Below are 57,671 nucleotides of genomic sequence, written 5' to 3'. Positions count from 1 at the left end.
ATTTTCCGCCAGCCAATGAACCGGTGATCAAAAAGCTGATTGCTGGCTAATGACGTTCGTAGGCCTGATAAGCGTAGCGGTATCAGGCGAAACAGCATGAAAATGCCGGATGCGGCGTAGCCCTATCCGGCCTACCATTTTTGTCGAATTACTTTTGCTCTTCGCTCCAGTCATCACTTTCTGACAGATCGCCGGAGCTGGGGATACGCTTCTCTTCTGCGGCCCACTCGCCCAAATCGATTAACTGGCAGCGTTTACAGCAAAATGGGCGAAACGGACTTACTTCTCCCCAGACGACGGGCTTACCACAGGTTGGGCAGTTGACGATGGTTTGTTCAGACATATTCACTCCTTAGCAGCATGCCAGCTCAAAATCGAGACGCTCTGGCACCTGGCCATTTTCGCTATCCAGCGGCATAAAACGAATGGCAAAACGGCTCTTATGACCGGAAATCTGCGGGTAGAGCTGTGAATTAAGCGGCAGGTGTAAACGCAGCAAATCCGCATCTTCACCGTTGTCCTGGTAAAAACCGTTCAGGCTGGTTTGCTTACGCAACGGCGCAGAGTTACGGATTAAATCAAGAACCAGCGTCAGTGCCTGAGTCAGTGGGTTCAGGCTGGCAAGCCAGGTTTCGATCTGGACATCGCGCTGTGCCTGAGGCAGATGCAGCCAGATATGCAGGGTGGGTAAATCAAAGCTGCAGCATCCGCCAGGAATACTTAAACGCTGGCGTACCAGGCCAATCAGGCGATCTTCACGCAGTGTTTGTCCAATGCGCGGCGCCGAAATTAAAATGCTGCCCGCGTTTTTTAACTGCTGGCGCAGGGCATCTATTCTGCTTTGGTCTACGCCGGGAACTTCAACCCAGGCCTGAAGTTTACGCTGTTGTCGTTCCAGCTCTTTGAGCAGTTCAGTACGGACTTCGCCACGTTCGAATACGTCCAGTAAATCCCCAATATTTCTGAAAAAATGCAATGCGCCTGCATAATCGGCAACAGGCAAGTTAACGGAGAGTTGCTGGGTCAGAAACTCAATGCGCAGCCATGTACGCATCTTCTCATTGAGAGGGTGTTCAAAAAGGACCTGGGTGTGCATTACGGTTTTTCCTGTGAGACAAACTGCGACGCGCAGTGCAAATAGCGCGCGTGCAGGCGGGCGACATCCGAGGTGATGGCATCCGGTGCGCCATTATTATCAATAACATCATCTGCCACGGCAAGACGCGCTTCACGTGTTGCCTGGGCAGCCAAAATTTGTTCAACATGTTCGCGTGTAACATCATCACGCTGCATGGTTCGTCTGAGCTGGGTCTCGGGAGTAACATCGACCACGAGTACGCGATTGGCCTTTTTGTACAGCGAGTTTTCAACGAGCAGTGGGACAACCCATAACAGATAAGGGGACGTCGCTTGCTGAAACTGGCGCTGAGTTTCCTGTTGAATAAGCGGATGAAGCAGAGCGTTTAGCCAGGATTTTTCATCAGGATGAGAAAAAATACGCTCGCGTAAAATTCGCCGTTGTAACGTTCCATCTGCGGCGATGAGTTCACTACCAAAATGTTTGGCAATCGCGTTAAGGGCAGGTGTACCGGGCTCAACGACCTGACGCGCAATAATATCGGCGTCAATCACGTTTATTCCGAGGTCAGCGAACGCATTTGCAACGGTGCTTTTACCACTGCCAATGCCGCCAGTTAAGGCTACCGTATACCTCATAGACTCGGATCCTGGAGTTTAAGTTTGATTATCAAACAGTTAAAAGTTAAGCATGCGAAGGTGAGGCGGCTGCAGGATTAACCTACAATGCGCCAGGTAAATTTATGGGATTGTAGCGTAAAAAAAGAGAATTTCGCAGTCTTGCGCGGTATTGATTAGTGCGTATGATAGCGTCACTGGAGTTGTGAGTTTCGATTTTTCGCCATTAACCCCAGGAATCCGCACATGCGTATCGAAGAAGATCTGAAGTTAGGTTTCAAAGACGTTCTTATCCGCCCTAAGCGTTCTACTCTCAAAAGCCGTTCCGATGTTGAGCTGGAACGTCAATTTACCTTTAAACATTCAGGTCAGACATGGTCCGGCGTGCCAATCATCGCCGCAAATATGGACACCGTTGGGACGTTTGCCATGGCAACTGCGCTTGCCTCATTCGACATCCTGACCGCTGTGCATAAGCACTATTCTGTAGAAGACTGGTCTGCTTTCATTGCGAATGCATCTGCCGATGTACTCAAACATGTAATGGTTTCTACCGGGACATCTGACACCGATTTCGAAAAAACTAAACAGATTCTGGCGCTGAATCCTGCGCTGAACTTCATTTGCATTGATGTGGCGAATGGTTACTCGGAGCATTTCGTTCAGTTTGTGTCGAAAGCGCGCGAAGCATGGCCGACGAAAACAATTTGTGCGGGTAACGTGGTTACCGGCGAAATGTGTGAAGAGCTGGTGCTTTCCGGTGCAGATATCGTCAAAGTAGGTATTGGTCCGGGTTCTGTTTGTACCACGCGTGTAAAAACCGGCGTTGGCTATCCGCAGCTTTCTGCGGTTATCGAATGTGCTGATGCCGCACACGGCCTTGGCGGTATGATTGTCAGCGATGGCGGCTGTACGATGCCAGGTGACGTGGCAAAAGCGTTTGGCGGCGGTGCTGACTTTGTCATGCTGGGCGGTATGCTGGCCGGTCACGAAGAAAGCGGCGGTAAAGTCGTTGAGGAGAACGGCGAGAAATTCATGCTGTTCTACGGAATGAGTTCTGAATCTGCCATGACGCGTCACGTGGGAGGTGTTGCCCAATACCGCGCTGCTGAAGGTAAAACCGTTAAGCTGCCGTTGCGTGGCCCGGTTGACTATACCGCACGCGATATCCTCGGTGGTCTGCGTTCCGCCTGCACTTACGTGGGTGCATCTCGTCTGAAAGAGTTGACCAAACGTACAACCTTTATTCGAGTACAGGAACAAGAAAACCGCGTTTTCAATAGCCTGTAACACGATAGCTGGCGCAGCATACCGCGCCAGCTTTACCCCATTCCGCTCATTGCATCCCCCAGATGAAAAATCGGTAAGTACATCGCAACCACCAGCGTTCCGATAATTAACCCCGTAATCACCAGCAATGCAGGCTCAAGTAGCGCAGCCAGATTCTCGGCCTGAGACATCGTGTTTTCGCTATGATGCCGGGCAAGATTATGTAGCATCGCATCCAGTGAGCCGGACGCTTCACCGGTTCTCACCAACTGTAAACACAATGGACTGAATTCTTCGGCATTTTTCAGCGCCTGCCAGACCGGTTTTCCGGCACTGATGTCGTGGTGTACCTGGGTTAATCGTTGTGACCAGAAAGGGCAGGAGAGCGTTTCAGATACGCTGACCAGACCTTGTAGAAAGGGGATACCTGCACTTTGCGTCAACGACAGGACGGTGAAGATCTGCGTGAGTTTTTGGCCCCTGACCAGCGGCCCTATAACAGGGCAACGTAATAAAAGCCGCTGTCGCAGAACAAGCCAGGATGGTTTTTGTTTTGTCAGACCATATGCCCCTCCCAGTACCAGACCGAGTAATCCCATCAGCCATCCCCATCGACTGCTGTAATCGGCAACGGTCATAATCCCCTGCGTTAACGCCGGTAGCGGGGTATTGAACGTGCGATAAATGGCGGCAAATTCAGGCAGTACAAAGTGCAGCATCGCGAAGACGACCATCACCGCCATGGTGAGAATAATTACCGGGTAACGCAGCGCTTTTTTAACTTTATCCGTAAGGAGCTGTTGTTCTTTCTGCTGGCGGGCCAGTTCAAAACAGCAGACATCCAGTTTACCGGTTAGTTCTCCGGTGCGGATCATTGCCAGGTATAGTGGCGGAAAAATGTGTTGCCAACGCGACAGTGAGGTGGAAAGTGAAATGCCCTGTTCCATATCGTAAGCCAGCGTGCGCAGCAGCGCCTGCCACTGGCAACTGGGGTGCTGTTCGGCAAGCAGGGCTAATCCGTCGGAAAGCGTCAACCCTGCTTTAAGTAATGTGGCCAACTGGTGTATGACTTCGGTACATTGCGCTCTACTCCAGTGCGAGGTTTTAACACGCATACGTTTAATGCGAATTGGCGTAATGTACAGTTGTTGCAGAGCAAAGACCAGTGAAGGGCGATCGTCTGTCCATAGCGCCCCTTCCGCTGGCTGACCCTGATGGTTTATACCCTGCCATTGCCAGAGTTGCTTAGTGGACATGCGGCATGCCCAGCACGCGGATAATCTCTTCAAACGTCGTTAGCCCGTTTTCGACCGCCTGACATCCGTTCTCGAAAAGTGAGTGCATCCCTGCCTGCTGAGCATCGGACTCCACCACGTCAGCAGTGGTACCGCTGGCAATAAGCTGGCGTAATGCGGGTGTGACGGGCAGAACTTCAAACAACGCTGTGCGGCCATAAAATCCCTGATAGCAGTGTTCGCAGCCTGACGCCTGCCAGCGCGGTAGCGGCGTGGGCCACAGCGATGCCGGCAGAGTAACCGGGACATCAAGACGTCGCCGACAATGGGGGCACAGCTTTCTGACTAATCGTTGGGCAATCACCAGCGTCAGCGCGGAGGCGATCATCCAACGAGCGACCCCCATTTGTTGCAGGCGTATTAGTGTTTCGCTGGTGGAGTTGGTATGTAGCGTTGAAAGAACCAGATGACCAGTTTGCGCGGCTTTAAGGGCTATTTCTGCCGTTTCGCCGTCGCGGATTTCACCCACCATTATAATGTCGGGATCCTGTCGCAGCAGTGCGCGTAACACACCCTGAAAGGTCAGGCCAGCGCGAGGGTGAATTTGCGTTTGATTTAACCCTTCAATTGGGATCTCTACCGGATCTTCTACGCTACACAGATTCACATCCGGGGTGTTTCGGGTTTGTAGCGCACTGTAAAGTGTGACCGTTTTGCCGCTCCCGGTAGGACCGGTTACCAGGATTAGCCCCTGAGGCTGCTGCAAGGCTTGTGAAAATGCGGCCAGCTGTGCGTCTTGCATGCCCAGCGCGTTAATTTCCAGCGCCTGCTCAACCTGATGCAGCAGGCGTAACACCACTTTTTCTCCGTATCGACAGGGGAGTGTCGCAATGCGAAACGAGATGGGGGAACCTGAAATTTCAACGGTAAACTGCCCATCCTGTGGCAGTCGGTGTTCAGCAATGTCCAGACTGGCCAGCACTTTTAACCTTGCGGTGAGAGCAATACCCATCTCCGTCAGCACCTCCGGTAAAGTATGCAGTACGCCGTCTATGCGCAGCCGTATCCGATAGCGATTTTGCGCGGGCTCAATGTGAATATCAGACGCCCGTTTCGCCAGGGCGGATTGCAACGTCTGCGTCAGTAATTCTGCAGCGGTCGCGCTGCCTTCAGGGATGACAGCTGGCAGCATTTGCCGTGGTTTGTGTGCATGTCCTTCCATTTGTTGACGAGTCCAGCACACAATATCGATGCGTCTGGTGGTGGCAAAATGCAGTGCATCCAGCAGTTCGTTGGAAGGGGAATCCACAACGGCGATGTGCACCACTTCATTGTCGGCATCGAGTAATATTCCCTGATAACGTTGGCACAGCGCAGTAAGTTGTGTGGTATTCATCTCTGTTCCTTAGTTGGTATCAAAGCGGAAAACGTCTTCACAGGCCTGCTGCAAAGCACTGTCATTTTGGATGTTACAGCTACGGTTCCAGCCGGTAATCCCGTTGGCATTGTCCCAGTTTGGCGTCATGGTCACGCTCAGCCCGTTGAGGCTTTCCTGCCCGGTGAGGTTGACGATGCCTTTTTCGACGCTCATGCCGGAGACATAGCGAGTGGTGGCAGGAGAGGGGATTCCGTTGGTCCCGGCATCACAGGTGGTTGTCCCGCCATGCTCCAGCGCGCAGAGCTCGACTGCTGTGCGATAGGGGACAAAGGTTTGCAGCATGTCTGTTAGTGCCGCCTTGCGCAGATAGTTCTGATAAGCCGGAATACCGATGGCGCTGAGAATGGCAATGATGCCAATGACCACCATTAATTCGATAAGCGTGAAGCCTCGTTGATTGTCCATGGTTCGCTCCTTGAGTTAGCTGGCGCTACTGTGGCAAACCGGAGGACACTTAGGCGAGGGACAAAAAACAGAACGGGAAGGCAGGTTCAGAGGATTTTTACGAAATTACAGAAGGAGGCAACGTATTTGCGAGGGTACTCGAAGAAATTGCCGGATGGCAGCGTAAACGCCTTGTCCGGCCTACATAATAAGACTGCGCGGTAGGCCCGATAAGCGAAGCGTCATCGGGCAATACACTCAGCGATTAACGAAAACGCATGGAGAGATCGAGCGCACGCACGTGCTTAGTCAGTGCGCCTACAGAAATGAAATCCACGCCGGTTTCGGCAAATTCGCGCAGCGTTTCATGGGTGACGTTCCCTGAAACCTCCAGACGCGCCTGGCCGTTGGTGCGTTTTACCGCTTCGCGCATTTGGGCGGTTTCGAAATTATCGAGCATAATGATGTCGGCCCCGGCTTTCAGCGCGTCGCCCAGTTCATCCAGGCTTTCCACTTCAACCTCAACCGGGACGTCCGGATGCAGCCAGAAGGCTTTTTCAACGGCCTGACGCACGGAGCCGGAAGCAATAATGTGGTTTTCTTTAATCAGGAAGGCGTCAGAAAGCCCCAGACGGTGATTTGCGCCGCCGCCGCACAGCACGGCATATTTCAGCGCGGTACGCAGTCCTGGCAGAGTTTTACGCGTATCCAGCAGTTGGGTTTTTGTCCCCGCCAGCAGGTCGACATATTTACGTACTTCACTGGCAACGCCGGACAGCGTCTGCACAAAGTTTAGCGCGGTGCGTTCACCGGTCAGTAATACGCGGGAAGGGCCATCCAGTGCAAACAATGGCTGATTCGCTTTAATGCTGTCGCCATCTTCAACGTGCCAGGTGATTTTCACATCATCGCCAGCAAGTTGAATGAAGACCTCTTCCACCCAACGCTTCCCACAAAAAACGCCATCTTCGCGGGTGATCACGGTGGCGTGAGAGCGCATATCCTCTGGCAAAAGCTGTGCGGTGATATCGTTTCGGGCATCAACTTCTCCGCCTAAATCTTCACGCAGTGCCTGAGCGACAGAGGCAGGGATATCGAGGTTGATGCGTTCCAACAGCGCGTCACGTCGGGAGTCAGGGTTATAGCGGCGAGGCGGCATGATAAAACTCCAAATAGCTAACGAATCATAAGATAGAAACATGCTACCCTGAACCTGATATGAGCACCACCAATAAGGAGATTCTGCATGTTGTTAGACAAGGGCTGGCTGACAGAGGCGCGACGCGTTCCCTCTCCCCATTACGATTGCCGCCCGGATGACGAAAACCCTTCTTTGCTGGTGGTGCATAATATCAGCCTGCCACCTGGTGAGTTTGGCGGTCCGTGGATTGACGCGTTATTCACGGGCACAATTGATCCCGACGCCCACCCTTTTTTTGCGCAAATCGCCCATTTGCGCGTTTCTGCCCATTGTCTGATTCGCCGTGATGGCGAGATAGTTCAGTATGTCCCTTTTGATAAACGCGCCTGGCATGCTGGCGTGTCGAACTATCAGGGGCGCGAACGTTGTAATGATTTTTCGATTGGTATTGAGCTGGAAGGAACGGATACGTTGGCCTATACCGATGCGCAGTACCAGCAGTTGGCGGCGGTGACGCAGCTACTGATTCAGCGTTATCCGGCGATTGCCAATAACATGACCGGGCATTGCAATATTGCGCCCGAGCGCAAGACCGATCCAGGTCCGTCTTTTGACTGGTGCAGGTTTCGCGCCCTGATCACCCCCTCGTCACACAAGGAGATGACATGACGCTGTTTACAACATTACTGGTGCTGATTGTCGAGCGCCTGTTTAAGCTGGGTGAGCACTGGCAGCTTGATCACCGGGTTGAAGCCTTTTTCCGCCGAATTAAGCATTTTTCTATGATCCGCACCCTCGGCATGACGATGATTGCGATGGGCGTGACGTTCCTGCTGCTGCGTGCGTTGCACGGACTGCTATTTAACGTCCCGCTGCTGGTGGTGTGGATCTTAATTGGCGTGCTGTGCATCGGGGCTGGCAAGATACGCCTGCATTATCATGCGTACCTGAATGCGGCGTCCCGCAACGATGCCCATGCCCGTGAGACGATGGCCAGCGAATTAACGCTTATCCATGGCGTACCACCGGAATGCAATGAGCGGGAGTACTTACGTGAGCTGCAAAATGCGTTGTTGTGGAATAATTTTCGCTTTTACCTGGCTCCGCTGTTTTGGTTGATCGTAGGGGGGGCGTGGGGGCCGGTGACGCTGGTTGGTTATGCCTTCTTACGCGCGTGGCAGTCCTGGCTGGCGCGTTATCAGACACCGCATCAGCGTTTGCAATCGGGTATTGATGCGATTCTGCATGTGCTGGACTGGATCCCGGTGCGTCTGGCTGGCGTAGTTTACGCGCTGCTGGGGCATGGTGAGAAGGCGCTGCCCGCGTGGTTTGCCTCGCTTGCCGATCTGCATACTTCACAGTATCAGGTATTAACGCGACTGGCGCAGTTCTCGCTGGCTCGCGAATCGCATGCCGATAAAGTCGAAACCCCGAAAGCGGCCGTGGCGTTGGCGAAGAAAACGTCGTTTGCGGTGGTGGTGGTGATTGCCGTGTTGACCATTTATGGTGCGTTAATTTAGGTCGTTTATCTGGCCTACGACAGAGAGTAGCCCGGTTGCTGTGCGCTTCCGGGCAATCATTCAAATCGTATCCGCTGGCGGGGTGCCAAAATCCGGCATTCCATTTTCGTCCCAGCGTACGAGTTTCAAACGTGTATGGCGGTTGGGGTCGTACAGCGGATCGCCCTCAATTTCGGTGTAATTTCTCGCGTGATATACCAGTACATCTTCCCCTTCCGGCGTTTGCGTAAAGCTATTGTGCCCCGGCCCGTACTGGCGGTTTTCGTAGCTGGTGGTAAAGACCGGGCGCGGTGATTTATGCCAGTTTTCCGGGTTTAGCGGGTCGGCGTTGAGAGCAATCCATAATAACCCCATACAGTAGTTTTCGTCGGTGGCGCTGGCGGAATAGCTGACAAACAGTTTGTCGCCGTGCATCATCACGGCGGGACCCTCATTGACCCAAAAGCCACGACACTCCCAGTCATACTCTGGATGGCTGAGCATCACCGGCTCGCCTTTAATCGTCCACGGATTTTCCAATTCCGCGAGATAAATATTGGAGTTCCCGGCGATATCGGGGGATTTTTGCGCCCACAGATACCACTGTTTTCCCTGGTGATTAAAGGTAGTGGCATCCAGCGCGAAGGTATCAAACTGCGTGTTAATCTGACCTTTCTCTGTCCACCTGCCGGTCAGCGGGTCGGCATCTGCGCACTCAAGGGCAAACATGCGGTGCTGGAACATCCCCAGCTTATCGAGCGCCTGCGTGTGGGTGGCGGCAAAATAGATATACCACTTGCCGGCAATATGATGGATTTCTGGTGCCCAGATCAGTTCGCTCATCGGGCCACTTTCTGGTTTGCGCCAGACGACCACCGGAGCGGCGGAGCGTAGTCCTTCCAGTGAGTCAGCCCGACGGATCTCCAGTCGGTCGTATTCAGGCACCGAAGCAATGAAATAATAGTGGCTGCCGTCACGGAGGATAAACGGATCGGCGCGCTGCTCGATAAAGGGATTAGGCCACTGATTCATCAGGCTTTCCTTACGTGTTCAGTCGATTTAACGTCATGGTACTCATTCAATTCGCGGTAGTTGACACGGCGCTTTTCCAGATCTGACTGGATTTGCTGCATGAACTCGCGGTCAACTTTCAGCAGACGAACCACGCCTGCGGTAATCAGATAGCCCACGCCCGGAATAATGGAGAACAGCAGCATAATACCGTTAATAGCGGATTCGCTTTGTGCTTTAGCGCCTGCGTCGTAGCCGTACCAGGAGAGCAGGAAGCCAACCATCGCTCCGGCAATCGCCAGGCCCAGTTTAAGGAAGAACAGGTTGCCGGAGAAGCTGATCCCGGTGATGCGTTTCCCGGTTTTCCACTCGCCGTAGTCATCGACATCGGCCATCAGCGACCAGTGCAGTGGGGATGGGATCTGATGCAGAATGTTGAGCAGGAAGTAGAGCACCATAATCATCATGGTGGCTTTCGGGTCGAAGAAGTAAAACGCGGCGGAGAAAATCGCCAGGATGATATTGGTCCAGAAGAACACTTTCAGTTTGCACCAGCGATCGGTTAACACCTTCGCCAGCATACTGCCGATCATCATGCCGACTACGCCAAGGCTAATAAACAGCGTCGCGAACTGTGTGCTTTGCTGCATCACCCAGGTGACGTAGTACATGGTGGCGGCCATGCGAATAAAACCCGGACAGACGTTGCACAAGGTTAAAAGCAGGATTTTTACCCATTGATCGTTCTTCCAGACATCTTTCAGGTCGGCTTTTAAATCGTCATTTGTCTGGACGGCAGGTTGTACACGTTCGCGTACCGTCGCGAAGCAAAACAGGAACATGCACATACCAATAAAGGCCAGCACGGCCATCGCCATCTGATAGCCTTTCGCTTTGTCTTCGCCACCAAACCAGTCAGCCATCGGCAGTAGGGTGAGGGAAAGCAGCAGGGTGGCAATACCTACCAGCACAAAGCGATAAGATTGACAGGCGACGCGCTCTTTCGGGTCGTTGGTGATGACGCTGCCGAGTGAGCAATAGGGTATGTTGATCGCCGTGTAGGTAATAGACAGCAGGAAGTAGGTGACAAACGCATAGATAACTTTGCTGTTATAGCTCCACTCTGGGGTGGTAAACATCAGGACGCTGAATAATGCGTACGGGAAGGCAATCCACAATAGCCATGGACGAAATCGACCATATTTACTGCGCGTGCGATCGGCCATTGCGCCCATAATCGGGTCCGTTACGGCGTCAATAACGCGTACTGAGAGCAGTAAAACGCCGACCAAAGCAGGTGCGAGACCAAATATGTCTGTATAAAAATAATTAACAAACAACATGATAGCGCCGAATATGATGTTACATCCGGCATCGCCCATGCCATAGCCGATCTTTTCTTTCACCGACAGTTTACTGGTTTCCATCAACTGCGCTCCATAAATAAGATATGGAGAGAATTATTGTCTGGTGAGGATGTTTTTGCGTTGCAGGATAACGCCACTGATATGGATGAAACAGTCATTTGCGGGAAAGTGTGAGGCAGGTAACACCCCCTACCTTTGCAGATAGGGGGTGAGAATTAATGTGCTTTAACCGCTTTGGCCGTTTTCTGCTTACACAGGTAACCGATGCCAAGAATGGCAATCCACACCGGGATCAGGTAAACGGAGATAGCCATGCCAGGCGTCATCAGCATAATTACCAGCACTGCCGCCATAAAAATCAGGCAGACCCAGTTACCCAGCGGGTAGAACAGCGCCGGGAAACGACTGGCGACACCCTGCTGCTGTTTCGCTTTGCGGAACTTGATGTGCGCGAGGCTAATCATCGCCCAGTTGATCACCAGTGCGGAAACCACCAGCGCCATCAGTAAGCCAAATGCAGATTCCGGTGCCAGATAGTTGATAAGGACGCACAGCGCGGTGACCAGCGCGGAGACCAGGATGGTATTGACCGGTACGCCGCGTTTATCCACGCTCATCAGCGCTTTCGGCGCGTTACCCTGCTGAGCCAGCCCGAACAGCATACGGCTGTTGCAGTACACACAGCTGTTATAGACAGAAAGGGCGGCGGTCAGTACCACGACGTTCAGCGCGTTAGCCACAAACGTGTCGCCCAGCTCGTGGAAGATCAGTACGAACGGGCTGGTATCTGCCGTCACGCGCGTCCACGGCATCAGGGAAAGCAGAACAGCCAGCGAACCGACATAGAAAATCAGGATACGGTAGATAACCTGGTTGGTGGCCTTCGGAATGCTCTGCTCCGGGTTATCCGCTTCTGCTGCGGTGATGCCGACCAGCTCCAAACCGCCGAAGGAGAACATGATAATCGCCATCATCATCACCAGACCGGTGAAGCCGTGTGGCAGGAAACCACCTTGATCCCACAGGTTGCTGACGCTGGCCTGCGGGCCACCGTTGCCGCTAAACAGCAGCCAGCCGCCGAACAGAATCATCGCCACGACCGCAATGACCTTAATAATGGCAAACCAGAACTCCATCTCACCGAACACTTTCACGTTGGTCAGGTTGATGGCGTTGATGGCCACGAAAAAGACGGCCGCAGAGACCCAGGTAGGGATCTCCGGATACCAGAACTGGATGTATTTCCCGACGGCAGTCAGCTCAGCCATGGCAACCAAAACGTACAGAACCCAGTAGTTCCAGCCGGAGGAGAAACCGGCGAAACCGCCCCAGTACTTATAGGCAAAGTGGCTGAAGGAACCTGCAACCGGCTCTTCAACGACCATTTCGCCTAACTGACGCATAATTAAAAAGGCGATAAAACCGGCGATAGCGTAACCCAGAATAATACCCGGCCCTGCAGACTGGATAACGGACGCGCTGCCGAGGAATAACCCGGTGCCTATCGCGCCACCCAGCGCGATAAGCTGTATATGGCGGTTTTTAAGACCGCGCTTTAGCTGATCGCCATGCTGTTGACTTTCCATCATTAAACCTCGTGTGTGGTTTTACTCTTCATCATTCGAGTACTTATATTTTGAACCACGCAGTGACGCGTGTGTAAGTTTGCAATTCCGTTTGTTGTATTAATTTGTTTACGGCGGCCATCGGTAAAATGTTGCCTAAATGCTTTTGTCTTGATCAGAATAATGTTATGCGAGCGCGAATGCACCTGCTTTATGAAGAGAGGATGACGAGTTGAATAAAAAGAAACCATTTGTAAGCGCGCGTTTTTCTACCGGGCAATTCAAGATTTGAATTTTTATTCGTTAATTTTGCTTTAAAAGTCGATAAATAGGCAGGTGAATCGGTTCAGATGGGATAGTTTTTCGTTTCAATTACGTTAAAACTACCCAGTCAGTGGTAAATTTAACATTTGTGCATAGTTACATGTTTGAAACGTTATTTCTGTAATGTTGTTAAAATATGCCTCCTTTACTGATTTCAATCAAAACCTGTATGGACAGAAGGTGAATACTTTGTTACTTTAGCGTCAAGAACATGAAATTGGTAAGACCAATTGACTCCGGGCAAATGGCTTAAGACAGGAAATCATGGCCTACAGCAAAATCCGCCAACCAAAACTCTCCGATGTGATTGAGCAGCAGCTGGAGTTTTTAATTCTTGAGGGGACACTTCGCCCCGGAGAAAAACTCCCACCGGAACGCGAGCTGGCAAAACAGTTCGACGTCTCCCGCCCCTCCTTGCGCGAGGCGATCCAACGTCTCGAAGCGAAGGGTTTGCTGCTTCGTCGTCAGGGCGGTGGCACTTTTGTTCAGAGCAGCCTGTGGCAGAGCTTTAGCGACCCACTGGTAGAGCTGCTCTCCGACCATCCTGAATCCCAGTTTGACCTGCTTGAGACGCGCCATGCTCTGGAAGGTATTGCCGCGTATTACGCCGCACTACGCAGCACGGATGAAGATAAAACGCGTATCCGTGAACTCCACCATGCGATCGAGCTTGCTCAACAGTCCGGCGATCTTGACGGCGAGTCTGATGCAGTACTCCAGTATCAAATTGCTGTCACCGAAGCGGCGCATAATGTGGTGCTGCTCCATTTGCTCCGCTGTATGGAGCCGATGTTGGCGCAGAACGTCCGTCAAAACTTTGAATTACTGTATTCGCGTCGGGATATGCTGCCGCTGGTAAGCAGTCACCGTACGCGTATTTTTGAAGCGATTATCGCCGGGAAGCCGGAAGAGGCACGCGAAGCGTCCCACCGCCACCTGGCGTTTATCGAAGAAATTCTCCTGGACAGAAGCCGTGAGGAAAGCCGTCGTGAACGCGCCTTACGCCGTCTGGAGCAACGAAAGAATTAGTGATTTTTCTGGTAGAAGGTTAACCAGAAGATGTTGTAAATCAAGCGCTAATGAAAGGCGCGGCAACTAAACGCAGAACCTGTCTTATTGCGTTCTCTGACGAGAACTCAATGGGACAGGTTCCAGATAACTCAACGTATTAGATAGATAAGGAATACCCCCATGTCAGAACGTTTCCCAAATGACGTGGATCCGATCGAAACTCGCGACTGGCTACAGGCGATCGAATCGGTCATCCGTGAAGAAGGTGTTGAGCGTGCTCAGTATCTGATCGACCAACTGCTTTCAGAAGCCCGCAAAGGCGGCGTGAAAGTAGCGGCAGGTACAGGGGCCAGCAATTATGTAAACACTATTGCCGTTGAAGATGAACCGGAATACCCGGGCAATCTGGAGCTGGAACGTCGTATTCGTTCTGCTATCCGCTGGAACGCCATCATGACCGTACTGCGTGCGTCTAAAAAGGACCTCGAGCTGGGTGGCCACATGGCATCCTTCCAGTCCTCCGCAACGGTATATGATGTGTGCTTCAACCATTTCTTCCGTGCACGCAACGAGCAGGATGGCGGCGACCTGATTTATTTCCAGGGCCACATCTCTCCGGGCATCTACGCACGCGCATTCCTGGAAGGTCGTCTGACTGAAGAGCAGATGAACAACTTCCGTCAGGAAGTTCATGGCAAAGGCCTGTCTTCCTACCCGCACCCGAAACTGATGCCTGAATTCTGGCAGTTCCCGACCGTTTCTATGGGTCTGGGTCCAATCGGTGCTATCTACCAGGCTAAATTCCTGAAGTATCTGGAACACCGTGGCCTGAAAGATACCTCTAAACAAACCGTTTATGCCTTCCTGGGCGACGGTGAGATGGATGAGCCAGAATCTAAAGGTGCGATCACCATCGCTACCCGTGAAAAACTGGACAACCTGGTCTTTGTTATCAACTGTAACCTGCAGCGTCTTGACGGCCCGGTCACCGGTAACGGCAAGATTGTTAACGAACTGGAAGGCATCTTTGCGGGCGCTGGCTGGAACGTTATCAAAGTCATGTGGGGCGGTCGTTGGGATGAACTGCTGCGTAAAGACACCAGCGGTAAACTGATCCAACTGATGAACGAAACCGTTGACGGCGACTACCAGACCTTCAAATCCAAAGACGGCGCATACGTACGTGAGCACTTCTTCGGTAAATACCCGGAAACCGCAGCACTGGTTGCTGACTGGACTGACGAGCAGATTTGGGCTCTGAACCGCGGTGGTCACGATCCGAAGAAAGTCTACGCTGCACTGAAAAAAGCGCAGGAAACCAAAGGCAAAGCAACTGTAATCCTCGCCCATACCATCAAAGGTTACGGCATGGGTGACACCGCCGAAGGTAAAAACATCGCTCACCAGGTTAAGAAAATGAACATGGACGGCGTGCGTTATATCCGCGACCGTTTCAACGTTCCAGTCACCGATGAGCAGGTTGAAAACCTGTCTTACATTACCTTCCCGGAAGGTTCTGAAGAGCACACTTATCTGCACGCTCAGCGTCAGAAACTGCACGGCTACCTGCCTGCTCGTCAGCCGAACTTCACTGAGAAGCTGGAGCTGCCGGCTCTGGAAGACTTCGGTGCGCTGCTGGAAGAGCAGAACAAAGAAATCTCCACCACTATCGCGTTTGTGCGTGCACTGAACGTGATGCTGAAGAACAAGTCGATCAAAGACCGCCTCGTGCCGATCATCGCCGATGAAGCGCGTACCTTTGGTATGGAAGGCCTGTTCCGTCAGATCGGTATTTACAGCCCGAACGGTCAGCAGTACACCCCGCAGGACCGTGAGCAGGTTGCTTACTACAAAGAAGACGAAAAAGGTCAGATCCTGCAGGAAGGCATCAACGAACTGGGTGCTGGCGCATCCTGGCTGGCTGCTGCAACTTCTTACAGCACCAACGATCTGCCGATGATCCCGTTCTACATCTACTACTCCATGTTCGGGTTCCAGCGTATCGGTGACCTGTGCTGGCAGGCAGGTGACCAGCAGGCTCGCGGCTTCCTGATCGGTGGTACTTCCGGTCGTACGACGCTGAACGGTGAAGGTCTGCAGCACGAAGATGGCCACAGCCATATTCAGTCTCTGACTATCCCGAACTGTATCTCTTACGATCCGTCTTACGCGTACGAAGTTGCGGTCATCATGCACGATGGTCTGGAGCGTATGTACGGTGAGAAACAAGAGAACGTTTACTACTACATCACCACGCTGAACGAAAACTACCACATGCCGGCAATGCCAGCAGGTGCCGAGGAAGGTATCCGTAAAGGTATCTACAAACTCGAAACCCTCGAAGGTAAGAAAGGTAAAGTTCAGCTGCTGGGCTCCGGTTCTATCCTGCGTCACGTCCGTGAAGCAGCCCAGATCCTGGCGAACGACTACGGCGTAGGCTCTGACGTGTATAGCGTCACTTCCTTCACTGAACTGGCGCGTGATGGCCAGGATTGTGAGCGCTGGAATATGCTGCACCCGCTGGAAACTCCGCGCGTTCCGTACATCGCTCAGGTGATGAACGACGCACCGGCTGTTGCATCTACTGACTATATGAAACTGTTTGCCGAACAGGTTCGTACTTATGTACCGGCTGATGATTACCGTGTACTGGGTACTGACGGCTTCGGTCGCTCTGACAGCCGTGAAAACCTGCGTCACCACTTCGAAGTTGATGCTTCTTATGTGGTTGTAGCGGCACTGGGCGAACTGGCTAAACGTGGCGAAATCGATAAGAAAGTGGTTGCTGACGCAATCATCAAATTCAACATCGATGCAGATAAAGTTAACCCGCGTCTGGCGTAAGAGGTAAAAGAAACATGGCTATCGAAATCAATGTACCGGACATCGGGGCTGATGAAGTTGAAATCACCGAGATCCTGGTCAAAGTAGGCGACAAAGTTGAAGCTGAGCAGTCGCTGATCACCGTAGAAGGCGACAAAGCCTCTATGGAAGTTCCGTCCCCTCAGGCGGGTATCGTTAAAGAGATCAAAGTCTCTGTTGGCGACAAAACTGAGACCGGCAAACTGATCATGATTTTCGATTCCGCCGACGGTGCAGCAGCAGCTGCACCTGCCAAGGCAGAAGAGAAGAAAGAAGCGGCTCCGGCAGCAGCACCTGCTGCGGCTGCGGCAAAAGACGTACACGTACCGGACATCGGCGGCGACGAAGTTGAAGTCACTGAGATCATGGTTAAAGTGGGCGACACCGTAGCAGCTGAGCAGTCTCTGATTACCGTAGAAGGCGACAAAGCCTCTATGGAAGTACCGGCACCGTTCGCAGGTGTGGTTAAAGAGATCAAAATCAACACCGGCGACAAAGTGTCTACCGGCTCTCTGATTATGGTCTTTGAAGTGGCGGGCGCAGCGCCTGCAGCTGCTCCGGCTCAGGCCGCAGCTCCTGCAGCAGCGGCGGCTCCGGCGGCTTCTGGTTCTAAAGAAGTTAACGTACCGGACATCGGCGGCGACGAGGTTGAAGTCACTGAAGTGATGGTCAAAGTGGGCGATAAAATTGCCGCTGAGCAGTCACTGATCACCGTAGAAGGCGACAAAGCCTCGATGGAAGTTCCGGCGCCGTTCGCAGGTACCGTGAAAGAAATCAAAATCAGCACCGGCGACAAAGTCAAAACCGGTTCTCTGATTATGGTCTTCGAAGTTGAAGGCGCTGCACCGGCTGCTGCTCCTGCTCCTGCACAAGCTGCTGCTCCGGCTCAGACCGCAGCACCTGCACCTGCCGCAGCACCGGCTGCTAAAGCGGAAGGTAAATCTGACTTCGCAGAAAACGACGCTTACGTCCATGCGACTCCGCTGATCCGTCGCCTGGCGCGCGAGTTCGGTGTGAACCTGGCGAAAGTGAAAGGGTCTGGTCGTAAAGGTCGTATCCTGCGCGAAGACGTTCAGGCTTACGTGAAAGACGCGGTTAAACGTGCTGAATCTGCACCGGCAGCTGCGGCTGGCGGCGGTATCCCGGGCATGCTGCCGTGGCCGAAAGTGGACTTCAGCAAGTTTGGTGAAATCGAAGAAGTGGAACTGGGTCGTATCCAGAAAATCTCTGGTGCTAACCTGAGCCGTAACTGGGTGATGATCCCGCACGTTACCCACTTCGATAAGACCGATATCACCGATCTGGAAGCGTTCCGTAAACAGCAGAACGCCGAAGCTGAGAAACGTAAACTGGACGTGAAATTCACCCCAGTGGTCTTCATCATGAAAGCCGTTGCCGCCGCTCTGGAACAGATGCCGCGCTTCAACAGCTCCCTGTCTGAAGACGGTCAGAAGCTGACGCTGAAGAAATACATCAACATCGGTGTGGCGGTAGATACGCCAAATGGTCTGGTTGTTCCGGTCTTTAAAGACGTGAACAAGAAGAGCATTACCGAGCTGTCTCGTGAACTGACGGTGATCTCCAAGAAAGCGCGTGATGGTAAGCTGACGGCTGGCGAAATGCAGGGCGGTTGCTTCACTATCTCCAGCATCGGCGGCCTGGGAACTACCCACTTTGCACCGATTGTGAACGCGCCTGAAGTGGCTATCCTTGGCGTGTCCAAGTCTGCTATTGAACCGGTGTGGAATGGTAAAGAGTTTACTCCGCGTCTGATGATGCCGATTTCTCTCTCCTTTGACCACCGCGTGATTGACGGTGCTGATGGTGCTCGTTTCATTACCATCATCAACAACACGCTGTCTGACATTCGCCGTTTGGTGATGTAAGCGAAAAAGCCGGCCCGACGGCCGGCTTTTTTCTGGTAATCTCATGATGTCAGTGAGGTTATTGTGCGAAAGACAAATCGGTTGCCGTTTGTTGTTTCAAAATTGTTAACAATTTTGTAAAATACCGGCGGATAGAACGACCCGGTGGACGACGGGTATAAATTAAGAGGTCATGATGAGCACTGAAATCAAAACTCAAGTCGTGGTACTTGGGGCAGGCCCGGCAGGTTACTCTGCTGCCTTCCGTTGCGCAGATTTAGGTCTGGAGACCGTCATCGTAGAACGTTACAGCACCCTCGGCGGTGTTTGTCTGAACGTCGGCTGTATCCCTTCTAAAGCCCTGCTGCACGTAGCAAAAGTTATCGAAGAAGCCAAAGCACTGGCCGATCACGGTATCGTCTTCGGTGAGCCGAAAACCGATATCGACAAGATTCGTACCTGGAAAGAAAAAGTTATCACTCAACTGACCGGCGGTCTGGCTGGTATGGCCAAAGGCCGTAAAGTGAAAGTGGTAAACGGTCTGGGTAAATTTACCGGGGCGAACACCCTGGAAGTTGAAGGCGAAAACGGCAAAACCGTGATCAACTTCGACAACGCAATCATCGCGGCGGGTTCCCGTCCGATCGAACTGCCGTTCATTCCGCACGAAGATCCGCGCGTGTGGGATTCCACCGATGCGCTGGAACTGAAAACCGTACCGAAGCGCCTGCTGGTTATGGGTGGCGGTATCATCGGTCTGGAAATGGGTACCGTGTACCATGCGCTGGGTTCAGAGATCGACGTGGTTGAAATGTTCGACCAGGTTATCCCGGCAGCCGATAAAGACGTGGTTAAAGTCTTCACCAAACGCATCAGCAAGAAATTCAACCTGATGCTGGAAACCAAAGTGACCGCCGTTGAAGCGAAAGAAGACGGTATTTACGTTTCCATGGAAGGCAAAAAAGCGCCTGCAGAAGCACAGCGTTACGACGCCGTACTGGTGGCTATCGGTCGTGTGCCGAACGGTAAAAACCTCGACGCAGGCAAAGCGGGCGTTGAAGTTGATGACCGTGGCTTCATCCGCGTGGACAAACAGCTGCGTACCAACGTTCCGCACATCTTTGCTATCGGCGATATCGTCGGTCAGCCGATGCTGGCGCACAAAGGTGTTCACGAAGGCCACGTTGCCGCTGAAGTTATCGCCGGTAAGAAACACTACTTTGATCCGAAAGTTATTCCGTCGATTGCCTACACTGAACCAGAAGTTGCCTGGGTCGGTCTGACCGAGAAAGAAGCGAAAGAGAAAGGCATCAGCTACGAAACCGCCACCTTCCCGTGGGCTGCTTCTGGCCGTGCTATTGCTTCCGACTGTGCAGACGGTATGACCAAACTGATTTTCGACAAAGAATCTCACCGTGTTATCGGTGGTGCGATTGTCGGTACCAACGGCGGCGAGCTGCTGGGCGAAATCGGTCTGGCGATCGAAATGGGTTGTGACGCTGAAGACATCGCGCTGACCATCCATGCGCACCCGACTCTGCACGAGTCTGTGGGCCTGGCAGCAGAAGTGTTCGAAGGTAGCATCACCGACCTGCCGAACCCGAAAGCGAAGAAGAAATAATCTTCTCTCTTTTGTGAAAACGCCTCTTCGGAGGCGTTTTTTTTTCCTGAACTACCTGTTCTGGTAGTCATCTTATTGATATTTCCGCTAAAAATTTCCGTTCAACTGCCGATACTTTTTTCACCATTGTGTGGCTACTGGCCGCGCGGTTAGAGGTTCTGGACTCTTTATTACACGAAAAAAGGAAAAAACATGTCTTTAAAAAAAATCGCGGTTGTTGGCATGGTTGTCGCGGCAATGACGCTGACAGGGTGTGGCGCTATGACCACCGCCGTGAAAAAACGTAACCTTGAAGTGAAAACGCAGATGAGTGAAACCATCTGGCTGGAGCCTTCCAGTGAAAAAACCGTCTACATTCAGGTAAAGAACACCTCTGATAAAGATATGAGTAACCTGCAGACGCTGTTAGCCAATGATCTGTCAGCGAAAGGGTACAAGGTAACCAGTTCTCCGGACAACGCCTGGTACTGGGTGCAGGCAAACGTGCTGAAAGCGGATAAAATGGACTTGCGTGAAGCTCAGGGCTTCCTGAAAACCGGTTATGAAGGGGCCGCTGTGGGGGCTGCTTTAGGGGCGGGTATCACGGCGTATAACAGCAACTCCTCCGGTGCAGCGCTGGGTGTCGGGCTGGCGGCGGGGCTGATCGGTATGGCGGCAGATGCAATGGTTGAAGACGTGAACTACACCATGGTTACCGACCTGCAAATCTCCGAACGCAGCAAAGCGAAAGTGACAACGGATAACGTTGCGGCCCTGCGTCAGGGCACGTCCGGCATTAAGCTGCAAACCAGCAGCGCGCAGGGCGATCGCGCAAAATATCAAACCCGCGTCGTGTCGAATGCTAACAAGGTGAACCTGAAATTCGAAGAAGCGAAACCGGTTCTGGAAGCACAACTGGCGAAGTCAGTGGCTAACATCCTGTAATCTGTTGTGAGTTGCCGGGGGGCGGCTTCGCCTTACCCGGCCTACTAACCTTTCGTCTCTGGGGATCAGGGCGCTACGGGCTGCCAGGTTTTATCCGGATGGTATGCGGTTAACGTCTGCGCTTTCTGCTGTGACTCAACACCGAGATCGGCCTGGTAGACTTTGTCATCACCGTTAATCATAAAACTCATCACACCAGTGTGATCGTAGCTGACGGGCCACGCAACCATCGCAAAGCCGCTGGTTTTGTCGGGAAGAATGCGGAAACGATAACCGTGATAGCCCGTGCCGGGCTCTTGTGGACTAAAGGCCGGGCCAAGCGGGCTTGGCGCTTCGCCGGGCGAAACTGGCCAGTACAGACCATCTTTTTTCCCTTCAGAGCTGACAATTTTCTGCGCATACTTTTGGTTCATCGCAAAATAGCTCTGCTGAGCATCCACATAGGCGTGTAATGCCTCAATGGCGGCGAGTTCGTTGCGGCCAATTTCGCGGGTCTGGATCTCTTCGGCAGCTTCATGCATATCAAATCGCCAGCCGGAAGTGGTTTTGACAACCGGGATAGGTAGCTGCCAGTTGCTGTCTCCGACAACAAGATGCGCCGTATCACCGTCAATGACGGTGCTATGATGAACCTTCCAGTCGCGCAGGAAGCGATCAACCGCATCAGGATCGACGCCTTCCGGCGGCAGAAACTCGCGCCAGTTTTCCCCGAGCAGGTTATTCATCGCACTTTCATTTTGCTCACCGATCGCACTTGTCAGCGCATCGGTTGCCTGGTCTGGTGTACTGAACGATTGTTGTGCCATCGCGGTGGCCGAAACCATGAACAACACCATTCCACTGAGTAGTTTATTTTTCATGTCGGTTCCCTTAACGATGACGGAATTCACGGTGCTCAGCACGACCGCCAGAGGGTTGACGTGATGGCTGATTGCGGGCGAACTGCCGGCTCTGGGCGCCTCGCTGCTGCTGTGCTTGCCAGCTGCCAGAGCGACTGTCGTTGCCGCTCAGCGCGTTGGCGCGCGAGCGCTGTTGAGTATTCCGCTGTTGCACATTACGTTGCTGTGCGGGTTGCGAAACCCGTTTCTCCTGTCTCTGCGTCGTCGCCTGGCGATTCTCACGTTGCTGGGTGCTTGCCCGCTTCGCGGTTTGCGGTTTAGTGTCGTAGCCGCGGTAGTTGTTGCGTTGAGAGATCTGCTTCAGTTGTTGATTTGACGCCTGGCGCTGGGCATCTTTTGTTCCCGGGCGTGCTGTCTGAGGGAACGTTTTTCCCGTTGATTTCTCCATCTGGTTCATGGCCGCCTGACGCTGGCTATCGCGGTTGGCCGATCTTTGCGGGTTTTGCTGGGTTGCGCTGAGTCCCGTTGCGGTGTTAGTGGAGTGAAAACGGTTATTGAGCTGGTTATTCGGATAGGGCACACCCTCACGATAGGCCGGGTTATGCTGCCAGGTACGGTTGGCATCCGTCAGACGCTGGCCGCTGATTTTATTGAAGTTATCAACGTTGATGTTGATGTTGTTATCACCGTTGCGGTTATAGCCGCCGTGATTATCCCAGTCATCATTATGATGGTGGTCCCAGTCGTCATCGTCGTCCCAGTCGATGTTGCTGAAAATAGCATAGGTTGTCGCCACACCAAGGCTGAAGCCTAAACCGTTAACAAAGCTGTTGCCAAACTGCTCGCCGGGCGTCGGGGGGAGATAGGTGGGCGGATAGGCGGTGTTTGGCCAGGTACCGTAAACCGTATTCGGGTTATAAGTGGGGACGTACACCACCTGCGGATCGGCGGATTCAATTTTGATAACCGTTGGGCTTGCCGTGGCGGTAGTGGTGGTTGAACTGGTTGTCGACTCGCTGGTGACGGTTTTAGCTGGTGCTGCTTTGGTCACGGTGGTGACCGTCTGCTGTGGCGTTGATTGCAAGGTGCCGGTTTGCTGCGCCAGCGCGCGCAGACGTTGAACGGAATCCATGACATCTTGCGGCTGCGCGAGGAAAGCATCACCCAGATTTTGTACCCACGGTGGGTTTTCACCTAACAGCGACATCAGTTGAGGAAACGCGACCAGCGATTTCACGCTTGGGTCCCAGGGTTGCCCGGAAGCGGCCTGAATAGCGGCGTCACCCTGCATTTTAGGATTGTCTTTTGACCACTGGGCGGCCTGGATAACGTTGGCCGGATAGGTCGACGCCATCAATATTTGTGACAGCAAGGCATCCGGGTAGAGCGCGATGGGCGCAATCCACTGATCGATTTGTGCGGCAGTGTATGTCGGCGTAACGGCAGGTGCGGGTGGTGTGACCGGCGCGGGTGCGGCTACGGGAGCCGGAGCCGGTGCAGAAGGTTGTTGTGCGACGGGGGCCTGAGCAGCGGGCTCCGTGGTGCGACTTTTGACGAACATCACGCCAGAGGCGGCAAACAGCCCGACACTGCACAGAAGGACGAGCAGATGTGGCTTAAGGGGCAACTTCATAAAATGACTCCAACGAGACAAGCGCTGTGCCGTGAGGCGTTCCTGTTGCCGCGAGTATTATTCACCCGTGTTTTACAGTTTTGACTTTTATTGGGGAACCGCCCGGTATGTCCGGAAAAAGAGTGTGAACATTTATTACACAATTATATCTGATGGCTGAAAAGTCGTAGAAATATTCAGAAGGCTGCTGTTGTAAATCAACCGAATTAAGGCGGTTGATGGGTACCTGAAATCCGCCTTGTCTCCTCGCTATACCATTCTTAACGATTCAGCCAATTTTTTATGTTGCTTTTTTGTAAACAGATTAACACTTAAAGAAAATCCTGTTATTGTGCCTTATGCGGTACCGGGCATTTACCCTACAAACTGCTGTCTCACAGGAGCGTGAAGAGAATCGCCTACCGCATATGACAATGAGAGCGAGGAGATACCGTCGTGCTAGAAGAATACCGTAAGCACGTAGCTGAGCGTGCCGCCTTAGGGATTGTGCCAAAACCGTTAGACGCAACCCAAATGGCCGCACTTGTCGAGCTGCTGAAGACCCCGCCTGTGGGCGAAGAAGAATTCCTGTTAGACCTGTTGATCAACCGCGTTCCCCCTGGCGTAGATGAAGCCGCTTATGTCAAAGCAGGTTTTCTTGCTGCCGTCGCAAAAGGCGACACAACGTCCCCGCTAGTGACACCAGAGAAAGCTATTGAGCTGCTGGGCACCATGCAGGGCGGTTACAACATTCATCCGCTGATTGACGCGCTGGACGATGCGAAACTGGCGCCGATTGCCGCCAAAGCGCTCTCTTCAACGCTGCTGATGTTCGATAACTTCTACGATGTGGAAGAAAAGGCCAAAGCGGGCAACGAATATGCGGAGCAGGTCATGCAGTCCTGGGCCGATGCCGAATGGTTCCTGAACCGTCCGGCTCTGGCTGAAAAGATCACCGTTACCGTCTTTAAAGTGACCGGCGAAACCAACACCGATGACCTCTCTCCGGCGCCGGACGCGTGGTCCCGCCCGGATATCCCGCTGCACGCGCTGGCGATGCTGAAAAACGCCCGCGAAGGTATCGAACCGGATCAGCCGGGCGTGGTAGGCCCGATCAAACAGATCGAAGAATTGCAGAAAAAAGGCTACCCGCTGGCTTATGTGGGTGACGTGGTCGGTACCGGCTCTTCGCGTAAATCCGCCACCAACTCCGTGCTGTGGTTCATGGGCGATGATATCCCTCATGTACCGAACAAGCGCGGCGGCGGTCTGTGCCTCGGCGGCAAAATTGCACCGATCTTCTTCAACACCATGGAAGATGCGGGCGCGCTGCCAATCGAAGTTGACGTGTCGAACATGAACATGGGTGACGTGATTGACGTTTACCCGTTCAAAGGCGAAGTGCGCAACCACGAAACCGGCGAGCTGCTGGCCAGCTTTGAACTGAAAACCGACGTGCTGATCGACGAAGTGCGCGCCGGTGGCCGTATCCCGCTGATCATCGGTCGCGGCCTGACCACCAAAGCGCGTGAAGCGCTGGGTCTGCCGCACTCAGACGTCTTCCGTCAGGCGAAAGACGTGGCGGAAAGCAGCCGTGGTTTCTCGCTGGCGCAGAAAATGGTGGGCCGCGCCTGTGGCGTGAAAGGAATTCGTCCGGGCGCGTACTGCGAACCGAAGATGACCTCCGTAGGCTCTCAGGATACTACCGGTCCGATGACCCGTGACGAACTGAAAGACCTGGCGTGCCTGGGCTTCTCTGCTGACCTGGTAATGCAGTCCTTCTGTCACACCGCCGCCTATCCTAAGCCGGTTGACGTGACCACGCACCACACGCTGCCGGACTTCATCATGAACCGTGGCGGCGTGTCCCTGCGTCCGGGCGATGGCGTTATCCACTCCTGGCTGAACCGCATGCTGCTGCCGGATACCGTCGGTACCGGTGGTGACTCCCATACCCGTTTCCCGATTGGTATTTCCTTCCCGGCGGGCTCTGGTCTGGTGGCGTTCGCCGCGGCGACCGGCGTGATGCCGCTGGATATGCCGGAATCCGTTCTGGTACGTTTCAAAGGCAAAATGCAGCCGGGTATCACCCTGCGCGATCTGGTCCACGCCATTCCGCTGTATGCGATCAAACAGGGCCTGCTGACCGTTGAGAAGAAAGGCAAGAAAAACATCTTCTCCGGCCGCATCCTGGAAATCGAAGGCCTGCCGGATCTGAAAGTGGAGCAGGCGTTCGAACTGACCGATGCCTCCGCTGAACGTTCCGCTGCCGGTTGTACCATCAAGCTGAACAAAGAGCCGATCGTTGAATATCTGAACTCTAACATCGTGCTGCTTAAGTGGATGATCGCCGAAGGTTACGGCGATCGCCGTACGCTGGAGCGTCGTGTACAGGGGATGGAAAAATGGCTGGCGGATCCGCAACTGCTGGAAGCTGATGCTGACGCAGAATACGCGGCGGTGATCGACATCGATCTGGCGGATATCAAAGAGCCGATCCTGTGCGCGCCGAACGATCCGGACGATGCGCGTCTGCTGTCTGACGTGCAGGGCGAGAAGATCGACGAAGTGTTTATCGGTTCCTGCATGACCAATATTGGCCACTTCCGCGCCGCTGGTAAGCTGCTGGATGCGCACAAAGGCCAGCTGCCGACGCGCCTGTGGGTGGCACCGCCAACCCGTATGGACGCCGCACAGCTGACTGAAGAAGGCTACTACAGCGTGTTTGGTAAGAGCGGGGCGCGTATTGAGATCCCGGGCTGTTCACTGTGCATGGGTAACCAGGCGCGCGTGGCGGACAACTCAACCGTGGTGTCGACCTCTACCCGTAACTTCCCGAACCGTTTAGGGACCGGGGCGAACGTCTACCTGGCGTCTGCGGAGCTGGCGGCGGTCGCGGCACTGATTGGCAAACTGCCGACACCGGACGAGTATCAGACCTATGTGGCGCAGGTGGATAAAACCGCTGTCGACACCTACCGCTATCTGAACTTCGACCAGTTGACTCAGTACACCGAGAAAGCCGACGGCGTGATTTTCCAGACCGCAGTGTAATGCGCTAACGCGTTTTGTGTAAAAACGCATCAATGCCCGGAGAAGTCCGCTTCTCCGGGCATTTTTATTTCTATTCCTTATACCCGATACGCTTTTTTTCTGCTGCGCTGCTGCGATAATTACAGCAAGGCGCAATGCGGTATTGGCGCATTGCCGGGAGCAGAGGAAGACATTATGGATTACGAATTTCTGCGCGATATTACCGGAGTGGTAAAAGTGCGTATGTCCATGGGCCACGAAGTGGTGGGGCACTGGTTTAACGAAGAAGTGAAAGAGAACCTGGCCTTACTTGATGAAGTGGAACAGGCGGCGTGTGCGGTGAAGGGCAGTGAGCGCTCCTGGCAGCGGGTAGGGCATGAGTATACGCTCTGGCTGGACGGTGAAGAGGTGATGGTGCGTGCCAATCAGCTTGAGTTTACAGGCGACGAAATGGAAGAAGGAATGAACTATTACGACGAAGAGAGCTTTTCGCTCTGTGGCGTAGAGGACTTTCTTCAGGTCGTGGCGGCATATCGTGAATTTGTGCAACAGCGTTAATTCATGCGGAGCCTGTAGGCTCCGCAAAACTATCTATTTAACGTAAGCCAACAGGCTCAGGGAGTCCCGCGCCAGCGCTTTGCATTTCTTTGCCGTAGGGATGCCGATACCGCTGAGATCGCGATAGCTGTCTTCGCCTAGTGCTTTCATATTGAAGGTATCGTAATTACTCAGGTCCCACTGGTTTTGCTGGGCAAAAAAGACCAGTGCGCGACGGATCTGCCCATTCGGCAAATTCTGGTATCCACAGTCATTTTTCAGAAAGACAAAAACTGCCGTTAAATCGGCCATATCTTCGGCTTCGGACTCGCTAAGCGCGTAGCTGTTTGCGCATACGGCCATCAGGCTGCCGAACAAAATTGTTCTGAAAAACGTCTTCATTGCTTCTACCACTGCATCACGGAATTTAAACGTTAGCACACTGCGAGCGAAGCGACGACCTTTATTATCAGCGGTTCACTTGACCTTCCAGTAAGGGGAGGGCTTATGCTTAAAGGATAGCCTGCTTAAGCTGCTGAATATAAGGAAGTGATTATGCAACGTCGTGACTTTTTAAAGTACTCCGTGGCGCTGGGTGTCGCGTCAGCGTTACCTCTCTGGAGCCGTAGTGTCTTTGCCGCCGAGCGTCCTGCGTTACCCATTCCCGATCTGTTAACGTCGGATGCCGCCGATCGCATACAGCTGATTGTTCAAGCGGGACAGTCGACCTTTGCCGGTAAAACCGCCACGACCTGGGGATATAACGGTAATTTGCTTGGGCCAGCGATAAAGCTGCAGAAAGGTAAAGCGGTCACCGTTGATATTCATAATCAGCTGGCCGAAGAGACGACATTGCACTGGCACGGGCTGGAAATACCAGGGGACGTTGACGGCGGACCGCAGGGCATTATCCCGGTGGGCGGTAAACGTTCTGTGACCTTCACACCGGATCAACGGGCAGCGACCTGCTGGTTTCATCCACATCAGCACGGCAAAACCGGTCGTCAGGTGGCGATGGGGTTGGCCGGGCTGGTGCTGATTGAAGATGAAGACATCCGCAAGCTGATGCTGCCGAAGCAGTGGGGAATTGATGATGTCCCGGTGATTATTCAGGACAAACAGTTCTCCGCAGACGGACAAATTAATTATCAGCTGGATATGATGACCGCCGCCGTCGGTTGGTTTGGCGATACGCTGCTGACCAATGGGGCAATGTATCCGCAGCATGCCGCACCGCGTGGTTGGCTGCGTCTGCGCTTGCTAAATGGCTGCAACGCCCGCTCGCTAAATATCGCCGCCAGCGACGGTCGTCCGCTGTACGTCATTGCCAGCGACGGCGGGCTGTTGGCGGAGCCGGTGAAAATCACCGAACTTCCCATGCTGATGGGCGAACGTTTTGAAGTGCTGGTGGATATCAGCGACGGCAACGCCTTTGATCTGGTCACTCTGCCTGTGAGCCAGATGGGCATGGCGATTGCGCCCTTTGATAAGCCGCATCCGGTGATGCGCATTCAGCCGTTGCGTATTACCGCCTCCGGTATGTTGCCGGACACGCTGACCACCATGCCAGCCTTGCCTTCACTGGAGGGGCTGACGGTGCGCAGGCTGCAACTGTCAATGGACCCGATGCTCGACATGATGGGCATGCAAATGCTGATGAAGAAATACGGCGCTCAGGCTATGACGGGTATGGATCATGGGAAGATGATGGGCCATATGAATAATGGCGAGATGGGCCACGGTAATATGAATCATGGCAATATGAACCACGGTGAGATGGGGAATATGCAGCATGGCGATATGGGCAACATGAAGCATGGATCATTCGATTTCCATAATGCTAACCGGATTAATGGTCTGGCGTTTGATATGAATAAACCGATGTTTGCTGCGACGAAAGGCCAGCATGAACGCTGGGTCATTTCCGGTCAGGGCGACATGATGCTGCATCCGTTCCACATTCACGGCACCCAGTTCCGCATTCTGTCTGAGAATGGCAAAGCGCCTGCCGCGCACCGCGCGGGATGGAAGGACACGGTGCGGGTAGAAGGCGGCGTGAGCGAGGTGCTAGTGAAGTTTGACCACGATGCACCGAAAGAGCATGCCTATATGGCGCACTGCCATCTGTTAGAGCATGAAGATACCGGCATGATGCTCGGTTTTACCGTTTAACCACTTTATTGCCGGATGAAATTGTCATCCGGCGCTTAACTTACCGACAATCCTGCTAACTATCAGAGGAACACGGCTTCTTTACTGGTATACTTCATCCACTGAATTGTTTGTATGCTGTCGCGAGTGTTGTGGTTAGCGCGAGCTTTCGATTTGCATGATGTGTTAACTGATAAAAGTCAGTGAGTTATATAGTTTATGAAACATACTGTAGAAGTCATGATCCCGGAAGCGGAGATCAAAGCGCGTATTGCTGAGCTGGGACGTCAAATTAACGAACGTTACAAGGACAGCGGCAGCGACATGGTGCTGGTTGGTCTGTTACGCGGCTCATTTATGTTTATGGCAGATCTGTGCCGCGAAGTGCATGTCCCCCACGAAGTCGATTTCATGACCGCCTCCAGTTACGGCAGCGGCATGTCTACCACGCGTGATGTTAAAATCCTCAAAGATCTGGATGAAGACATTCGTGGCAAAGATGTACTGATTGTCGAAGACATCATCGACTCCGGCAACACGCTGTCAAAAGTGCGCGAAATCCTCAGCCTGCGCGAGCCGAAATCTCTGGCGATTTGCACGCTGCTGGACAAACCAACGCGTCGTGAAGTGGATGTTCCGGTCGAGTTTATCGGATTCTCTATTCCAGATGAGTTTGTTGTCGGCTACGGCATTGACTATGCCCAGCGTTATCGTCATCTGCCGTATGTTGGCAAAGTGGTACTGTTGGACGAGTAATTGCAGGGGCGCCTGATGGCGCTTCGCCTGTTCGGTCTGCACGTTTCTAACCCGCAGACCGAATATACTGTTTAAGCGTCGCTTCCGCTGATCGGCATTTGCTTGTGATTAGTATGTTTCTGGCTGAGGTTAGACAAGCCCTGACGATAGCGCTGCTCCAGCGTTTCGCGGCTAGTGGCGGTAACGTCCAGATCGCGCAGCAGGCCATCATGAATACCGTAGGCCCATCCGTGAATCGTGACTTTCTGACCGCGCTTCCAGGCTGAGCGCATGATTGTTGAGTGACCCAGGTTATAGACCTGCTCCATCACATTGAGTTCGCACAGCGTATCCATACGGCGCTCCGGCGGCATCTCACCCAGCAGAGAACTGTGTTTAAACCAGATATCACGGATATGCAGCAACCAGTTATCGATCAGCCCCAGTTCCGTATTTTCAATGGCAGCCTGTACGCCACCGCATCCGTAGTGCCCACAAATAATAATGTGTTCCACTTCCAGCACATCAACCGCATACTGAACCACTGAGAGGCAGTTCAGATCGGTATGAATAACCAGATTGGCGACATTACGGTGAACAAATAATTCGCCCGGTTCAAGACCGGTTAAACGTTCGGCGGGAACGCGGCTATCGGAGCATCCAATCCATAGAAAGCGCGGATTCTGCGTGTGCGTCAGTGTTTCAAAAAATCCGGGATCCTCTTCTACCAGCATCTTTGACCATAGTGCATTGTTGCTGATGAGTGTATCTATGTCTTTCATGGAGGCTGTAACCAAGTGAATTGCGTTGCGCTAATATAGGGTAACTCCTGATTTATTAAAACCAAATATCAAATATTAGAATGTAAGGTAAGCGGAAATTTATGACCATTGCTCTGGAACTTCAGCAACTTAAAAAAACCTATCCCGGCGGCGTTCAGGCGCTACGCGGCATAGATTTGCAAGTCGAAGCGGGTGATTTTTATGCGCTCCTGGGCCCTAACGGCGCAGGTAAGTCCACCACCATCGGCATTATTAGTTCTCTGGTGAATAAATCCTCCGGGCGGGTTAGCGTCTTTGGATACGATCTTGAAAAAGATACGGTTAACGCTAAACGCCAGCTTGGGTTAGTGCCGCAGGAGTTTAACTTTAACCCGTTTGAAACCGTGCAGCAGATCGTGGTGAACCAGGCGGGGTATTACGGCGTTGAGCATAAAGAGGCGGTAAAACGCAGTGAAATTTATTTAAAACAGCTCGATCTGTGGGAAAAACGTAACGAACGCGCCCGTATGCTGTCCGGTGGCATGAAGCGCCGCTTGATGATTGCCCGCGCCTTGATGCATGAGCCTAAGCTGCTGATCCTCGATGAACCGACGGCGGGCGTGGATATTGAACTGCGTCGTTCAATGTGGGGCTTTTTAAAGGATTTAAACGATAAAGGCACCACCATTATTCTGACCACCCACTACCTGGAAGAGGCGGAAATGCTGTGCCGTAATATCGGCATCATTCAACACGGTGAGCTGGTGGAAAATACGTCGATGAAAAATCTGCTCTCCAAACTGAAATCCGAGACTTTTATTCTCGACCTGGCGGCGAAAAGCCCGCTGCCAAAACTGGAGGGCTATCAGTACCGTCTGGTTGATACCTCCACGCTGGAAGTTGAAGTGTTGCGTGAACAGGGAGTGAACAGCGTGTTTTCTCAGTTGAGCGCACAGGGGATTCAGGTATTGAGTATGCGCAACAAGGCGAACCGACTGGAGGAGCTGTTTGTTTCTCTGGTGCATGAAAAACAAGGAGATCGCACATGATGCAGCTTTACTGGGTGGCGCTGAAAAGCATCTGGGCGAAAGAGATCCACCGTTTTATGCGGATCTGGATCCAAACGCTGGTTCCTCCCGTCATCACCATGACGCTCTATTTTATTATCTTCGGTAATTTGATTGGCTCACGTATCGGTGAAATGCACGGTTTTAGCTACATGCAGTTTATCGTGCCGGGGCTGATTATGATGGCGGTGATCACTAACTCGTACGCCAACGTGGCATCGTCATTCTTCAGCGCCAAGTTTCAACGCAACATTGAAGAACTGCTGGTTGCACCGGTTCCCACGCACGTTATTATTACCGGCTTTGTCGGTGGTGGCGTTGCGCGCGGGCTGTGCGTAGGCATTCTGGTGACCGCCATCTCCCTGTTCTTCGTTCCTTTTCAGGTGCACTCATGGGTCTTTGTGGCACTCACGCTGGTGCTGACATCGGTTCTGTTCTCGCTGGCCGGGTTGTTGAATGCCGTTTTTGCCAAAACCTTTGATGATATCAGCCTGATCCCGACCTTTGTGCTGACGCCGCTGACCTACCTGGGTGGCGTTTTCTACTCGTTAACGCTGCTGCCGCCGTTCTGGCAGGGACTGTCGCATCTGAACCCGATTGTCTACATGATCAGCGGCTTCCGCTACGGCTTCCTCGGCATTCATGATGTGCCGCTGGTTACGACGTTTGGCGTGCTGGTGGTGTTTATTGCCGCATTTTATTTACTCTGCTGGTATTTGATCCAGCGCGGACGCGGATTACGCAGCTAATTATTTCTTCCTCTTTCAGGCCGGGAGAGGAAGACTTTTGATGCTTATCACCCTTACGGATTTATCACACTGATAAACTACTTGCCTGCTAAGGAGGTAGGCAATGTTAGGTTGGGTAATTACCTGTCATGACGATAAGGCACAGGATATGCTGCATCGTCTGGAAAAAAAACATGGCCCTTTGGTCCAGTGTCAGGCGGTGAGTTTTTGGCGTGGGCTAAGCGCGAACATGCTAAGTCGCATGATGTGCCATGCCCTGCATGCCACAGACTCAGGCGAGGGCGTGATCTTCCTGACGGATATGGCCGGGGCCGCGCCTTACCGCGTGGCGTCGTTAATGAGCCATAAACATCCCCAGTGTGAAGTGATTTCCGGTATCAGCTATCCATTACTTGAGCGAATGATTTCGTCGCGAGAATCGATGAGCAGTTCTGCGTTTCGCGATTGTATCGTCGCGCTTGGTGGGCCTGAAGTATCGAGTCTCTGGCATCAGCAACAAAAAAATCCCCCCTTCGTGTTGAAGCATGATTTGTATGAATATTAATCATTGGTATTGATGGTGCTTTTGCTACAATAGCCGAGGTTTCTCGCCTCGGTTATCTCATATGGTTATGCGCGTTCTGCTTATTTTATTGCTCCTGTTTTCTGGCTGCGTCGCTGCGGCTTTGCCTGCTCGTTATATGCAAACCACCGAAGCCGCCGCCGTATGGGCGCAGATTGGCAATAAAATGGTGACGGTAGGGAATATTCGCGCGGGCCAGATCCTCTCGGTGCTCCCCGGTGGCGAAGATTATTATGCGTTTACCTTTGGCTTCGGTAAGGGATTTATCGATAAAGGGCATCTGGATCGTGTGCAGGGACGGCAGAAAGTTGAGGATGGACTGGGCGATCTCAATAAGCCGCTGAGCAATCAGAATCTGGTGACCTGGAAAGATACACCTGTCTACAACGCCCCTGATGCCGGGAGCGCGCCGTTTGGCGTGCTGGCGGAGAATCTGCGCTACCCCATAATTAACAAGCTGAAAGACAGGCTAAACCAGACGTGGTTTCAAATCCGCATTGGCGACCGACTGGCTTATATCAGCGCCTTAGATGCGCAGACTGATAACGGTATCCCGGTGCTGACTTACCACCACATTCTGCGTGATGAAGAAAACACCCGTTTTCGTCATACCTCGACCACCACTTCCGTGCGCGCCTTCAGCAACCAGATGACCTGGCTGCGCGATATGGGCTACACCACGCTGACGATGTACCAGTTAGAAGACTACGTGCGTAGCCGCGCTAATCTGCCCGCGCGCGCGGTGGTGATCACTTTTGACGATGGCCTGAAGTCGGTCAGTCGCTACGCGTATCCGGTGCTGAAACAATACGGCATGAAAGCGACGGCGTTTATTATCTCCTCGCGCATCAAGCGCCACCCGCAGAAATGGGATCCGAAATCGCTGCAGTTTATGAGCCTCTCTGAACTGAACGAGATCCGGGACGTGTTCGACTTCCAGTCGCATACCCATTTTTTACATCGGGTTGATGCGAAGCGCCGGCCGATCCTACTGAGTCGCAGCTATCACAATATTTTATTCGATTTCGCCCGTTCGCGCCGGGCATTGTCCCAGTTTAATCCTCACGTTCTGTATCTTTCGTATCCCTTTGGCGGTTATAACGCCACGGCGGTAAAAGCAGCAGGCGACGCGGGATTCCACATGGCGGTCACCACGGTGAGAGGGAAGGTTAAGCCGGGAGATAATCCGTTCTTATTGAAAAGGCTTTATATTTTAAGGACGGATTCGCTGGAGACGATGTCGCGGCTGATAGTCAATCAGCCGCAGGGGTAAGGGGCGTCAGGCAATCTGTACCGGAATGGCTTTCGCGGTGCGTTTCATCTCATTGTCGCCTTCAAAGTAGGCCACTTTCGGACGCCAGGTGCGGGCTTCTTCATCGGACATGGTGACGAAGCTGGCGATAATCACAATGTCGCCAACCTCTGCACAATGCGCTGCCGCACCGTTCACCGAGATGATTCTGGAGCCGCGTTCAGCCGCAATCGCGTAGGTTGAGAAACGTTTTCCGTTGGTCACGTTCCAGATATCAATAGCTTCGTTTTCCAGAATACCGGAGGCATCCAGAAAATCCTGGTCAATGGCGCAGGAGCCTTCATAGTGCAGGTCCGCCTGCGTGACTTTTACACGGTGGAGCTTGCCTTGCAGCATGGTGCGAATCATAACTTCTATACCCTGTCGTTTACCTTGGCTAAGCAGGTGCTACTGACCTGCTTTGAGAATTTTCAGGCAGTATTGCCTGATTTTTAACCCCTGTCTACTGGGCTAATGTAACGCTTTGATTATCGATCAGACGAGCCTGACCCAGCCAGGCGGCAACCAGAATCACTGCGCGTTTACTGCTTTCAGTCAGTTCAAGCAGCGTGTCGGCGTCGCGGATCTGAATGTCGTCGGCGCGGAAGCCTTTTTCATTCAACTCGTGCTCAGCAATGGCGATAATCTCTTCCAGATCGCGTTCCCCTGCCTGTAATTTTTCGCTGATATGGCTCATCACTTTGTGCAAACCAGGGGCGACTTTACGCTGCTCTGCCGTGAGATAGCCGTTACGCGAACTTAGGGCTAAGCCGTCTTTGGCGCGAATAATCGGTACGCCGACGATCTCAATGTCATAACCCATATCTGCCACCATTTTGCGGATCAGCGCCAGTTGCTGGAAATCCTTCTCTCCAAAGCAGGCGATATCTGGCTGGATCAGGTTAAACAGCTTACTGACGATAGTGGAAACGCCACGGAAGTGACCCGGACGGCTGGCGCCTTCCAGCATGGTAGACAGTCCCGGAACATCAACATAGGTATGACCTTCCGTGCCTTGCGGATAGATTTCTTTCTCTGATGGAGCAAAGACAATATCGACTTTACGCTTGTTCAGTTTTTCGCAATCTTCCTGCAGCGTGCGCGGATAGCGCGCCAGGTCTTCCACTCGGTCAAACTGCATCGGGTTAACAAAAATACTGACGATCACCACATCAGCCTGAGCTTTTGCTTCATCAACCAATTTCATATGACCGTCGTGCAAGTTACCCATGGTAGGGACCAGAGCGACGCGTTTACCTTCCTGGCGCAGACGACGAATGTGCTGGCGCAGTAGCGGCAGAGTTTCAATAATTAACACAACAAGACTCCTTAAATACGATGCCTGATGGCACTTCGTTTATCAGGCCTACGCGTGACGTTGTAGGCCGGATAAGCAAAGCGTCGCCATCCGGCGTAATGGCGTGCTGGCAGATAAATTAATGGAAACTGTGTTCTTCACCCGGATAGACGCCGGATTCAACCTCAGCAATATACTGCCGTACTGCGGCGCGTATGTCGCCCGCTTCAGCGAGGAAATTCCTGGCAAATTTAGGAATATGACCGCCGGTAATGCCGAAAGCGTCGTGCATCACCAGAATCTGACCGTCGGTGACATTGCCCGCACCGATACCAATCACCGGAATTGACAGTGCTTCAGTCACGCGTTTCGCCAGCTCAATGGGTACACATTCGAGTACCAGTAGCTGTGCGCCTGCGGCTTCCAGCGCCAACGCATCTTCCAGCAGAACGTCGCCGGCATTGCCGCGGCCCTGAATTTTATAGCCACCAAATACGTTCACCGACTGCGGGGTTAACCCCAGATGACCGCAAACCGGCACGGCACGTTCGGTGAGCATTTTCACCGTATCAACCAGCCACGCACCGCCTTCGATCTTGACCATGTTGGCGCCCGCACGCATAACCACCGCGGCGTTTGCAAACGCCTGTTCCGGCGTGGCGTACGCCATAAACGGCAGGTCGGACAGCAGCAGGCAGTTCGGTGCACCGCGACGCACCGCGCGGGTGTGGTAGGCGATGTCTTCGACGGTGACTGGCAGGGTGGAATCGTGTCCTTGAATCGTCATGCCCAGCGAGTCGCCGACCAGCATTACGTTAATGCCTTCGTCGGCAAACAGTTTGGCAAAACTGTAGTCGTAGGCGGTAATCGTTGCGAAGCGCTTTTTCTCTTGCTTGCATTTTTGCAGCAGTGAAATCGTGGTCGGTTTCATCATAACCCCTGTTGGTCATAAATTGTATGAATGCAATTCGCGCATTGTAGGGGAAGAGAGAAGGGAACGTTAGCCCTTTGTGGGCAAATCCCGGCGATACGCCCGTCGGGAATGGCTCAGGGAATGACACCGATATTCTCAGCCGATCGGCATATCCTGTGGCGGAAAACAGGGTTGCCGTCAGCCTTGATTGTGATTTAAGCGCCCCGGCGGGGGGCGCCGCAGAAGGTTTTGTCAGGGGTAGTCCATGGTAAAGATAGCGTTGGCTTTAAATTTCCCGGAACCAATGTGTTGATTGCTGTCGCGCTTAAGCGTGGCAAGGAAATTCAGCGTATGGGTTTGTACCTTGCCGTTTTCACTGGTGCCGTAGATGTTGTCATCGCCTGAGGTGTTGCGCTGATCGTTATATACCGAGGTGCTCTCGTTAGGAATCATCAGCATTTCCGCATTGTAATTATTGGCGGCGCCGCGAATTTCCAGCCCGACACCGGTGGCATGGTTGAGGGTGAGAATATTACCGAGCTGGGTTTTGTCGGTTGCCGTAGTGGTGGTGGTGAGCGTGACGTTTATATTGCGTAGTCCCTTACACCCCGCCAGTTTGATAGAAAAAGGTACGGGGGGGGCGCCGTCAATAATTTGCTTCGGGCTGTAGCTGCCCAGATTAACTGTGGTACCGCTGACACTATTACCGCTGGCAACTGGTAGAGTGGAACAGGTGGGGGCGGCGACAGTGACGGCGCTGATATCGAAAGTCACATTCTGATAGTAACTGTCAATTCCTGCTCCTGGGTTTTCATTCCCGATACGCAAATGATAGCCTCCCTCCTTAAGCAGGTCGATTTTCGAACTGCTGGGGGTATAAGTTTGATCGGTATAGAACGTAATTGCTGAGTAAAAACTTAGCCCGCCCAGACCGTTATAACCGTATCCATCTGTCGTTGCGCTAGAACAGGTATGTCCTGGATCGTGTATCGAAATGACGTCATGAAGTGTCCCGTCTTTAATCGTAACGGCGGGCGCAGTGATGTCAAGCGCATATGCGTTGAATGAACGTAATTTCAGAGAAAAGTAAAGCCCGGTAATATTGGTTTTAAATATGTCTACCCCAGCGTAAGAACCCGCTGAGACAAGCCCAGACTCGATGGATAAAGTATTACTTGATGTTGCCCCTAGTTCGGTACAATAAAGTAGGTTGCTACTTTTTGATGAGCCGTGATTGCCATTCCAGTTTATAGTGACATTGGCGGGTGAGAGGGTGTTAGTTTGACTAAAATATACTGTCCGGCCACTGGGATAGATGAGTGTATTCGAGCCATCTGCTGTTGGTCCTCCTTTTTTTACAACATTTCCTAAGACAAAAGTCTGTGTTGCTGCCTGCACTACCATAGATGAGAAGCTCAGTAATGCAATGACGGATAATGCTAATTTCATTAATCTAATGCGATATAGGTATGGCATGACACTCTTTCTGTCCATTGGTCATTTCCTTTTTAAAATTTCAAACTCTTTTATTCGTAATAAACCGATACCAACACGCTGGACTTTACCGCGCCGCTGACGATGGACTGCCCGGATTGAATTTTCTGCATCCGGGCGTAAAAAGTGTAGCGGCTGTCGGCGTAGTCGGCGGCGGTCACGTCGTAGCGGCTGCGTGGTGTACCGTCGGTATTTATCACGTTGAAAACGTTGTTGGCGTCGTTAACCGAGAAAATCACCACCCCGACGTTTTTCGCGCCGTCGACGGCGTCGTTGGCGAAGATTTGCGCCGAGCCCACGGCAAAGCTGCCGGATAGCGGCGAAAAATGCACGGTCAGTTTCGACGGTTCCCTGCCGCTGACCGGCATACACTCCTTTATGTGTATATAGAAGGAGCTGCCGCCCTGGTAAAAGTCTTCGGCAGTGATATCTCTGGCGAAGTAGTCGAGCCCCTGGGTACCCAAATCGACCAGACCATTATTGTCGACGGAGATCTGGCAACTGGTATTAACAATATTGGCCTTGATTTCGACATCGGTATCGGCCTGACTCAGGGGAGCCAGAAGCCCTAAGCCGAGTACCGCTATGCCGTATAATAATTTGCTCATCGCAATTTACTCATAGCTAATGGTGAACAGGCCCTGAGAGGAAAAGGCGCCGGTGTGTAAATCTGCGATCGTGTTGCCGGAGGCCAGCACGATGCGGGTGCTGAGCGGCCAGACAAGGGTGGTGTCATCGCTCATCGGCGCCAGGTCGATCAGTTGTTGTACGGGGCTGGCACAGCTCAGTTGCCTGCTGCCGCTGCTTTCCGGCTCGGACGTGGTCCAGATTTCAGCCGAGACGCCAGCGGCGTCATCGCTACCGTTGAGAGCGTTGCGAAACCCGTTACCGCCGCCGGAGATACCATCGCAGCCGGTTTTGGCCGTCAGGGTGACGGTCGCCTGTTTTTTAGCCAACCCAATACAATCGCTGAACACTAACGAGAAGGCGCGCGATTTGCTCTTATTGACGATCTGCGGAATGTAGACGTCGCCAATATCTACGACCGCATTGGCCGTGCCGCTGTCGTCACGCAGAGTCGCCAGGCACGTTGATGGCGTAATGGTGGTGGAAACCGTCAGCTCCAGCGAGTTGACGCCCGCCCGGACAGACACCGTGGTCAGGAACACCGCCAGCGCGGTACACAGCGGTAACAGATATCGCATCAATGCAGCCTCTCTGCTATTCATAGGTAAACGTAAAGGTCGCTTTGGCCTGAAAATCGCCCGGCGTTGGTTCTTTTGAAGAACTGGCGCGACGGAAAAAGGCGTCCAAATCCATACCATCTGCAATTTGGCTTTGGCTCCAGTTGGTTTTTGTTGTGCCATCAAGTTTCAGGCGACTGCCGTCGTCCGTACCGTGTGGTTTAAACCCCAGCGCGACGTTTTCGGCGTTGCCGCTGGTTAGCGTGTTTTGCAGCATGTAGGCGGTATTCGACAGCGTGGTGCCCTGAATGGACATCCTGATTGAGGAAATTTCATTGTTACACTCCGTGGGCAGAATCTTGAAGCTGCCCTCGGTGCTGGCGGTTACGTTAAGTAGCTCGGCGATACCGATATTCGGAATGGTGAGCGCATATTGTGTTCCGCTGCCGCTGACCGCAGTATTATTCAGACTGCTGACTTTCATCACGCAGGTGGTCTCTTCAATCACGGCGGTGAAATCCAGGCTTAACCCCTGTGAGGCGGCAAAGCCCGGTGGTGTCAGTAGCGCAGCAGAGAGCGTCAGCCAGTGGACTACGCGGTGTATTGTCATTCTTTATCCTCGTAATCTATTGCATTTGGCACGGCACGGCGCCTAACACGATGGTTTTGTCCATTTTCTTTTCGTTGCCTGTTGTCACCTGATAGTGCAAACGGCAGCGTTGGGTCTGGCCCTTCATGCTCCAGCGAACGTCAAGCTCGCCACTGTCACTAATACCGCGCACGAAAGCCTGACTACCCTGGCCTACGGTACCCAGCAAATTATTATTCAGGTCATACACTTCTGCGGTGAACGGCACCGGCTGGCGATCGCTACGGACCAGATTGAGAATGGCGGATCTACCCTGATCGGTTTCGAATTTGCTCACCACAACCGCGCCGCGACGCGGGATCACGGTGGCGCTGGTGCTTTTCATCTCAACGTCGTTATCCAGTTCGTTGATATCAAGTGAGATAATATTTTCCCGGTACGGCGTTAGCGAATTGCCAATACCATAGCCAAAGCGGTCAACGGTGCTGTTGCCGTAGTCAATACGTGCGCCCTGCGCGCCGGGGGCGTCGATCAATACCAGCGTGTCGCTGTCGCCAAAGCTCTGGTTACTGAAGGTTAAGCCGCCGCTGTGCAGCACAAAGCCGCCGTCGGTATTTAAGGAATACTGGCGCGAGCTGTCGTTGCTGGCCGACGCCGAGGCGGCGATATTGCCGTAGCTGGAATCGTAGCTGACGTAAGAGCTAAGGGTTGAGAGGTTTTTGCCCTCTTTTTCCATGTTGTACGCGGTGCTCACGCTATAGTTCCAGCGGTTATCGGCGCTGTAGCCGCTGGCGCTAGTGTTGAACTGGTTGCTGCCTTTGAAATCGCTGCTGATGCTGCTGTTCAGGGTGCGGAAGCCGCCGCTGTCGTGGTCGTTGCCCAGCAGTTTATCCAGCGGAACTGTGACGCTGAGGTAGACCGAGTCATCGCGTTTGTTATCTTCATCGTAGGTGCGCTGCAGGTTGATACTGTAGCTGGCCCAGCCGATGCTATTGCTGTAACCGGCGGAGAAGCTGCTACGCGAATCATTGGTGACCCAGTAATCGGCCCAACTGCCGGTGAGGTAAAGCGACCCGTAGTTGATATCCTCGTCCTTCAGGCTCTGGTTGAGACTGATGGTGAACTGGTTTTTCATCCGCGAGTAGTTGTTCATGCCGTGAGCGTTATCGCTGGTGCTGTACCTGGCATCGTCAATAATGCTCAGCGCGTCGCTGAGGCCCAAATACTCTTTGGTGGAGTAGCGATAGGCCGCGATGTTCAGCGAGGTGTCGGTAGGCGCGAAGAATTTATTCCACGACACACGGTAGCTCTGGCCACTGTAGGTTTTATCGTCAGGGATCTCGGCCTGTGATTGCGTCACGTCAAACGAAATGGCGCCGACGAGGGTATTCATGCCCACGCCCAGCAGCCCGGCTAAATAGCCATTGTCGGTGGCCTGAATGCCGCTAAAGCCAGTAAAGGTGCTGTTAAAGCCGTAGTAAAATGTCCCCTGCGCGAGGCCGGGTTCGTCATGCAGGCTGTCGTCGTTGACCTGGCCGACGCTGATATCCCAACTGCCGACACCGGGGTGCATCATTTGCACCAGCGACGAGAAGGCCTGGCTAAAGGTATGCTTCGAGCCATCGGCTTCGGTAACGGTGACTTCCAGGTCGGCGCCGTAGCCGGACGGTGAAAGATCGTCAATCGAAAACGGTCCCGGCGGCACCGTGGTTTCGTAGATTTTGTAGCCGTTTTGCGTGATGGTCACCTTCGCGTTGCTTTTGGCGACGCCGCGGATCGTTGGCGCATAGCTGGCGAGCTGCGGCGGCAGCATCTGTGATTCACTGTACAGACGCATGCCGCGCAGGCTGACGGTATCGAAGCTGTCGCCGCTGGTGCTGGATTCACCGAGTATCAGTTGAGAGCGCAGCGCGGCGATATCCCGCTGAACGTAGCGGTTCTGATATTCAATCTCGCTGCTGCCGTCTTTCTGCCACGAGTAGTTACCCTGCGCGCGGAAATGCCACGCGCCAAGGTTAACACCGCCGTTAAAACCGGCATACACGCTATCATCGTTGCCGTAGTCGTTCTGGCTTTTCCAGGCGCTGAGGTTGTAAGACAGCATGGCGGCCGGAACGCCATCGTCCCACAACGAGGGATCAACATAGTTGGCGAAGCCTTTTTGCACCCATATTTGCGGTACGCCCACGTCCAGTCGTTGGTCGCCGCCGTCGAAGTGGACGGAAGATTGAGGGATCGCCAGCGTGAGGTTAAGACAGCTGTCCGCATTATCTTCCCGCTGGAGCAGTATCGCGTTTTCAGGAAGGTCTTCGGGCATACGGATATGTAATTGACTTAATATTTTTGGCGTAATACAGGCCTGCGTTATTCCTTTTTGGACTTCAATAAATTCAACCTTCAGCGTGGTGACCAGGTCGTTATTAACGTAAGCGCTAGCGTCGTAGCGGCCTGGTGAAATCACATTACCGTTGGAATAGCGATTGAGGTCGACGTCACTGGAGCCTGGCCCCATCAAAAACGAGCTGTCAAACTCTAGCGTTTCATTTTCAGCCCACGCAGAAATACTGCCTGACAAGAGGGTAAAAGCAATAAAACGGGTCAGGGATTTGATCCTGAATGGTGTTGACGACTGTTTCATGGGGGCATCCGAAAATATTGATGTAAATGTGTTAAATATCCACCTTGCCGTTAATGGCACCGCCAAAGTCGCTAATAGCAATATAATTAATGCTGGTTTTGGCTGGGGTACCGGTTAACCCAGAAATAGTGAAATCAGATTCGCCTTTTGGTGCGACCATGGAAGCGGAAACGGTATATTTTCGCCCGCCGACGACGGCCTCAACTTTGTTAAATGAAACGAAATAACCGGTAGGGTTAATAACATGGATGACCGGTTTCCCCGCTTTTTGCTGCATCCGCCACTGTAGTTTCTGTGGCGCTTCTGTGGCTGTGCCTTCCAGACCTTCGGGGCGATAAAACATTTTTATGCGCGTGCGGAACGCCAGCTGGAGAATATTTTTCTCTTTAACGTCTTCATCTTTCATTTTCGGTGGGACTTCCAGCACGTTAAACCAGTAAATGCTTTCGCGATCTTTAGGTAACGAGCGGCTGCCGGTGTAGGTAAATTTGACCGTCTGCCCACGGCCCGGTTCGATGCGGGAAACCGGCGGCGTGGCGTTAAAAGGCACATTGATGGTGCTCGGGTCGGCATTCTGGTCGCCATCGTCCAGCCAGCTTTGTACCAGCGCGGGGCGGGAACCTTTATTTTCCAGACGAATAGAGACGTCCTTTTGCGCCTCTTTATAGATGATACGGGTGCCAGAAAGGACAATATCGGCCATCGCAGGTTGAATAGCTGAAAATGCGGCGAGGGTTGACAGGGCAACTAAAAGAGAACGACGCATCCTGGTCATTGTTATTCCTCCATGGAGATTATTTGGGGGGAGCGTTGTTGAACAATGCTCCCCCATAAAGCCTTAGCTATTAGTTATAGGTCAGGGTGTACGCTGTATTAGATTTCACGTAGCCTGCGGTCACTGGCACTGCGCCGGACTGTTTGACATAGGAAACAACGAAGTTGAATTTGGCAATACCGTCAGTGCCAAAAGACGATTCATGGATATCAGCAGGATCATTCACTTTCACCTGCTTATACGCCAGTGTGTCAGAGGAAGCATCGACCGCGTGGATAGCAAGGTTAACGCCGGTAGCCGGGTTACTGATGGAGTCGTCGTTATTCAGCGTGCCGTTGCTGTTACTGAAGAACGTAGAAGCCATGCTGAGTTGAGCCTTCTGATTGAGGTTACCTGCGCCACAGTCTACGGTAATATAGAATGACTCTGGCTGTACGCCAGCGCTGTTCGGTTGAACGCCCCCATCGGCACTCACTTCTGCTATTTTGGCCGTGTTCAACTGAACCTGACCGTCCTGGCTGCCGCCGTTAACGTGCGGTACACAGGTGTTATCGCTGACCAGACCGGCGAAATCTACCTGGCCGCCGTCAATGGCAAACGCTGAGGTAGATGCTGCAGACAGAACGAGAGAAAGCGCAATTAACTTTAATTTCATATTGAAATATCCTTGTTAAAAAAATAAACATTAGTTCTAGCAATAGCGATTATATGGAATATCCTTAAGATGTGAAAATAGCGCACATTGATATTTCAATTCATTGCATTCATAAATTAAATGTTATGGTTTTTCCAGTTATTGCTGTCTGCTGTCTGCTGTCAGCGCATATAGACTTACAAAAATGATGCTTTTCTGGTATGGAATCTTTTCTTTTGCATAAGATGAACACATTTAATTTGTCATATTTATTGTTTTTGGTTTTTACATTTCTTTTATTAATGCTTTTTGCGTTATATGTTCTTCTTGAGTATTTGTTTCGTCAATTATTATATTTAATAAAATGATATTGAATTAAATCTTAAAGCAAATCGTAACTTGTTATTGAATATCAATTGCATCTCTTTTGTAGTGCAGAGAAAAGGAGTTACTTCACCGAGTAAAATAACTCCCTGAGTACTTTTATTAATTGTATGTAAGGGTATATGCGGTATTCGATTTCACATAGCCTGCCGTCACTGAGACAGCAGGTTGCTTGACGTAGGAGACAACGAAGTTGAATTTCGCTATGCCGTCAGTACCAAATCCCTGCGTGTGAACATCGCTGGCATCATTGATTTTCACCTGCGAGAAGGACTGCGTCTCGCCAGAGTTATCAACTTCGTGGATCGCCAGGTTAACGCCTGTGGCCGGGGTAGTGATGGAGTCGTCGTTATTCAGCGTACCGCTGCTGTTGCTGAAGAAGGTAGAAGACATGCTCAGGTTGGCGTTCGTATTGGTGTTGCCGGAGCCACAGTTCACGGTGATATAGAACGACTCTGGTTGCACGCCGACTGCAGTCGGTTGTACGCCGAGATTCGTAGAAAGATCACTCACCTTTGCAGTATTCAACTGAACCTGTCCGTCCTGGCTTCCACCGTTAACGCTCGGGATGCAGGTATTGTCGCTGACCAGACCGGCAAAATCGATCTGACCGCCATCGATCGCGAAGGCTGAGGAAGAGAGCAGTACGGCTGAGCAGGCGACGGACAGAGCGATAATTTTTTTCTTCACAAAAATATCCTTATAAAGAAGGGCTAATGAAACGTTAGAGTTGTAACAAAGTGTTATTTTAATTCAGGGGCATTAAACCTGATATTCTGTGGGTTTGTAAAATTCACCTGGCAAATAAAAATAATTCATTCATTTTTATTGGTTATTGTATTTTGCTGTTTTATCTCTCCGATAAAAAAATTGTGGGCGTGTTATTGGTTTTGATTATGAATTATCCTTGATGAAGTGGAATAGTATAATGATTTGAGTTTTTCTTTGCGATATATAGGTTGTTTGATGAATGAATTGGTGTGTTCGATTGATCGGAAATAGCGAATGTATTGAACGGTTTTTATGTAATGTATTTTCGATATTGATGAATTTTATTGTTTTAGTTTTTTTAAATATTGAATTTAAAAAATATCATGTGAAATAATTTCAAATTATTTCTATGGTGTGAATTAAAAGGGTCGGATGTGATTTAATATGACTTTAGATATCTTTATTGTGATTTATATTGCCCTCTTTTTCTGCATGATCAAGACAACGCCCATACGGTGAGTCTGGGCTGTGCATTATATTTCTGATTTATTCCTGGATGGGGTGATACTGGGGCGGTTTACCAGAGGGCGGGGCGGGGAGGCAACTGACGCAAGCATTCTGCCAGCGGTTGTCCATCGGGGAAGTGCAGCTCGGGCGCAATCTCAAACAGTGGCCACAGCATAAAGCCGCGGTTTTTCATGTCGTAATGCGGCACGGTCAGACGCTCGGTGTTAATCACTTCATCGCCAAACAGCATAATGTCGAGGTCCAGCGTGCGTGGCCCCCAGCGTTCGGCTTTACGTACACGTCCCTGCTGCAACTCAATACGTTGGGTATGATTGAGCAATTCTTCGGCAGCGAGAGTGGTTTGCAGCGCCACGGCGGCGTTCAGGTAATCGGGCTGATCCTGCGGGCCTAATGGCGGGGTGCGGTAAAACGAGGAAACGGCAACGATACGGCTGTGGGGAATGTCGCCGATCGCTTGCACGGCAGCATTAACCTGCTCCAGAGGTGAGGCTAAATTGCTGCCGAGCGCAATATAAACGAGGGTCACGCGGAACCTTCGCGACGCGGGGCGCGTTTACGCGGGCGACGATGGCGACGGCGTTCCGGTTCTTCGTCGAGTTCGTTCAGCATGCCTTTTTGTTCCGGCGGCGCGGAAACCTGGAATTCACTCCACCACTGCGCCAGACGCTGCAGCTCGGCGTTGTGTTCCACTTCGGCGCGCAGGGCCAGTAGGTCGTAGGCAGCGCGGAATTTTGGATGCTCCATCAGCTTCCAGGCGCGTTTGCCCTGACGACGGGACATGCGTAACTGAAGTTGCCAGATATCGCGGGTCAACGAGGTCAGCCGCTTAGGAATAGCCAGCGAGCGGCAGGCCTCGTCCAGCACGTCGTTCATCGCCAGTGCGAAAGCGTCGTAGTAGGCCAGGCCGCTCTCCTGCGCGATTTTCTGCGCGGCTTCCAGTAGCGGATACCAGAACATGGCGGCGAACAAGAACGCCGGGTTAACGCGCATATCATTGTTGATGCGGTTATCGGTATTCTTCAGCACCTGGGCAATGATGCGTTCCATCGGGCTGTCACCGTCTTCGGTGAAATAGCGCGTGATGGTCGGGAACAGCGGCTGGAACAGGCTGTACTCACGCAGTTTTTTATAGGTTTCAAATCCATAGCCCGCCTGTAACAGTTTAAGCGCTTCTTCAAACAGGCGTGCGGGGGGGATATCGTTAAGCAGCGTGGCCAGACGCGGGATCGGCTCTGCGGTTTCCGGGCTGATACGCATGTCGAGCTTGGCGGCAAAGCGCACGGCACGCAGCATACGTACAGGATCTTCGCGGTAGCGCGTTTCCGGATTACCGATCAGGCGGATGACGCCATCTTCGAGATCCTGCATGCCACCGACGTAATCACGCACGGTGAAATCGGCCACGCTGTAATACAGGCTGTTAATCGTGAAGTCGCGGCGCTGAGCATCTTCTTCGATGGAGCCGAAGATGTTGTCGCGCAGCAGCATACCGTTTTGCCCGCGCTGTGACGTGGTGCGATCGGACTCACTGCCTTCATGGTGTCCACGAAAAGTCGCGACTTCGATAATTTCCGGGCCAAACATGACATGGGCCAGACGGAATCGACGCCCAACCAGGCGACAGTTACGAAACAGTTTTCGCACCTGATCCGGCGTGGCATTGGTGGTGACATCAAAATCTTTCGGCTTTTTGCCCAGCAAAAGATCGCGTACGCCACCGCCTACCAGCCATGCCTCGTATCCGGCCTTATTAAGCCTGTACATTACCTTCAGGGCATTTTCACTGATATCTTTGCGGGAGATAGAGTGCTGCTCACGCGGGATTACCGTCATATGTGGACGGGCGACGGCAAGCTCGGCCTCGCGCTCCTCGCGGCTTAGCACCTTGCGGCAAAAATTAGCGACTCGGGTAAAAATAGTGCACCTCGGTAGTGTCAAACTTCACTAAAGACAAGTGTTGCTGTGTAAAAATCGCGGCTAATCATAGCTCAGCATGAGGCATTTGAGAATGCCGGATTTATGCTTACCTGTTCTGGTACCCTGGTGAGATCCCAGTTAGCCACGGCAAATTGCAGGAGTTGTGCCACTGACATATCCCGCCATTCGTTATTATTGGGCTGCCCCAAAAAGCGTAATGCATCAATCAGAACCGGACGTGGATCGCCATTGGGCAGCGCAGGCGCATGATTCTGCTTGGAAAGTTTAGCGCCTTGTTCATTAAGCGCCAGCGGCAGATGAACATAGTCAGGCGCTTGCCAGCCGAACTGTTGATACAACGAAATTTGCCGTACCGTCGGTTCGATAAGATCGGCACCGCGCACAATTTCCGTTACGCCCTGAAAATGGTCGTCCACCACTACTGCGAGATTATAGGCAAACAGCCCGTCACGGCGGTGGATGATAAAATCTTCCCTTGCGAGATGCGGGTCAGCCTGAATCACACCGCGCAGTTGGTCGGTGAATTGCAGTACCGGATGGCGCTGTTTAATGCGTACCGCCGCCTGCGCTGGCCCATGACGTAACTCACGGCAGTGGCCATCGTAAATACCGCCGACGCTTTGAATTCGCGCCCGGGTGCAGGTGCAGTAATAGCTCAGATCCTGCTGATGCAGCCAGGCAAGCGCCTCGCGGTAAGCGTCATGACGTTGGGATTGCCATAAAATATCGCCGTCCCAGTGCAGTCCGTAATGTTCCAGCTGACGCAGAATTGTGTCTGCAGCACCGGGAACTTCACGAGGGGGGTCAATATCTTCAATGCGTACGCGCCAGATTCCGTGACGAGCACGGGCCTGCAGGTAACTCCCGAGGGCGGCAATCAGTGAACCGAAATGTAGCTCGCCAGAGGGGGAAGGGGCGAAGCGGCCAATATAGTGTGAATCACTCATTTTGCGGGCTAACAAATGATAAGGCGGGAGAAGCTCCCGCCTGGAGTAAACGTGGTAAAAACGACCGGAATTAACCTGCCATTTGTTTTTCGCGGATTTCTGCCAGCGTTTTACAGTCGATGCACAGATCGGCTGTCGGACGCGCTTCCAGACGGCGAATACCTATTTCTACGCCGCATGATTCGCAGTAGCCGAAATCTTCGTCTTCTACTTTCTTCAGCGTCTTCTCGATCTTTTTGATCAGTTTGCGCTCACGATCACGGTTACGCAGCTCAAGGCTGAATTCTTCTTCCTGCGCGGCGCGGTCCACCGGATCAGGGAAGTTAGCCGCTTCGTCTTGCATATGAGATACGGTGCGATCAACTTCATCCCTAAGTTGATTACGCCATGCCTCAAGAATACGCCTGAAGTGCGACAGCTGGGCTTCGTTCATATACTCTTCGCCCGGTTTCTCCTGGTACGGCTCCACCCCAGCGATGGCGAGAATACTCAGGGACGATGTTTTACGGTTTTGCCCTTCTTGCATGTTGCTTCTCCTTAACACGCACTATCGATCCCCATGTTCGGGGGAAAAATCAGGTCGCTATAAATAGCAGATGCTTTTCCGGATAGCAATTATCTATACGTAACACTTGACAACCCTGTGAGGAAAAGCGTATTTGCCCACGCGCCCAGAATACTAATTAACCAAATGTTTACACCATTACAAGGTAATGGGCAACGGCTCTTTAAGAGTCATACCATGGGCAGAAAGTTCCGCTTTATAAACCAGAATTTCTACCCCCTTAAGCTGTGCTTCAACTAATAATTGCGCATATTTTACATCGATATGGCGCGCGGGTGAAAACCGTGTAATGGCTGAATGCAGCACCGCAAAAAATATCACCGCACGCTTGCCTTCCGCCGCTACGCTCATCAATTCCCGAAGATGTTTTTGACCTCGTTCAGTGATGGCATCGGGAAAATAACCCTGATCATTTTCCGCCAACGTGACTGATTTCACTTCAATATAGCAGTCAGGTCGGGAATCCGCCTGCAACAAAAAGTCGATACGACTCCCCTCTGCGCCGTATTTTACTTCACTTTTCAAGGCACTGTAGCCTGAAACTTCCGAAATAAGCTCATTCTGAATAGCTTCTTTCGTTAATCTGTTGGCCCACAGTGTGTTAACACAAATAAAAGCACCCTTTTGTGTTTGTGTTAATTCCCAGGTATTGGGGTATTTGCGTTTAGTATTTTCTGATGTCGAATACCAGACAGTATCTCCTGGCATTGCGCAGCCGGTCATCGCTCCCGTATTGGGGCAATGTAGCGTTAACGTTGTGCCATCTGGTGTTATCACATCCGCTAAAAAACGCTTATAGCGCAGGATGAGCGTTGCAGGTTGTAAAGGTGGAGAAAATTGCATCAACAGTTCCTTTGATTATTCAGTCAGCGTCCAACGTTGCAGCGGCGTGTAACGCGTGCGTCCTCGTACGAATGAAGAGGAATACAGCGCAAACTCCGTGACCGGAAACGACCAGCCAAAGCCCGGTGCGGGGATAGATACCGCATGACCCGCATCGCGCAGCAGCGTGATATGTGGGTGAAACGGCTGTGGGCTTTGGTAACACCCGCTGCGCGCGGCTTGTGCCCGCAGCATATTCGCCAACTGCAGCAGCCCGCGCGGCGGCTGTCGCATTCCCAGCCACACGACCCGCGAGCGCAGCCATTGTCCGGCATCATCGAGTTTGAGCGTAAAACCCGGCTGGCGAATACGTCCGGCTAACTGTGATAGCGCTTGCTGCTTCTCAGCGCTAACGTCGCCTAAGAAGGCCAGCGTCAGATGCAGATTATCGGCGGCGACGGGGCGACCTGCCTCAGGGGGAAACTGCGCGACCCGCCAGTGGATGAGCTGCTCCCGAACCTCGCCAGGCAATTCAATCGCAAAGAACAGCCTTTTTGGCTCAGTCATGATGGATACTCGGTTATGAATTAACACGATGCTACAATGCAGCGCGAAGAATGTTAACCCTCTGGAGCCATTTGTGACGTCGTTGCCCGTTGCCGCCGTAGTGCCTGAACTGCTTACCGCCCTTGATGCCTCGTCGCAGGTTCTGCTGACGGCGCCGACCGGTGCCGGAAAATCGACCTGGCTGCCGTTGCGACTTCTTGAACATCGCGGCATCAGGGGACGCATTATTTTGCTGGAGCCACGGCGTCTGGCAGCGCGTAACGTGGCGCAACGATTAGCGGAATTGCTGAATGAAAAGCCTGGTGAGACTGTCGGTTACCGGATGCGTGCGCAAAGCTGCGTAGGGCCGCAGACCCGCCTTGAGGTGGTGACGGAGGGCGTCCTGACGCGCATGATCCAGCGCGATCCTGAGCTGGCGGGCGTTGGGTTGGTGATCCTTGACGAATTTCACGAGCGGAGTTTACAGGCCGACCTGGCGCTGGCGCTATTATTGGATGTGCAGCAAGGGCTGCGTGATGATCTGAAACTGTTGATTATGTCCGCCACTTTGGACAATGGACGTTTGCAGCAGATGTTGCCCGATGCGCCGACGATCGTTTCTGAAGGCCGCGCATTTCCCGTTGAGCGGCGGTACCAGCCGTTGGCGGCGCATCTGCGTTTTGATGAAGCGGTGGCGATAGCGACGGCGGAACTCCTGCGCCACGAAGGCGGGTCGCTGCTGCTGTTTTTACCGGGCGTGGGGGAAATCCTGCGCGTGCAGGAACAGCTGGCGTCGCGTGTGGGCGGCGATGTAGTGTTATGCCCGTTGTACGGCGCGTTGACGCTGGCTGAGCAGCGTCAGGCGATTTTGCCCGCGCCGCAAGGTAAGCGCAAAGTGGTGCTGGCGACCAATATTGCCGAAACCAGCTTAACGATTGAAGGCATCCGGTTGGTGGTTGACTGCGCCCAGGAGCGAGTGGCGCGTTATGATGCACGCACCGGTTTGACGCGACTGATTACCCAGCGCATCAGCCAGGCCTCAATGACCCAGCGTGCTGGACGTGCCGGGCGTCTGGAGCCAGGTATCTGCCTACATTTGCTTGCTAAAGAGCAAGCGGAAAGAGCGGCGGCGCAGGGAGAGCCTGAGATATTACAGAGCGATCTGTCCGGACTACTGATGGAGCTGCTGCAATGGGGATGCACCGATCCCGCGCAGTTGAACTGGCTGGATACGCCGCCCGCTATCAACGTGCTGGCGGCAAAACGGCTGTTGCAGATGCTGGGCGCGCTTGAGGACGACAGGCTCAGCGCCACAGGGCAGAAAATGGCGGCATTGGGTAACGATCCCCGTTTAGCGGCTATGCTGGTTAGCACCAACAATGACGATGAAGCCGCATCGGCGGCAAAACTGGCCGCAATTCTGGAAGAGCCGCCGCGTGGGGGCAGCACCGATTTGGCCGTCGCGTTTTCACGAAATCAGCCCGCCTGGCAGCAGCGCAGTCAACAATTGCTGAAACGGCTTAACGTTCGCAGCGGGCAGCCCAACAGCGCGCTGCTTACCCCGTTGCTGGCGCAGGCGTTTGCCGATCGGATCGCCCGTCGACGTGGACAAGAAGGGCGCTATCAACTGGCCAACGGTATGGGTGCGATGCTGGATGCCGATGACGCCCTTGGACGCCATGAATGGCTGATAGCACCGCTGTTACTGCAGGGCAGCGCATCACCGGATGCGCGTATTTTGTTCGCGTTGCCGCTGGATATTGAAGCGTTGATGCAGACGTGTCCTGAACTGCTGCAACAGTCCGACACCATCGAATGGGATGAAACCCAGGGAACGTTAAAGGCGTTGCGTCGGTCGCGTATCGGCCAGTTGACGGTAAAAATACAGCCATTGGCCAAACCCTCGGAAGAGGAATTGCACCTGGCGATGTTGAATGGTATTCGCGACAAAGGGTTAAGTGTGCTCAACTGGACGCCAGAGGCCGAGCAGTTTCGGCTGCGTTTGCACTGTGCGGCAAACTGGTTGCCTGAGTACGACTGGCCCGCGGTAGATGAGGATTCTCTGCTGGCGACGCTGGAGAGCTGGCTGCTGCCGCATATGAGCGGAGTGCACTCTTTACGCGCGTTAAAAGCATTAAATGTAGGCCAGGCGTTGCGTGGATTACTGGACTGGTCGATGCTGCAACGTCTGGATAGTGAGCTTCCTGCGCATTACACTGTGCCGACGGGAAGCCGGATAGCCATTCGCTATCACGAGGATAATCCCCCGGCATTGGCGGTCAGAATGCAGGAAATGTTTGGCGAAGCGAATACGCCGACCATCGCCCAGGGACGCGTCCCGTTGGTGCTGGAGCTGCTGTCACCGGCCCAGCGACCGCTACAAATTACGCGTGATTTAAGCGCCTTTTGGCAAGGGTCATATCGCGAAGTGCAAAAAGAGATGAAAGGGCGTTATCCCAAACATGTCTGGCCGGACGACCCGGCGAATACCGCGCCCACGCGGCGCACCAAAAAGTATTCATAAATTGAGAGATTTCTTCTTCTGTCGTCTGACGGAAGAACAGAGAATCGGGCCTTTGCGCCTGAATGTTGCGGAGAAAAAGCATGGCGGGGAATGACCGCGAGCCAATTGGACGTAAAGGGAAACCGACACGTCCGGTGAAACAAAAGGTGAGCCGTCGTCAACTCAGAGATGATGAGTATGACGACGATTACGATGATGATGACTATGAGGATGAAGAACCGATGCCGCGTAAAGGTAAAGGCAAAGGGCGTAAGCCTCGTGGTAAGCGCGGCTGGTTCTGGCTGCTGGTAAAACTGTCGATTGTCTTTTTGGTGCTGATTGCCATTTACGGCGTCTATCTGGATCAGAAAATCCGTAGCCGTATTGATGGCAAAGTCTGGCAACTACCTGCGGCCGTCTATGGCCGGATGGTTAACCTTGAGCCAGAAATGCCTATCGGCAAAAACGAGATGGTGAAACTGCTGGAAGCGACGCAGTATCGTCAGGTGACGAAGATGACGCGTCCCGGCGAGTTTACCGTGCAGGCTAACAGCATTGAGATGATCCGTCGTCCGTTTGACTTCCCGGACAGTAAAGAAGGGCAGGTGCGTGCGCGTCTGACCTTTGATGGCGATCATCTGGACACCATCGAGAATCTGGACAACAACCGCCAGTTTGGTTTCTTCCGCCTGGATCCGCGCCTGATCACCATGCTCTCTTCGCCCAACGGCGAGCAGCGTCTGTTCGTGCCACGCAGCGGTTTCCCCGATCTATTAGTGGATACGCTGCTGGCGACCGAAGATCGTCATTTCTACGAGCATGATGGGGTCAGTCTCTATTCCATCGGGCGCGCAGTGCTGGCGAACCTGACGGCAGGCCGTACGGTGCAGGGGGCCAGTACGCTGACTCAGCAGCTGGTGAAAAACCTGTTCCTCTCCAGCGAGCGTTCTTACTGGCGTAAGGCCAACGAAGCCTATATGGCGCTGTTGATGGACGCGCGTTATAGCAAAGACAGGATCCTTGAGCTGTACATGAACGAGGTGTACCTCGGTCAAAGCGGCGATAACGAAATTCGCGGTTTCCCGCTGGCGAGCCTGTATTACTTTGGCCGTCCGGTAGAAGAGCTGAGCCTCGATCAGCAGGCACTGCTGGTGGGAATGGTGAAAGGGGCGTCAATCTACAACCCGTGGCGTAACCCGAAACTGGCGCTGGAACGTCGTAACCTGGTGCTGCGCCTGCTACAGCAGCAGCAAATTATCGACCAGGATCTGTATGACATGCTGAGTGCGCGTCCGCTAGGTGTGCAGCCGCGCGGTGGGGTGATTTCACCGCAGCCTGCGTTTATGCAGATGGTTCGCCAGGAGCTACAGGCGAAGCTGGGCGATAAAGTTAAAGATCTCTCCGGCGTGAAAATCTTCACCACCTTTGATTCCGTGGCGCAGGACGCTGCAGAAAAAGCGGCGGTGGAAGGCATTCCGGTGCTGAAGAAGCAGCGTAAGCTGAGCGATCTGGAAACGGCGATTGTGGTTGTGGACCGCTTCAGTGGTGAAGTTCGCGCTATGGTTGGCGGGGCAGAGCCGCAGTTTGCGGGCTACAACCGCGCGATGCAGGCGCGTCGTTCAATTGGTTCTCTGGCGAAACCGGCGACCTATCTGACCGCCCTGAGCCAGCCGAAGCTGTATCGCCTGAATACCTGGATTGCCGATGCGCCGATTGCATTGCGTCAGCCAAACGGTCAGGTATGGTCCCCGCAGAATGATGACCGTCGCTACAGCGAAAGCGGCAAAGTGATGCTGGTGGATGCGTTAACGCGCTCCATGAACGTACCGACGGTAAATCTGGGAATGGCGCTGGGCTTACCTGCCGTCACCGACACCTGGGTGAAACTGGGTGCGCCGAAAGATCAGCTGAATCCGGTTCCTGCTATGCTGCTGGGGGCGTTGAACCTGACGCCGATCGAAGTCGCGCAGGCGTTCCAGACTATCGCCAGCGGCGGCAACCGCGCGCCGCTATCGGCGCTGCGTTCGGTGATTGCCGAAGACGGTACGGTGCTGTATCAGAGCTTCCCGCAGGCTGAGCGCGCCGTTCCAGCACAGGCGGCGTATATGACGCTGTGGACAATGCAGCAGGTTGTACAGCGTGGTACCGGGCGTCAGCTTGGCGCGAAGTATCCTGGACTGCATCTGGCAGGGAAAACCGGGACCACTAACAACAACGTGGATACCTGGTTTGCCGGGATTGACGGCAGCCAGGTGACCATTACCTGGGTGGGCCGTGATAACAACCAGCCAACCAAGCTGTACGGTGCGAGCGGGGCGATGTCGATTTACCAGCGTTATCTGGCCAACCAGACGCCAACGCCGCTCACGCTGACGCCGCCGGAAGATATTGTAGATATGGGCGTGGATTACGACGGTAACTTCGTGTGCAGCGGCGGGATGCGTACGCTTCCGGTGTGGACCAGCGATCCAGATTCGCTCTGTCAGCAAGGCGAGGTGCAGCAGCAATCAGGTAACCCATTTGATCAGTCGGCGCCGCCGCAGCCTCAACAACAGCAACAACAACAACAACCGTCGCAGCAAGAGAAGAAAGACGGCGACGGCGTTGCAGGTTGGATCAAGGATATGTTTGGTAGTAACTGATCTCAATAAAACGACTCCTTCCCGCATCAGTGCTGTGTTAATCAGACCTGGTGCGGGGATTTTTACTGTCTTATAATCGCGCTTTTTTTACTTCGCCTTTGATTCCCTATGTTGATTATTCAGCGTAAATTTCGTCCGTCTCTTATAATTGGGTAACTATGAATGGTAGGAAGTTTTCAGCCAGGTGGTGACCGTTAATCATAATATCAATCTATTTTTATATGCTGATGTTGTTTCATTATTTGTTTGGTGAATGTTTTTAAATTAGCTTAAAGCAATCTTAAGAAAATATTGTTTCTTATTTAATTTTATATAAAACAATGTGTTGGTTTATTTTTTATTAAGTTTTGTGAATGTATGAGTTAGCATTTATTCAGTATGTTTTGTAGAGTATGCAGGTAAGGGAAAGGGACTGTCTCTCATTGAGTAAATCGGCACGGATATATTATATCTATAATGATGTTGTTGCAATGACATCTCCAACCAGCCTCTATTTCCCCTCATTATTCTTAAACTATTTTTTCTGTTGATTTTTGTGAACATATGTAAGGAATACGTTATGTGCAAAAAAATTATCATCTCGTTGCTTGTCAGTAGTGCACTGGCAACTGTAGCAACATCTGCTTTTGCCGTTGATACCGGGACGGTAACGTTTAATGGGAAAATTCTTCCCGATAGTTGCGTGGTTGATGTAAACGGTACGGCGACAAACGGTACTGTGACGTTTAACAACCTTTCACAAACTGCGTTTGGCGAAGATAAGAAAGTCGGCGACACGCAATCTTTTGCTATCACACTGACGGAATGCGATGACGCGATTGCCAATCTCAATATCAAATTTGATGGGACGCGTATTGCAGGGTATGACGAAGAAGTCTTGCAGGCGACAGGGACTGCGCAAAACCTCGGGGTACGTATGCTTCCAGAAGGGAGCAGCAACTACGTGAAATTTGATGGCTCAGATCCTGAAGCGGCACTGAATAAGGCTAATGGTGACAGCGTGGTTTTTAATTATAAAGCTGAGGTTATCCAGGTTGGTAGCACGTTACCAACTACCGGTGATTATACCGCACAAGCGACCTATACTCTGCTTTATCGTTAATCATCATAACCTGGCCCAGGCTGGGCCAGTATTTCAATGGAATGGAAAGATGAAACGACTTATCACAGCATTAACACTTATATTAACCTCGGGATTAAATTCGGCTCAAGCTGGCGTCGTAGTGGGTGGCACACGAATTATATATCCGGCCAACCAATCTGAAGTTCAGATTGCATTAAAAAACAAGGATAATGATAAGCGCTATCTGGTACAGAGTTGGGTCAGTAATATTGACGACAGTAAAGCGCCATTTATTATTACACCGCCAATTTATAAATTAGATGAAAATCGCCAGACGTTGCTGCACGTGGTTTATACCGGTAATAAATCGACACTGCCTCAGGATCGTGAGTCATTATTTATGGCGAACATCAAATCTGTTGCAGCGATCCCGGAGGAATTGCGTGACAAGAACACGTTACAATTTGCCATTAAAACTAAATTAAAACTGTTTTATCGCCCGGCTTCATTGACAGAAGACGAGGCAAAAATGGCCTGGCAATCGTTGCAATTTAGCCGCAGTCAAAACCAGTTAGTCGTAAAAAACCCAACGCCCTTCTACATCACCTTTGGACAGTTAACGGTGGCGGGGAAAGTAGTTAAGGCTGCATCGGAGCAACATTCCCCCTCGGCATTAACCATGATGGTCGCTCCATTTGGTGAGCAGCGTTTTCCGCTGCCATCGGCAGTAAAAGGGGACGTTGTCTGGACCGCTATTAATGATTTCGGTTCAGAGACAGGACAGCGTAAGCAGTCAATGTAAATCGGCTGGCGATTTATCTCGGGGGGCGTTTATGTCTTCTCATCACATTGTCCGTCTTTTTGCATTCAATTCGCTGACACTCGCTATATTGATGGCCAGCGGTTCTGCTTATGCTGACGATTATTTCAATCTCAGCGCGCTGGAAACG

At 52.6% G+C, this 57,671-nt stretch carries 53 protein-coding genes (2 of these 53 cut by a window edge); 22 read left to right on the top strand and 31 right to left on the bottom strand.

What is annotated here, in order from left to right; genetic code table 11:
• On the top strand, positions 1-50 hold the end of the coding sequence (mutT, locus tag JQ822_RS17385; protein ID WP_213134504.1) for an 8-oxo-dGTP diphosphatase MutT. Its footprint begins 340 nt before the window's first position; 50 of the gene's 390 nt are visible here — the last part of the coding sequence; its start codon lies off the left edge, out of view; it ends in the stop codon at positions 48-50.
• Positions 51-148: 98 nt separating this feature from the next.
• Here mutT and yacG read toward each other — a convergent pair whose 3' ends face one another.
• The 3 genes from yacG to coaE are packed head-to-tail and all read right to left on the bottom strand — an operon-like array spanning position 149 to position 1,716.
• Positions 149-343, bottom strand: a complete 195-nt coding sequence (gene yacG / locus JQ822_RS17380; protein ID WP_181637211.1) for a DNA gyrase inhibitor YacG — start codon at positions 341-343, stop codon at positions 149-151.
• A gap of 9 nt (positions 344-352) precedes the next feature.
• Positions 353-1,096, bottom strand: coding sequence for a cell division protein ZapD (zapD, locus tag JQ822_RS17375; RefSeq protein ID WP_135323148.1), 744 nt, complete (start codon positions 1,094-1,096; stop codon positions 353-355).
• Entirely contained in the window at positions 1,096-1,716 is a 621-nt protein-coding gene (coaE, locus tag JQ822_RS17370; protein WP_213134503.1) for a dephospho-CoA kinase, read from the bottom strand. The genes zapD and coaE overlap by 1 nt, the downstream gene beginning before the upstream one ends.
• Positions 1,717-1,941: 225 nt before the next feature.
• Between coaE and JQ822_RS17365 the strand changes: the two genes are divergently transcribed.
• Complete coding sequence (locus JQ822_RS17365) at positions 1,942-2,985, top strand: GMP reductase (RefSeq protein ID WP_135323146.1); 1,044 nt, start codon at positions 1,942-1,944, stop codon at positions 2,983-2,985.
• Between the two features lie 32 nt (positions 2,986-3,017).
• Here the strand turns inward: JQ822_RS17365 and hofC are convergent, their stop codons facing one another.
• The 4 genes from hofC to nadC form a co-directional block, all read right to left on the bottom strand.
• Positions 3,018-4,220 (bottom strand): protein transport protein HofC, encoded by a 1,203-nt coding sequence (gene hofC, locus JQ822_RS17360; protein ID WP_213134502.1) that lies wholly within the window; start codon positions 4,218-4,220, stop codon positions 3,018-3,020.
• Positions 4,210-5,595 carry a type II secretion system protein GspE gene (gene gspE, locus JQ822_RS17355; protein ID WP_213134501.1) on the bottom strand — a complete coding sequence of 462 codons (1,386 nt, stop codon included), beginning with the start codon at positions 5,593-5,595 and terminating at the stop codon, positions 4,210-4,212. The genes hofC and gspE overlap by 11 nt, the downstream gene beginning before the upstream one ends.
• 9 nt (positions 5,596-5,604) lie before the next feature.
• Positions 5,605-6,042, bottom strand: a complete 438-nt coding sequence (gene ppdD / locus JQ822_RS17350; RefSeq protein WP_213134500.1) for a prepilin peptidase-dependent pilin — start codon at positions 6,040-6,042, stop codon at positions 5,605-5,607.
• 244 nt (positions 6,043-6,286) lie between these two features.
• Positions 6,287-7,180 (bottom strand): carboxylating nicotinate-nucleotide diphosphorylase, encoded by an 894-nt coding sequence (nadC, locus tag JQ822_RS17345; RefSeq protein WP_213134499.1) that lies wholly within the window; start codon positions 7,178-7,180, stop codon positions 6,287-6,289.
• An 87-nt stretch (positions 7,181-7,267) separates the two neighbouring features.
• On the opposite strand from nadC, the gene ampD reads away from it, so the two are divergent.
• Together ampD and ampE are read left to right on the top strand one after the other, a co-directional pair.
• Entirely contained in the window at positions 7,268-7,831 is a 564-nt protein-coding gene (ampD, locus tag JQ822_RS17340) for a 1,6-anhydro-N-acetylmuramyl-L-alanine amidase AmpD (protein ID WP_213134498.1), read from the top strand.
• Positions 7,828-8,682, top strand: a complete 855-nt coding sequence (gene ampE, locus JQ822_RS17335; RefSeq protein ID WP_213134497.1) for a beta-lactamase regulator AmpE — start codon at positions 7,828-7,830, stop codon at positions 8,680-8,682. The genes ampD and ampE overlap by 4 nt, the downstream gene beginning before the upstream one ends.
• A 60-nt stretch (positions 8,683-8,742) precedes the next feature.
• Here ampE and JQ822_RS17330 read toward each other — a convergent pair whose 3' ends face one another.
• The 3 genes from JQ822_RS17330 to aroP form a co-directional block, all read right to left on the bottom strand.
• Positions 8,743-9,693: a glycoside hydrolase family 43 protein gene (locus JQ822_RS17330; protein ID WP_213134496.1), complete on the bottom strand. Its 951-nt coding sequence runs from the start codon at positions 9,691-9,693 to the stop codon at positions 8,743-8,745.
• Entirely contained in the window at positions 9,693-11,099 is a 1,407-nt protein-coding gene (locus JQ822_RS17325) for a glycoside-pentoside-hexuronide (GPH):cation symporter (protein ID WP_213134495.1), read from the bottom strand. Before JQ822_RS17325 ends, JQ822_RS17330 begins: the two co-directional genes overlap by 1 nt.
• A 155-nt stretch (positions 11,100-11,254) precedes the next feature.
• Positions 11,255-12,628, bottom strand: a complete 1,374-nt coding sequence (aroP, locus tag JQ822_RS17320; protein WP_213134494.1) for an aromatic amino acid transporter AroP — start codon at positions 12,626-12,628, stop codon at positions 11,255-11,257.
• Between the two features lie 564 nt (positions 12,629-13,192).
• Here aroP and pdhR point away from each other — a divergent pair.
• The 5 genes from pdhR (at position 13,193) to traT (ending at position 21,211) form a co-directional block, all read left to right on the top strand.
• Complete coding sequence (gene pdhR, locus JQ822_RS17315) at positions 13,193-13,957, top strand: pyruvate dehydrogenase complex transcriptional repressor PdhR (RefSeq protein WP_096758283.1); 765 nt, start codon at positions 13,193-13,195, stop codon at positions 13,955-13,957.
• A gap of 162 nt (positions 13,958-14,119) precedes the next feature.
• Positions 14,120-16,783 carry a pyruvate dehydrogenase (acetyl-transferring), homodimeric type gene (aceE, locus tag JQ822_RS17310; RefSeq protein WP_182270431.1) on the top strand — a complete coding sequence of 888 codons (2,664 nt, stop codon included), beginning with the start codon at positions 14,120-14,122 and terminating at the stop codon, positions 16,781-16,783.
• A 14-nt stretch (positions 16,784-16,797) separates the two neighbouring features.
• A complete protein-coding gene (aceF, locus tag JQ822_RS17305) occupies positions 16,798-18,687 on the top strand; it encodes a pyruvate dehydrogenase complex dihydrolipoyllysine-residue acetyltransferase (protein ID WP_213134493.1) in 1,890 nt (629 codons plus the stop codon).
• Between the two features lie 175 nt (positions 18,688-18,862).
• Positions 18,863-20,287 carry a dihydrolipoyl dehydrogenase gene (gene lpdA, locus JQ822_RS17300; RefSeq protein WP_135323135.1) on the top strand — a complete coding sequence of 475 codons (1,425 nt, stop codon included), beginning with the start codon at positions 18,863-18,865 and terminating at the stop codon, positions 20,285-20,287.
• Between the two features lie 192 nt (positions 20,288-20,479).
• Positions 20,480-21,211: a complement resistance protein TraT gene (gene traT / locus JQ822_RS17295; protein WP_213134492.1), complete on the top strand. Its 732-nt coding sequence runs from the start codon at positions 20,480-20,482 to the stop codon at positions 21,209-21,211.
• A 65-nt stretch (positions 21,212-21,276) separates the two neighbouring features.
• Here the strand turns inward: traT and JQ822_RS17290 are convergent, their stop codons facing one another.
• Both JQ822_RS17290 and JQ822_RS17285 read right to left on the bottom strand, forming a co-directional pair.
• The gene (locus JQ822_RS17290; RefSeq protein WP_213134491.1) at positions 21,277-22,071 is read right to left on the bottom strand and encodes a DUF2950 family protein; all 795 of its coding nucleotides are present in this window, start codon (positions 22,069-22,071) and stop codon (positions 21,277-21,279) included.
• 10 nt (positions 22,072-22,081) lie between these two features.
• Positions 22,082-23,683 (bottom strand): DUF3300 domain-containing protein, encoded by a 1,602-nt coding sequence (locus JQ822_RS17285; RefSeq protein WP_213134490.1) that lies wholly within the window; start codon positions 23,681-23,683, stop codon positions 22,082-22,084.
• A 435-nt stretch (positions 23,684-24,118) separates the two neighbouring features.
• On the opposite strand from JQ822_RS17285, the gene acnB reads away from it, so the two are divergent.
• Both acnB and yacL read left to right on the top strand, forming a co-directional pair.
• Positions 24,119-26,716, top strand: a complete 2,598-nt coding sequence (gene acnB / locus JQ822_RS17280) for a bifunctional aconitate hydratase 2/2-methylisocitrate dehydratase (RefSeq protein ID WP_213134489.1) — start codon at positions 24,119-24,121, stop codon at positions 26,714-26,716.
• Positions 26,717-26,890: 174 nt separating this feature from the next.
• On the top strand, positions 26,891-27,253 hold the full coding sequence (gene yacL, locus JQ822_RS17275) for a protein YacL (protein WP_213134488.1): 363 nt from the start codon (positions 26,891-26,893) through the stop codon (positions 27,251-27,253).
• Between the two features lie 33 nt (positions 27,254-27,286).
• On the opposite strand, the gene JQ822_RS17270 is transcribed toward yacL, so the two are convergent.
• The gene (locus tag JQ822_RS17270; protein WP_213134487.1) at positions 27,287-27,634 is read right to left on the bottom strand and encodes a YacC family pilotin-like protein; all 348 of its coding nucleotides are present in this window, start codon (positions 27,632-27,634) and stop codon (positions 27,287-27,289) included.
• A 153-nt stretch (positions 27,635-27,787) separates the two neighbouring features.
• Between JQ822_RS17270 and cueO the strand changes: the two genes are divergently transcribed.
• Together cueO and hpt are read left to right on the top strand one after the other, a co-directional pair.
• Positions 27,788-29,404: a multicopper oxidase CueO gene (gene cueO, locus JQ822_RS17265; protein WP_213134486.1), complete on the top strand. Its 1,617-nt coding sequence runs from the start codon at positions 27,788-27,790 to the stop codon at positions 29,402-29,404.
• 198 nt (positions 29,405-29,602) lie between these two features.
• Complete coding sequence (gene hpt / locus JQ822_RS17260; protein WP_213134485.1) at positions 29,603-30,139, top strand: hypoxanthine phosphoribosyltransferase; 537 nt, start codon at positions 29,603-29,605, stop codon at positions 30,137-30,139.
• Between the two features lie 71 nt (positions 30,140-30,210).
• Here hpt and can read toward each other — a convergent pair whose 3' ends face one another.
• The gene (can, locus tag JQ822_RS17255) at positions 30,211-30,900 is read right to left on the bottom strand and encodes a carbonate dehydratase (protein WP_213134484.1); all 690 of its coding nucleotides are present in this window, start codon (positions 30,898-30,900) and stop codon (positions 30,211-30,213) included.
• Positions 30,901-31,001: 101 nt separating this feature from the next.
• Between can and JQ822_RS17250 the strand changes: the two genes are divergently transcribed.
• The 4 genes from JQ822_RS17250 (at position 31,002) to JQ822_RS17235 (ending at position 34,530) form a co-directional block, all read left to right on the top strand.
• Positions 31,002-31,928 carry an ABC transporter ATP-binding protein gene (locus tag JQ822_RS17250; RefSeq protein WP_213134483.1) on the top strand — a complete coding sequence of 309 codons (927 nt, stop codon included), beginning with the start codon at positions 31,002-31,004 and terminating at the stop codon, positions 31,926-31,928.
• Entirely contained in the window at positions 31,925-32,695 is a 771-nt protein-coding gene (locus tag JQ822_RS17245; protein WP_196207679.1) for an ABC transporter permease, read from the top strand. Before JQ822_RS17250 ends, JQ822_RS17245 begins: the two co-directional genes overlap by 4 nt.
• Positions 32,696-32,798: 103 nt before the next feature.
• A complete protein-coding gene (locus JQ822_RS17240; protein WP_213134482.1) occupies positions 32,799-33,239 on the top strand; it encodes a PTS sugar transporter subunit IIA in 441 nt (146 codons plus the stop codon).
• A gap of 61 nt (positions 33,240-33,300) precedes the next feature.
• Positions 33,301-34,530, top strand: coding sequence for a polysaccharide deacetylase family protein (locus tag JQ822_RS17235; protein WP_213134481.1), 1,230 nt, complete (start codon positions 33,301-33,303; stop codon positions 34,528-34,530).
• Positions 34,531-34,536: 6 nt separating this feature from the next.
• On the opposite strand, the gene panD is transcribed toward JQ822_RS17235, so the two are convergent.
• The 17 genes from panD to thpR all read right to left on the bottom strand — a co-directional run bounded on the left by panD (position 34,537) and on the right by thpR (position 50,534).
• On the bottom strand, positions 34,537-34,917 hold the full coding sequence (gene panD / locus JQ822_RS17230) for an aspartate 1-decarboxylase (RefSeq protein WP_213134480.1): 381 nt from the start codon (positions 34,915-34,917) through the stop codon (positions 34,537-34,539).
• A 94-nt stretch (positions 34,918-35,011) separates the two neighbouring features.
• The gene (gene panC / locus JQ822_RS17225; protein ID WP_213134479.1) at positions 35,012-35,866 is read right to left on the bottom strand and encodes a pantoate--beta-alanine ligase; all 855 of its coding nucleotides are present in this window, start codon (positions 35,864-35,866) and stop codon (positions 35,012-35,014) included.
• Between the two features lie 118 nt (positions 35,867-35,984).
• Entirely contained in the window at positions 35,985-36,776 is a 792-nt protein-coding gene (gene panB, locus JQ822_RS17220; RefSeq protein WP_213134675.1) for a 3-methyl-2-oxobutanoate hydroxymethyltransferase, read from the bottom strand.
• 234 nt (positions 36,777-37,010) lie between these two features.
• The gene (locus tag JQ822_RS17215) at positions 37,011-38,252 is read right to left on the bottom strand and encodes a fimbrial protein (RefSeq protein ID WP_213134478.1); all 1,242 of its coding nucleotides are present in this window, start codon (positions 38,250-38,252) and stop codon (positions 37,011-37,013) included.
• Positions 38,253-38,284: 32 nt separating this feature from the next.
• On the bottom strand, positions 38,285-38,860 hold the full coding sequence (locus tag JQ822_RS17210; protein ID WP_213134477.1) for a fimbrial-like protein: 576 nt from the start codon (positions 38,858-38,860) through the stop codon (positions 38,285-38,287).
• 6 nt (positions 38,861-38,866) lie between these two features.
• Positions 38,867-39,457 carry a fimbrial protein gene (locus tag JQ822_RS17205; RefSeq protein ID WP_244848988.1) on the bottom strand — a complete coding sequence of 197 codons (591 nt, stop codon included), beginning with the start codon at positions 39,455-39,457 and terminating at the stop codon, positions 38,867-38,869.
• Between the two features lie 16 nt (positions 39,458-39,473).
• Entirely contained in the window at positions 39,474-40,046 is a 573-nt protein-coding gene (locus JQ822_RS17200; RefSeq protein WP_213134475.1) for a fimbrial protein, read from the bottom strand.
• A gap of 16 nt (positions 40,047-40,062) precedes the next feature.
• Entirely contained in the window at positions 40,063-42,663 is a 2,601-nt protein-coding gene (locus tag JQ822_RS17195; RefSeq protein ID WP_213134474.1) for an outer membrane usher protein, read from the bottom strand.
• 31 nt (positions 42,664-42,694) lie between these two features.
• A complete protein-coding gene (locus tag JQ822_RS17190) occupies positions 42,695-43,429 on the bottom strand; it encodes a fimbrial chaperone (protein WP_446715016.1) in 735 nt (244 codons plus the stop codon).
• Positions 43,430-43,508: 79 nt separating this feature from the next.
• A complete protein-coding gene (locus JQ822_RS17185) occupies positions 43,509-44,093 on the bottom strand; it encodes a fimbrial protein (protein WP_213134472.1) in 585 nt (194 codons plus the stop codon).
• 465 nt (positions 44,094-44,558) lie between these two features.
• Positions 44,559-45,146, bottom strand: coding sequence for a fimbrial protein (locus tag JQ822_RS17180; protein ID WP_213134471.1), 588 nt, complete (start codon positions 45,144-45,146; stop codon positions 44,559-44,561).
• Between the two features lie 598 nt (positions 45,147-45,744).
• A complete protein-coding gene (folK, locus tag JQ822_RS17175; RefSeq protein ID WP_213134470.1) occupies positions 45,745-46,221 on the bottom strand; it encodes a 2-amino-4-hydroxy-6-hydroxymethyldihydropteridine diphosphokinase in 477 nt (158 codons plus the stop codon).
• Positions 46,218-47,612, bottom strand: coding sequence for a polynucleotide adenylyltransferase PcnB (gene pcnB, locus JQ822_RS17170; protein WP_213134674.1), 1,395 nt, complete (start codon positions 47,610-47,612; stop codon positions 46,218-46,220). The genes folK and pcnB overlap by 4 nt, the downstream gene beginning before the upstream one ends.
• 71 nt (positions 47,613-47,683) lie before the next feature.
• The gene (gene gluQRS, locus JQ822_RS17165) at positions 47,684-48,580 is read right to left on the bottom strand and encodes a tRNA glutamyl-Q(34) synthetase GluQRS (RefSeq protein WP_213134469.1); all 897 of its coding nucleotides are present in this window, start codon (positions 48,578-48,580) and stop codon (positions 47,684-47,686) included.
• Between the two features lie 70 nt (positions 48,581-48,650).
• The gene (dksA, locus tag JQ822_RS17160; protein ID WP_003018625.1) at positions 48,651-49,106 is read right to left on the bottom strand and encodes an RNA polymerase-binding protein DksA; all 456 of its coding nucleotides are present in this window, start codon (positions 49,104-49,106) and stop codon (positions 48,651-48,653) included.
• A 177-nt stretch (positions 49,107-49,283) separates the two neighbouring features.
• Positions 49,284-49,988: a DNA/RNA nuclease SfsA gene (gene sfsA, locus JQ822_RS17155; RefSeq protein ID WP_213134468.1), complete on the bottom strand. Its 705-nt coding sequence runs from the start codon at positions 49,986-49,988 to the stop codon at positions 49,284-49,286.
• Positions 49,989-50,003: 15 nt separating this feature from the next.
• The gene (gene thpR, locus JQ822_RS17150) at positions 50,004-50,534 is read right to left on the bottom strand and encodes an RNA 2',3'-cyclic phosphodiesterase (protein ID WP_213134467.1); all 531 of its coding nucleotides are present in this window, start codon (positions 50,532-50,534) and stop codon (positions 50,004-50,006) included.
• Between the two features lie 73 nt (positions 50,535-50,607).
• On the opposite strand from thpR, the gene hrpB reads away from it, so the two are divergent.
• The 5 genes from hrpB to JQ822_RS17125 all read left to right on the top strand — a co-directional run.
• Positions 50,608-53,037 (top strand): ATP-dependent helicase HrpB, encoded by a 2,430-nt coding sequence (gene hrpB / locus JQ822_RS17145; RefSeq protein WP_213134466.1) that lies wholly within the window; start codon positions 50,608-50,610, stop codon positions 53,035-53,037.
• An 80-nt stretch (positions 53,038-53,117) separates the two neighbouring features.
• A complete protein-coding gene (mrcB, locus tag JQ822_RS17140) occupies positions 53,118-55,658 on the top strand; it encodes a bifunctional glycosyl transferase/transpeptidase (RefSeq protein WP_213134465.1) in 2,541 nt (846 codons plus the stop codon).
• A gap of 559 nt (positions 55,659-56,217) precedes the next feature.
• Positions 56,218-56,760: a fimbrial protein gene (locus JQ822_RS17135; protein WP_213134464.1), complete on the top strand. Its 543-nt coding sequence runs from the start codon at positions 56,218-56,220 to the stop codon at positions 56,758-56,760.
• A 49-nt stretch (positions 56,761-56,809) separates the two neighbouring features.
• Complete coding sequence (locus tag JQ822_RS17130; RefSeq protein WP_213134463.1) at positions 56,810-57,523, top strand: fimbrial biogenesis chaperone; 714 nt, start codon at positions 56,810-56,812, stop codon at positions 57,521-57,523.
• 31 nt (positions 57,524-57,554) lie between these two features.
• A protein-coding gene (locus tag JQ822_RS17125; RefSeq protein ID WP_213134462.1) for a fimbria/pilus outer membrane usher protein crosses the window boundary here: on the top strand, positions 57,555-57,671 show its beginning. Its footprint extends 2,367 nt past the window's final position; 117 of the gene's 2,484 nt are visible here — the first part of the coding sequence; the start codon lies at positions 57,555-57,557; its stop codon lies off the right edge, out of view.

The organism is Citrobacter sp. FP75, assembly GCF_018342065.1.
Lineage (GTDB): Bacteria > Pseudomonadota > Gammaproteobacteria > Enterobacterales > Enterobacteriaceae > Citrobacter.
This window is presented reverse-complemented; position numbering and strand designations above follow the sequence as displayed.

What these genes read in the sequence shown, in the direction of transcription:
- yacG (WP_181637211.1), bottom strand. Translation starts at nt 343, where the DNA reads ATGTCTGAACAAACCATCGTCAACTGCCCAACCTGTGGTAAGCCCGTC.
- zapD (WP_135323148.1), bottom strand. Translation starts at nt 1,096, where the DNA reads ATGCACACCCAGGTCCTTTTTGAACACCCTCTCAATGAGAAGATGCGT.
- coaE (WP_213134503.1), bottom strand. Translation starts at nt 1,716, where the DNA reads ATGAGGTATACGGTAGCCTTAACTGGCGGCATTGGCAGTGGTAAAAGC.
- JQ822_RS17365 (WP_135323146.1), top strand. Translation starts at nt 1,942, where the DNA reads ATGCGTATCGAAGAAGATCTGAAGTTAGGTTTCAAAGACGTTCTTATC.
- hofC (WP_213134502.1), bottom strand. Translation starts at nt 4,220, where the DNA reads ATGTCCACTAAGCAACTCTGGCAATGGCAGGGTATAAACCATCAGGGT.
- gspE (WP_213134501.1), bottom strand. Translation starts at nt 5,595, where the DNA reads ATGAATACCACACAACTTACTGCGCTGTGCCAACGTTATCAGGGAATA.
- ppdD (WP_213134500.1), bottom strand. Translation starts at nt 6,042, where the DNA reads ATGGACAATCAACGAGGCTTCACGCTTATCGAATTAATGGTGGTCATT.
- nadC (WP_213134499.1), bottom strand. Translation starts at nt 7,180, where the DNA reads ATGCCGCCTCGCCGCTATAACCCTGACTCCCGACGTGACGCGCTGTTG.
- ampD (WP_213134498.1), top strand. Translation starts at nt 7,268, where the DNA reads ATGTTGTTAGACAAGGGCTGGCTGACAGAGGCGCGACGCGTTCCCTCT.
- ampE (WP_213134497.1), top strand. Translation starts at nt 7,828, where the DNA reads ATGACGCTGTTTACAACATTACTGGTGCTGATTGTCGAGCGCCTGTTT.
- JQ822_RS17330 (WP_213134496.1), bottom strand. Translation starts at nt 9,693, where the DNA reads ATGAATCAGTGGCCTAATCCCTTTATCGAGCAGCGCGCCGATCCGTTT.
- JQ822_RS17325 (WP_213134495.1), bottom strand. Translation starts at nt 11,099, where the DNA reads ATGGAAACCAGTAAACTGTCGGTGAAAGAAAAGATCGGCTATGGCATG.
- aroP (WP_213134494.1), bottom strand. Translation starts at nt 12,628, where the DNA reads ATGATGGAAAGTCAACAGCATGGCGATCAGCTAAAGCGCGGTCTTAAA.
- pdhR (WP_096758283.1), top strand. Translation starts at nt 13,193, where the DNA reads ATGGCCTACAGCAAAATCCGCCAACCAAAACTCTCCGATGTGATTGAG.
- aceE (WP_182270431.1), top strand. Translation starts at nt 14,120, where the DNA reads ATGTCAGAACGTTTCCCAAATGACGTGGATCCGATCGAAACTCGCGAC.
- aceF (WP_213134493.1), top strand. Translation starts at nt 16,798, where the DNA reads ATGGCTATCGAAATCAATGTACCGGACATCGGGGCTGATGAAGTTGAA.
- lpdA (WP_135323135.1), top strand. Translation starts at nt 18,863, where the DNA reads ATGAGCACTGAAATCAAAACTCAAGTCGTGGTACTTGGGGCAGGCCCG.
- traT (WP_213134492.1), top strand. Translation starts at nt 20,480, where the DNA reads ATGTCTTTAAAAAAAATCGCGGTTGTTGGCATGGTTGTCGCGGCAATG.
- JQ822_RS17290 (WP_213134491.1), bottom strand. Translation starts at nt 22,071, where the DNA reads ATGAAAAATAAACTACTCAGTGGAATGGTGTTGTTCATGGTTTCGGCC.
- JQ822_RS17285 (WP_213134490.1), bottom strand. Translation starts at nt 23,683, where the DNA reads ATGAAGTTGCCCCTTAAGCCACATCTGCTCGTCCTTCTGTGCAGTGTC.
- yacL (WP_213134488.1), top strand. Translation starts at nt 26,891, where the DNA reads ATGGATTACGAATTTCTGCGCGATATTACCGGAGTGGTAAAAGTGCGT.
- JQ822_RS17270 (WP_213134487.1), bottom strand. Translation starts at nt 27,634, where the DNA reads ATGAAGACGTTTTTCAGAACAATTTTGTTCGGCAGCCTGATGGCCGTA.
- cueO (WP_213134486.1), top strand. Translation starts at nt 27,788, where the DNA reads ATGCAACGTCGTGACTTTTTAAAGTACTCCGTGGCGCTGGGTGTCGCG.
- hpt (WP_213134485.1), top strand. Translation starts at nt 29,603, where the DNA reads ATGAAACATACTGTAGAAGTCATGATCCCGGAAGCGGAGATCAAAGCG.
- can (WP_213134484.1), bottom strand. Translation starts at nt 30,900, where the DNA reads ATGAAAGACATAGATACACTCATCAGCAACAATGCACTATGGTCAAAG.
- JQ822_RS17250 (WP_213134483.1), top strand. Translation starts at nt 31,002, where the DNA reads ATGACCATTGCTCTGGAACTTCAGCAACTTAAAAAAACCTATCCCGGC.
- JQ822_RS17245 (WP_196207679.1), top strand. Translation starts at nt 31,925, where the DNA reads ATGATGCAGCTTTACTGGGTGGCGCTGAAAAGCATCTGGGCGAAAGAG.
- JQ822_RS17240 (WP_213134482.1), top strand. Translation starts at nt 32,799, where the DNA reads ATGTTAGGTTGGGTAATTACCTGTCATGACGATAAGGCACAGGATATG.
- JQ822_RS17235 (WP_213134481.1), top strand. Translation starts at nt 33,301, where the DNA reads ATGGTTATGCGCGTTCTGCTTATTTTATTGCTCCTGTTTTCTGGCTGC.
- panD (WP_213134480.1), bottom strand. Translation starts at nt 34,917, where the DNA reads ATGATTCGCACCATGCTGCAAGGCAAGCTCCACCGTGTAAAAGTCACG.
- panB (WP_213134675.1), bottom strand. Translation starts at nt 36,776, where the DNA reads ATGAAACCGACCACGATTTCACTGCTGCAAAAATGCAAGCAAGAGAAA.
- JQ822_RS17215 (WP_213134478.1), bottom strand. Translation starts at nt 38,252, where the DNA reads ATGGACAGAAAGAGTGTCATGCCATACCTATATCGCATTAGATTAATG.
- JQ822_RS17210 (WP_213134477.1), bottom strand. Translation starts at nt 38,860, where the DNA reads ATGAGCAAATTATTATACGGCATAGCGGTACTCGGCTTAGGGCTTCTG.
- JQ822_RS17205 (WP_244848988.1), bottom strand. Translation starts at nt 39,457, where the DNA reads ATGCGATATCTGTTACCGCTGTGTACCGCGCTGGCGGTGTTCCTGACC.
- JQ822_RS17200 (WP_213134475.1), bottom strand. Translation starts at nt 40,046, where the DNA reads ATGACAATACACCGCGTAGTCCACTGGCTGACGCTCTCTGCTGCGCTA.
- JQ822_RS17195 (WP_213134474.1), bottom strand. Translation starts at nt 42,663, where the DNA reads ATGAAACAGTCGTCAACACCATTCAGGATCAAATCCCTGACCCGTTTT.
- JQ822_RS17190 (WP_446715016.1), bottom strand. Translation starts at nt 43,429, where the DNA reads ATGCGTCGTTCTCTTTTAGTTGCCCTGTCAACCCTCGCCGCATTTTCA.
- JQ822_RS17185 (WP_213134472.1), bottom strand. Translation starts at nt 44,093, where the DNA reads ATGAAATTAAAGTTAATTGCGCTTTCTCTCGTTCTGTCTGCAGCATCT.
- gluQRS (WP_213134469.1), bottom strand. Translation starts at nt 48,580, where the DNA reads ATGAGTGATTCACACTATATTGGCCGCTTCGCCCCTTCCCCCTCTGGC.
- dksA (WP_003018625.1), bottom strand. Translation starts at nt 49,106, where the DNA reads ATGCAAGAAGGGCAAAACCGTAAAACATCGTCCCTGAGTATTCTCGCC.
- sfsA (WP_213134468.1), bottom strand. Translation starts at nt 49,988, where the DNA reads ATGCAATTTTCTCCACCTTTACAACCTGCAACGCTCATCCTGCGCTAT.
- thpR (WP_213134467.1), bottom strand. Translation starts at nt 50,534, where the DNA reads ATGACTGAGCCAAAAAGGCTGTTCTTTGCGATTGAATTGCCTGGCGAG.
- mrcB (WP_213134465.1), top strand. Translation starts at nt 53,118, where the DNA reads ATGGCGGGGAATGACCGCGAGCCAATTGGACGTAAAGGGAAACCGACA.
- JQ822_RS17135 (WP_213134464.1), top strand. Translation starts at nt 56,218, where the DNA reads ATGTGCAAAAAAATTATCATCTCGTTGCTTGTCAGTAGTGCACTGGCA.
- JQ822_RS17130 (WP_213134463.1), top strand. Translation starts at nt 56,810, where the DNA reads ATGAAACGACTTATCACAGCATTAACACTTATATTAACCTCGGGATTA.